The sequence below is a fragment of the Yoonia ponticola genome (genome assembly GCF_014199395.1).
GTDB lineage: Bacteria > Pseudomonadota > Alphaproteobacteria > Rhodobacterales > Rhodobacteraceae > Yoonia > Yoonia ponticola.
This window is the reverse complement of sequence record NZ_JACIJM010000004.1, coordinates 1-57,204: the sequence shown is the minus strand read 5'-3', so window position 1 is coordinate 57,204 and position 57,204 is coordinate 1. Positions and strand designations below refer to the sequence as shown.

The 57,204-nt window shown below is 56.1% G+C and carries 57 protein-coding genes (1 of these 57 only partly in view); 35 read left to right on the top strand and 22 right to left on the bottom strand.

The genetic code is table 11. The features are described 5' to 3' along the window. From pyrH to lpxB, 13 genes are all read left to right on the top strand, one after another. Positions 1-488, top strand: partial view of a UMP kinase gene (gene pyrH, locus FHS72_RS07615; protein WP_183527739.1) — the 3' portion only. Its footprint begins 238 nt before the window's first position; only the last 488 of its 726 coding nucleotides appear in the window; its start codon lies off the left edge, out of view; it ends in the stop codon at positions 486-488. A 133-nt stretch (positions 489-621) separates the two neighbouring features. Next, the gene (frr, locus tag FHS72_RS07610) at positions 622-1,185 is read left to right on the top strand and encodes a ribosome recycling factor (protein WP_183527737.1); all 564 of its coding nucleotides are present in this window, start codon (positions 622-624) and stop codon (positions 1,183-1,185) included. A gap of 50 nt (positions 1,186-1,235) precedes the next feature. Then, positions 1,236-1,964 carry a polyprenyl diphosphate synthase gene (gene uppS, locus FHS72_RS07605; RefSeq protein WP_183527735.1) on the top strand — a complete coding sequence of 243 codons (729 nt, stop codon included), beginning with the start codon at positions 1,236-1,238 and terminating at the stop codon, positions 1,962-1,964. 1 nt (position 1,965) lies between these two features. Continuing rightward, positions 1,966-2,772: a phosphatidate cytidylyltransferase gene (locus FHS72_RS07600; protein ID WP_183527733.1), complete on the top strand. Its 807-nt coding sequence runs from the start codon at positions 1,966-1,968 to the stop codon at positions 2,770-2,772. Beyond that, entirely contained in the window at positions 2,769-3,938 is a 1,170-nt protein-coding gene (dxr, locus tag FHS72_RS07595; RefSeq protein WP_183527731.1) for a 1-deoxy-D-xylulose-5-phosphate reductoisomerase, read from the top strand. The genes FHS72_RS07600 and dxr overlap by 4 nt, the downstream gene beginning before the upstream one ends. A gap of 4 nt (positions 3,939-3,942) precedes the next feature. Beyond that, a complete protein-coding gene (gene rseP / locus FHS72_RS07590; RefSeq protein WP_183527729.1) occupies positions 3,943-5,277 on the top strand; it encodes an RIP metalloprotease RseP in 1,335 nt (444 codons plus the stop codon). A 72-nt stretch (positions 5,278-5,349) separates the two neighbouring features. Further along, entirely contained in the window at positions 5,350-5,475 is a 126-nt protein-coding gene (locus FHS72_RS18575; RefSeq protein ID WP_281378288.1) for a hypothetical protein, read from the top strand. Between the two features lie 126 nt (positions 5,476-5,601). After that, the gene (bamA, locus tag FHS72_RS07585; protein ID WP_183527727.1) at positions 5,602-7,914 is read left to right on the top strand and encodes an outer membrane protein assembly factor BamA; all 2,313 of its coding nucleotides are present in this window, start codon (positions 5,602-5,604) and stop codon (positions 7,912-7,914) included. Continuing rightward, positions 7,914-8,582, top strand: a complete 669-nt coding sequence (locus FHS72_RS07580; RefSeq protein ID WP_183527725.1) for an OmpH/Skp family outer membrane protein — start codon at positions 7,914-7,916, stop codon at positions 8,580-8,582. Before bamA ends, FHS72_RS07580 begins: the two co-directional genes overlap by 1 nt. Positions 8,583-8,665: 83 nt before the next feature. After that, a complete protein-coding gene (gene fabZ, locus FHS72_RS07575; RefSeq protein ID WP_183527723.1) occupies positions 8,666-9,127 on the top strand; it encodes a 3-hydroxyacyl-ACP dehydratase FabZ in 462 nt (153 codons plus the stop codon). Further along, on the top strand, positions 9,127-9,909 hold the full coding sequence (gene lpxA, locus FHS72_RS07570) for an acyl-ACP--UDP-N-acetylglucosamine O-acyltransferase (RefSeq protein WP_183527721.1): 783 nt from the start codon (positions 9,127-9,129) through the stop codon (positions 9,907-9,909). The genes fabZ and lpxA overlap by 1 nt, the downstream gene beginning before the upstream one ends. After that, positions 9,909-10,796 carry an LpxI family protein gene (locus FHS72_RS07565; protein ID WP_183527719.1) on the top strand — a complete coding sequence of 296 codons (888 nt, stop codon included), beginning with the start codon at positions 9,909-9,911 and terminating at the stop codon, positions 10,794-10,796. The genes lpxA and FHS72_RS07565 overlap by 1 nt, the downstream gene beginning before the upstream one ends. Then, a complete protein-coding gene (gene lpxB, locus FHS72_RS07560) occupies positions 10,793-11,935 on the top strand; it encodes a lipid-A-disaccharide synthase (RefSeq protein WP_183527717.1) in 1,143 nt (380 codons plus the stop codon). Before FHS72_RS07565 ends, lpxB begins: the two co-directional genes overlap by 4 nt. On the opposite strand, the gene FHS72_RS07555 is transcribed toward lpxB, so the two are convergent. The 3 genes from FHS72_RS07555 to FHS72_RS07545 all read right to left on the bottom strand — a co-directional run bounded on the left by FHS72_RS07555 (position 11,885) and on the right by FHS72_RS07545 (position 15,065). After that, positions 11,885-12,802, bottom strand: a complete 918-nt coding sequence (locus FHS72_RS07555; RefSeq protein WP_221235377.1) for a DMT family transporter — start codon at positions 12,800-12,802, stop codon at positions 11,885-11,887. The two genes, lpxB and FHS72_RS07555, sit on opposite strands and share 51 nt — an antisense overlap. Positions 12,803-12,916: 114 nt before the next feature. Further along, the gene (locus FHS72_RS07550; RefSeq protein ID WP_183527715.1) at positions 12,917-14,080 is read right to left on the bottom strand and encodes an OmpP1/FadL family transporter; all 1,164 of its coding nucleotides are present in this window, start codon (positions 14,078-14,080) and stop codon (positions 12,917-12,919) included. Positions 14,081-14,192: 112 nt separating this feature from the next. Continuing rightward, positions 14,193-15,065 (bottom strand): DMT family transporter, encoded by an 873-nt coding sequence (locus FHS72_RS07545; RefSeq protein ID WP_183527713.1) that lies wholly within the window; start codon positions 15,063-15,065, stop codon positions 14,193-14,195. On the opposite strand from FHS72_RS07545, the gene FHS72_RS07540 reads away from it, so the two are divergent. Beyond that, the gene (locus tag FHS72_RS07540; protein ID WP_183527711.1) at positions 15,064-15,207 is read left to right on the top strand and encodes a hypothetical protein; all 144 of its coding nucleotides are present in this window, start codon (positions 15,064-15,066) and stop codon (positions 15,205-15,207) included. The two genes, FHS72_RS07545 and FHS72_RS07540, sit on opposite strands and share 2 nt — an antisense overlap. Positions 15,208-15,232: 25 nt before the next feature. Here the strand turns inward: FHS72_RS07540 and guaA are convergent, their stop codons facing one another. Then, entirely contained in the window at positions 15,233-16,792 is a 1,560-nt protein-coding gene (gene guaA / locus FHS72_RS07535; RefSeq protein ID WP_183527709.1) for a glutamine-hydrolyzing GMP synthase, read from the bottom strand. A 110-nt stretch (positions 16,793-16,902) separates the two neighbouring features. Between guaA and FHS72_RS07530 the strand changes: the two genes are divergently transcribed. Both FHS72_RS07530 and FHS72_RS07525 read left to right on the top strand, forming a co-directional pair. Continuing rightward, positions 16,903-17,703, top strand: coding sequence for an exonuclease/endonuclease/phosphatase family protein (locus tag FHS72_RS07530; protein ID WP_183527707.1), 801 nt, complete (start codon positions 16,903-16,905; stop codon positions 17,701-17,703). A 101-nt stretch (positions 17,704-17,804) separates the two neighbouring features. Then, entirely contained in the window at positions 17,805-19,370 is a 1,566-nt protein-coding gene (locus tag FHS72_RS07525) for a trimethylamine methyltransferase family protein (RefSeq protein WP_183527705.1), read from the top strand. A 14-nt stretch (positions 19,371-19,384) separates the two neighbouring features. On the opposite strand, the gene FHS72_RS07520 is transcribed toward FHS72_RS07525, so the two are convergent. After that, the gene (locus FHS72_RS07520; RefSeq protein WP_183527702.1) at positions 19,385-19,699 is read right to left on the bottom strand and encodes a DUF6477 family protein; all 315 of its coding nucleotides are present in this window, start codon (positions 19,697-19,699) and stop codon (positions 19,385-19,387) included. Positions 19,700-19,941: 242 nt separating this feature from the next. On the opposite strand from FHS72_RS07520, the gene FHS72_RS07515 reads away from it, so the two are divergent. Further along, the gene (locus tag FHS72_RS07515; protein ID WP_246414570.1) at positions 19,942-21,045 is read left to right on the top strand and encodes a DUF6456 domain-containing protein; all 1,104 of its coding nucleotides are present in this window, start codon (positions 19,942-19,944) and stop codon (positions 21,043-21,045) included. Between the two features lie 92 nt (positions 21,046-21,137). Beyond that, a complete protein-coding gene (gene lipA, locus FHS72_RS07510) occupies positions 21,138-22,097 on the top strand; it encodes a lipoyl synthase (RefSeq protein ID WP_183527700.1) in 960 nt (319 codons plus the stop codon). Here the strand turns inward: lipA and FHS72_RS07505 are convergent. The 3 genes from FHS72_RS07505 to hpt all read right to left on the bottom strand — a co-directional run bounded on the left by FHS72_RS07505 (position 22,075) and on the right by hpt (position 24,119). Continuing rightward, the gene (locus tag FHS72_RS07505; protein ID WP_183527698.1) at positions 22,075-23,316 is read right to left on the bottom strand and encodes an EAL domain-containing protein; all 1,242 of its coding nucleotides are present in this window, start codon (positions 23,314-23,316) and stop codon (positions 22,075-22,077) included. The two genes, lipA and FHS72_RS07505, sit on opposite strands and share 23 nt — an antisense overlap. An 87-nt stretch (positions 23,317-23,403) precedes the next feature. Then, positions 23,404-23,571 (bottom strand): hypothetical protein, encoded by a 168-nt coding sequence (locus FHS72_RS07500; RefSeq protein ID WP_183527696.1) that lies wholly within the window; start codon positions 23,569-23,571, stop codon positions 23,404-23,406. After that, positions 23,568-24,119, bottom strand: a complete 552-nt coding sequence (gene hpt, locus FHS72_RS07495) for a hypoxanthine phosphoribosyltransferase (protein WP_183527694.1) — start codon at positions 24,117-24,119, stop codon at positions 23,568-23,570. The genes FHS72_RS07500 and hpt overlap by 4 nt, the downstream gene beginning before the upstream one ends. Positions 24,120-24,193: 74 nt before the next feature. Between hpt and FHS72_RS07490 the strand changes: the two genes are divergently transcribed. Further along, positions 24,194-24,640, top strand: a complete 447-nt coding sequence (locus tag FHS72_RS07490) for a type II toxin-antitoxin system RatA family toxin (protein WP_183527692.1) — start codon at positions 24,194-24,196, stop codon at positions 24,638-24,640. Here the strand turns inward: FHS72_RS07490 and FHS72_RS07485 are convergent. The 3 genes from FHS72_RS07485 to FHS72_RS07475 are packed head-to-tail and all read right to left on the bottom strand — an operon-like array spanning position 24,626 to position 26,717. Continuing rightward, the gene (locus tag FHS72_RS07485) at positions 24,626-25,099 is read right to left on the bottom strand and encodes a CinA family protein (protein WP_183527690.1); all 474 of its coding nucleotides are present in this window, start codon (positions 25,097-25,099) and stop codon (positions 24,626-24,628) included. The two genes, FHS72_RS07490 and FHS72_RS07485, sit on opposite strands and share 15 nt — an antisense overlap. After that, entirely contained in the window at positions 25,096-25,590 is a 495-nt protein-coding gene (locus FHS72_RS07480; protein ID WP_183527688.1) for a phosphatidylglycerophosphatase A family protein, read from the bottom strand. The genes FHS72_RS07485 and FHS72_RS07480 overlap by 4 nt, the downstream gene beginning before the upstream one ends. After that, entirely contained in the window at positions 25,587-26,717 is a 1,131-nt protein-coding gene (locus tag FHS72_RS07475; protein ID WP_183527686.1) for a bifunctional 2-C-methyl-D-erythritol 4-phosphate cytidylyltransferase/2-C-methyl-D-erythritol 2,4-cyclodiphosphate synthase, read from the bottom strand. Before FHS72_RS07475 ends, FHS72_RS07480 begins: the two co-directional genes overlap by 4 nt. Before the next feature lie 187 nt (positions 26,718-26,904). On the opposite strand from FHS72_RS07475, the gene dusB reads away from it, so the two are divergent. From dusB to hflX, 9 genes are all read left to right on the top strand, one after another. Then, a complete protein-coding gene (gene dusB, locus FHS72_RS07470; protein WP_183527684.1) occupies positions 26,905-27,900 on the top strand; it encodes a tRNA dihydrouridine synthase DusB in 996 nt (331 codons plus the stop codon). Then, positions 27,897-28,979 carry a two-component system sensor histidine kinase NtrB gene (locus FHS72_RS07465; protein WP_183527682.1) on the top strand — a complete coding sequence of 361 codons (1,083 nt, stop codon included), beginning with the start codon at positions 27,897-27,899 and terminating at the stop codon, positions 28,977-28,979. Before dusB ends, FHS72_RS07465 begins: the two co-directional genes overlap by 4 nt. Then, a complete protein-coding gene (locus tag FHS72_RS07460) occupies positions 28,979-30,346 on the top strand; it encodes a response regulator (RefSeq protein WP_183527680.1) in 1,368 nt (455 codons plus the stop codon). Before FHS72_RS07465 ends, FHS72_RS07460 begins: the two co-directional genes overlap by 1 nt. 103 nt (positions 30,347-30,449) lie before the next feature. Then, a complete protein-coding gene (locus FHS72_RS07455) occupies positions 30,450-32,699 on the top strand; it encodes a sensor histidine kinase NtrY-like (RefSeq protein WP_343042661.1) in 2,250 nt (749 codons plus the stop codon). 10 nt (positions 32,700-32,709) lie between these two features. After that, positions 32,710-34,113 (top strand): nitrogen assimilation response regulator NtrX, encoded by a 1,404-nt coding sequence (gene ntrX / locus FHS72_RS07450; RefSeq protein ID WP_183527677.1) that lies wholly within the window; start codon positions 32,710-32,712, stop codon positions 34,111-34,113. Continuing rightward, positions 34,110-35,486 carry a Trk system potassium transporter TrkA gene (trkA, locus tag FHS72_RS07445; protein ID WP_183527676.1) on the top strand — a complete coding sequence of 459 codons (1,377 nt, stop codon included), beginning with the start codon at positions 34,110-34,112 and terminating at the stop codon, positions 35,484-35,486. Before ntrX ends, trkA begins: the two co-directional genes overlap by 4 nt. Next, complete coding sequence (locus FHS72_RS07440; RefSeq protein WP_183527675.1) at positions 35,486-37,009, top strand: TrkH family potassium uptake protein; 1,524 nt, start codon at positions 35,486-35,488, stop codon at positions 37,007-37,009. Before trkA ends, FHS72_RS07440 begins: the two co-directional genes overlap by 1 nt. A gap of 111 nt (positions 37,010-37,120) precedes the next feature. Beyond that, on the top strand, positions 37,121-37,354 hold the full coding sequence (gene hfq, locus FHS72_RS07435) for an RNA chaperone Hfq (protein WP_183527674.1): 234 nt from the start codon (positions 37,121-37,123) through the stop codon (positions 37,352-37,354). Positions 37,355-37,356: 2 nt separating this feature from the next. Further along, a complete protein-coding gene (gene hflX, locus FHS72_RS07430) occupies positions 37,357-38,631 on the top strand; it encodes a GTPase HflX (RefSeq protein ID WP_221235376.1) in 1,275 nt (424 codons plus the stop codon). Here hflX and FHS72_RS07425 read toward each other — a convergent pair whose 3' ends face one another. The 9 genes from FHS72_RS07425 to FHS72_RS07385 form a co-directional block, all read right to left on the bottom strand. Beyond that, positions 38,632-39,414 (bottom strand): GGDEF domain-containing protein, encoded by a 783-nt coding sequence (locus tag FHS72_RS07425; protein ID WP_183527673.1) that lies wholly within the window; start codon positions 39,412-39,414, stop codon positions 38,632-38,634. A 40-nt stretch (positions 39,415-39,454) separates the two neighbouring features. Continuing rightward, complete coding sequence (locus tag FHS72_RS07420) at positions 39,455-41,920, bottom strand: penicillin acylase family protein (RefSeq protein ID WP_183527672.1); 2,466 nt, start codon at positions 41,918-41,920, stop codon at positions 39,455-39,457. Positions 41,921-41,977: 57 nt separating this feature from the next. Continuing rightward, positions 41,978-43,330, bottom strand: coding sequence for a branched-chain amino acid ABC transporter permease (locus FHS72_RS07415; RefSeq protein WP_183527671.1), 1,353 nt, complete (start codon positions 43,328-43,330; stop codon positions 41,978-41,980). Continuing rightward, positions 43,327-44,337: a branched-chain amino acid ABC transporter permease gene (locus tag FHS72_RS07410; RefSeq protein WP_183527670.1), complete on the bottom strand. Its 1,011-nt coding sequence runs from the start codon at positions 44,335-44,337 to the stop codon at positions 43,327-43,329. The genes FHS72_RS07415 and FHS72_RS07410 overlap by 4 nt, the downstream gene beginning before the upstream one ends. A 52-nt stretch (positions 44,338-44,389) precedes the next feature. Next, on the bottom strand, positions 44,390-45,103 hold the full coding sequence (locus FHS72_RS07405; protein ID WP_183527668.1) for an ABC transporter ATP-binding protein: 714 nt from the start codon (positions 45,101-45,103) through the stop codon (positions 44,390-44,392). A gap of 48 nt (positions 45,104-45,151) precedes the next feature. Then, positions 45,152-45,937, bottom strand: a complete 786-nt coding sequence (locus FHS72_RS07400; RefSeq protein WP_183527666.1) for an ABC transporter ATP-binding protein — start codon at positions 45,935-45,937, stop codon at positions 45,152-45,154. Positions 45,938-46,022: 85 nt separating this feature from the next. Then, positions 46,023-47,207 (bottom strand): ABC transporter substrate-binding protein, encoded by a 1,185-nt coding sequence (locus tag FHS72_RS07395; protein ID WP_183527665.1) that lies wholly within the window; start codon positions 47,205-47,207, stop codon positions 46,023-46,025. A 198-nt stretch (positions 47,208-47,405) separates the two neighbouring features. Continuing rightward, positions 47,406-48,329 carry a peptidoglycan-binding domain-containing protein gene (locus tag FHS72_RS07390; RefSeq protein ID WP_183527664.1) on the bottom strand — a complete coding sequence of 308 codons (924 nt, stop codon included), beginning with the start codon at positions 48,327-48,329 and terminating at the stop codon, positions 47,406-47,408. A gap of 97 nt (positions 48,330-48,426) precedes the next feature. After that, positions 48,427-49,428, bottom strand: coding sequence for a GlxA family transcriptional regulator (locus tag FHS72_RS07385; RefSeq protein WP_246414567.1), 1,002 nt, complete (start codon positions 49,426-49,428; stop codon positions 48,427-48,429). 196 nt (positions 49,429-49,624) lie between these two features. On the opposite strand from FHS72_RS07385, the gene FHS72_RS07380 reads away from it, so the two are divergent. Further along, positions 49,625-50,995, top strand: coding sequence for a class II 3-deoxy-7-phosphoheptulonate synthase (locus tag FHS72_RS07380; RefSeq protein ID WP_183527663.1), 1,371 nt, complete (start codon positions 49,625-49,627; stop codon positions 50,993-50,995). A 59-nt stretch (positions 50,996-51,054) separates the two neighbouring features. Here FHS72_RS07380 and FHS72_RS07375 read toward each other — a convergent pair whose 3' ends face one another. Then, complete coding sequence (locus tag FHS72_RS07375) at positions 51,055-51,696, bottom strand: PAS domain-containing protein (protein WP_183527662.1); 642 nt, start codon at positions 51,694-51,696, stop codon at positions 51,055-51,057. Between the two features lie 191 nt (positions 51,697-51,887). Here FHS72_RS07375 and FHS72_RS07370 point away from each other — a divergent pair, with 191 nt between their 5' ends. Genes FHS72_RS07370 through FHS72_RS07360 form a run of 3 tightly spaced genes read left to right on the top strand, consistent with a single transcriptional unit; the run spans position 51,888 to position 53,947 of the window. After that, a complete protein-coding gene (locus FHS72_RS07370) occupies positions 51,888-52,787 on the top strand; it encodes a YicC/YloC family endoribonuclease (RefSeq protein ID WP_183527661.1) in 900 nt (299 codons plus the stop codon). A gap of 3 nt (positions 52,788-52,790) precedes the next feature. Continuing rightward, positions 52,791-53,426, top strand: a complete 636-nt coding sequence (gmk, locus tag FHS72_RS07365) for a guanylate kinase (RefSeq protein WP_183527660.1) — start codon at positions 52,791-52,793, stop codon at positions 53,424-53,426. Then, complete coding sequence (locus FHS72_RS07360; protein ID WP_183527658.1) at positions 53,426-53,947, top strand: gamma carbonic anhydrase family protein; 522 nt, start codon at positions 53,426-53,428, stop codon at positions 53,945-53,947. The genes gmk and FHS72_RS07360 overlap by 1 nt, the downstream gene beginning before the upstream one ends. On the opposite strand, the gene FHS72_RS07355 is transcribed toward FHS72_RS07360, so the two are convergent. Continuing rightward, on the bottom strand, positions 53,944-54,357 hold the full coding sequence (locus FHS72_RS07355) for a hypothetical protein (protein WP_183527656.1): 414 nt from the start codon (positions 54,355-54,357) through the stop codon (positions 53,944-53,946). The two genes, FHS72_RS07360 and FHS72_RS07355, sit on opposite strands and share 4 nt — an antisense overlap. 137 nt (positions 54,358-54,494) lie before the next feature. Here FHS72_RS07355 and FHS72_RS07350 point away from each other — a divergent pair, with 137 nt between their 5' ends. The 3 genes from FHS72_RS07350 to phoB all read left to right on the top strand — a co-directional run bounded on the left by FHS72_RS07350 (position 54,495) and on the right by phoB (position 57,104). Next, on the top strand, positions 54,495-55,556 hold the full coding sequence (locus FHS72_RS07350) for a sensor histidine kinase (RefSeq protein WP_183527654.1): 1,062 nt from the start codon (positions 54,495-54,497) through the stop codon (positions 55,554-55,556). A 147-nt stretch (positions 55,557-55,703) separates the two neighbouring features. Further along, positions 55,704-56,411, top strand: a complete 708-nt coding sequence (phoU, locus tag FHS72_RS07345; RefSeq protein ID WP_183527652.1) for a phosphate signaling complex protein PhoU — start codon at positions 55,704-55,706, stop codon at positions 56,409-56,411. A gap of 6 nt (positions 56,412-56,417) precedes the next feature. Further along, a complete protein-coding gene (gene phoB, locus FHS72_RS07340) occupies positions 56,418-57,104 on the top strand; it encodes a phosphate regulon transcriptional regulator PhoB (RefSeq protein WP_183527650.1) in 687 nt (228 codons plus the stop codon). The last annotated feature ends 100 nt before the right edge of the window (positions 57,105-57,204 follow it).

The window sequence follows — 57,204 nt, the reverse complement described above, 5'->3', positions numbered from 1 at the left end:
GCATGCTCGCCACGGTGATGAACGCGCTCGCAATGCAATCCGCGCTTGAGGAACTGAACATCCACACCCGTGTGATTTCCGCGATCACCATGAACGAAGTGGCCGAACCGTACATCCGCCGCCGCGCCGTGCGCCACCTTGAAAAGAAACGGGTGTGCATCTTTGCCGCCGGAACTGGCAACCCGTATTTCACCACAGACACCGCCGCGACCCTGCGGGCCAACGAGATGAACTGCGAAGCGATTTTCAAGGGCACCAAAGTTGACGGCGTCTACGACAAAGATCCGGCGAAACACGCCGATGCAAAACGCTACGACCGTGTCAGCTATGACGAAGTGTTGCAAAAGCACTTGGGCGTGATGGATGCGTCCGCGATTGCGCTGGCGCGTGACAACCATTTGCCGATTGTTGTGTTCAGCTTGGACGAGCCGGGCGGCTTCCGCGGTATCCTTGCGGGGACCGGAACATCGACGGTTGTACACGACTAACGTGCAACTTTGAGCCAGAACTTGCGTATCTGTCATAGGGTGTACAAGGTTGCATCCTATACAGGTTCCGTTTTTTAACGTATGAGCAATAAAACCATGCGGGGCAAAAGCCCCAGAAGTAAGAGCAGAAAACATGTCAGACGATTTTGAACTCGATACCGATGATCTTGGCCGCCGTATGGACGGCGCGATTGCAAACCTGCGCGTGGAACTGTCTTCGCTGCGCACCGGCCGCGCGTCCGGCTCTATGCTGGAACCTGTGATGGTTGACGCCTACGGCTCTATGACACCGATTAACCAAGTGGGTACGGTGAACGTGCCAGAACCACGGATGGTCACGATCAACGTGTGGGACAAAGCCCTTGTTGGTAAAGTCGAAAAAGCGATCCGCGAAAGCGGCTTGGGCATCAACCCACAGCTGAACGGCACGATCATCATGCTGCCGATCCCTGAACTGAACGAAGAACGCCGCCGCGAGTTGGGCAAAGTTGCTGGCAACTACGCCGAAGGTGCGCGCGTGTCCGTGCGGAACCTGCGTCGCGACGGTATGGACCAGATCAAAAAAGCCAAGAACGACGGCATGTCCGAAGATGACCAGAAATTCTGGGAACAGACGGTGCAGGAATTGACTGACAAATACATTAAGTTGGTCGACGAAACCGTTGAAACTAAACAAGAAGAGATCATGCAGGTTTAAGATCGACCCGTCTGATCCCACCCGAGCATTCACTGGAAGGAGGCCACAAGATGGCCAAAGACCTCACCCCCGATCATGTTGGCCCTGGCCACGTTGCAATCATCATGGATGGCAACGGCCGTTGGGCGCAACAACGCAACCGCCCGCGGCTATTCGGCCACCATGCGGGTGCGAAACGGGTGCGTGAAATTGTGAATGCTTGTCCTGATATCGGCGTGAAATATCTGACGATTTTTGCGTTTTCGACCGAGAACTGGAAACGGACACAGACCGAAGTTTCCGGCCTGATGCGCCTTTTCCGGCGGTATATCGAACGTGAAGCACGCGATTTGCTGGCTGAAGGTGTGCGTGTGCGTTTCATCGGTGATCGCATGAAACTGGACGCGAAACTTGTCACGCTGATGGATAATCTCGAACTGCTGACGTCGCACAACGACCGTGTACATCTGACCATCGCGTTGAACTACGGTGGCCGCGACGAGGTCACACGTGCTGCGAAAAAGATGGCGTTTGAGATAGAGCAGGGCCGTTTGACCCATAAAGACGTCGATGCGGAAACGCTGGCTAAGTTCTTGGATACGCAATTCCTGCCGGACCCCGATTTGGTCATTCGCACCAGCGGTGAAGCGCGGATTTCAAACTTCCTTCTGTGGCAATCTGCCTACGCCGAATACGAATTTATCGATACGTTGTGGCCTGATTTCAGCGCCGAAGAATTTGGCAAAGTTGTCGGCAACTTTGGCAGCCGCGAACGTCGTTACGGCGCGGTTTCTGCGTAATATGTCCGAGAAACCATCCGTCCTACCCGCCAAATGGGATGATCTGACCGTTCGGATCACCTCTGCCGTTGCGATGACCGTCGTTGGCGCTATTGGCGTCATTTTGGGCGGTCATTGGTTCCAGATGATGGTGGTCTTTGTGACCGCCGTGATGGTCTGGGAATTGTGGATGATGATCCGCCCTGAATCGGCCACCTCTGGCATGTTGTTGGCCGCCTTGCTTGCGTCTGTGATGTCAGGGCAGTTGCACGACGAGACGTTGTTCGCGATTGTGCTATTCTTGGTGGTGCCGTCAATCGGCGCGTTTTATCTCAAGAAAGAACGCCTGACATTCTTTTGTTTTGCCTTGGGAATTCAGCTTGCGGGCTGGGGGCTAGTCCATTTTCGCGCAGACTACGGGTTCACGTGGATATTGTGGCTCATTCTCGTCGTGATCGCCACAGACGTGTGCGGCTACTTTGCAGGTAAGACATTCGGCGGTCCAAAATTCTGGCCGTCGATCAGCCCGAAAAAAACATGGAGCGGCACGTCAGCAGGTTGGCTCGGTGCGGGCGTCGTGGGCTTTGTCTTTATCATGTTCACCAACGCTGGCTGGTCCATCGTCTGGATTTCGATGGTCCTGAGTTTCGCGAGCCAAATGGGCGATATCGCCGAAAGCGCGCTGAAACGCCGGATGCGGGTCAAGGACAGTTCAACCTTAATCCCCGGACACGGCGGCTTGTTTGACCGCTTTGATGCGTTGCTCGGGGCGGCATTGTTCATGCTGCTGGTGGCCTATGTGTTCAACGTCCCCGGAGTAGCCTTTTGAAAACTGTCAGCGTTTTTGGGGCGACAGGATCAATCGGCCAAAATACCATCGATTTGATTAAGAACGACCTGCAATCCTTTGATGTTGTTGCATTAACGGGCGGTCGCAATGTGGCGCAACTGGCCAAAGACGCGATTGATTTGCGGGCTGATATCGCAGTGATCGACGATGTGTCGTGCTACGGCGACCTCAAAGATTTGCTCGCGGGATCAGGGGTTGAGGCCGCATGTGGATCGGATGCGATTGTCGAGGCCGCGAAACGGCCCTGCGATTGGGTCATGTCCGCGATTGTGGGTGCTGCTGGTCTTGCACCGGGGTGGGCGGCGCTAGAGCAGGGCAAAACGCTGGCGCTCGCGAACAAGGAATCTTTGGTCACAGCGGGCCCGATCTTGTTGGCGCAGGCCACGCAACACAACGCCACGATCCTACCTGTCGACAGCGAACATTCCGCTGTTTTTCAAGCACTTATCGGCGAAGACATCGCGACCGTCGAACGGATCATCATCACTGCATCGGGCGGCGCGTTCCGTGATTGGCCGCTGGCTGATCTACCCAAAGCATCGCTTGCGCAGGCGTCATCCCATCCGAATTGGGACATGGGCCAGCGCATCACCATCGACAGCGCATCTATGTTTAACAAAGCGATGGAGCTGATTGAAACCAAAGAGTTTTTCGGCGTTCGCCCCGACCAGATCGAGACGATTATCCACCCCGAAAGCTTGATCCACGCGTTGGTCGGATTTAACGACGGCGCATTGATGGCGCATGTCGGCCCGCATGATATGCGGCACGCGATTGGCTTTGCGCTGAATTGGCCAGAGCGTAAAAAACTGCCCGTTGAACGGCTCGACCTTGCGAAAATCGGATCGCTGACCTTCAAAGCCCCCGAATCCGCCCGCTATCCCGCCTTGAAAATCGCACGCGATGTGATGGACGAGGGCGGCTTGATGGGCGCGGCCTTTACTGCGGCGAAAGAACACGCGCTTGACGGCTTTATTGCGGGTGACATTGGGTTCATGGATATGGCACCTGTGGTCGCAGAAACGTTGAACACTATGACGTCTCGTGATGGGCTGAAAAATGTCAAAATGACATTGGATACCGTCAACGAGACAGACACGCTTGCCCGAATCCGCGCGGGTGAAGCCATCAAAACACTGAGGTAATCTTTTGGACCTGACGCAAATTTTGCCTGCCCTTGGCGGTACGGCTTGGACATTGATTTTCTTTGTGATTGCCCTGTCGGTGATTGTCGCGATCCATGAATATGGGCATTATATCGTGGGCCGCTGGTCTGGTATTCATGCCGAAGTGTTCAGCCTCGGCTTTGGTCCGGTGGTCTATGCGTGGACGGATAAACACGGCACGGTCTGGCAGATCGCGTCATTGCCGTTTGGCGGGTATGTTAAGTTTTTGGGTGATGCGAACGCGGCCAGTGTTGGTTCTGACGGCAGCGTTTCTGACGCCGACATGCGCCGCACCATGACAGGCGCGCCCTTGTGGGCAAGGGCCGCGACCGTTGCTGCGGGTCCGATTTTCAACTTCATTCTCGCGATTGCGATCTTTGCGGGCTACCTGATGTGGCAGGGCACAGACCGCACGCCGTTAACCTATGGATCAGCGCCAGATCTGCCGGCGATTTACCAATCAGAGTTGCAACGCGGCGATGAAATCATGGCCATCGGTGGCATTCCGATGAACGACGATGATGTGTCAACGGGCACAACCGACGACATTCCTGTGTCACCGACTGTCGATTATGACATCGTCCGCGATGGCGTTGCGATGACCGTCACTGGCCCGTTCCCGATTTTGCCGCTGGTCAGTGGTGTCGCCCCGCGTTCTGCCGCTGATGATGCTGGTATTCGCATCGGCGACTTTATCATGGCAGCGGACGGCGAGCCGATCGTCGCATTCCGCGATATTGTGGCGGCCAAAGATGCAGCAGGCGAAAATCCGCTGGAATTGACTGTTTTGCGCAATGGCGAAACCCTGACATTATCGATGGCGGCGCGGCGCGTTGACTTGCCTTTGCCCAGTGGTGGCTTTGAGCAGCGTTATTTGATTGGGATCAACGGCGGTTTGTTCTTCGAAGCAGAGCGCGATTCCGTTGGCCTGTGGACCGCACTTAAGGCTGGCACCCAGCAGTTGTGGAACCGGATCACCGTGTCATTGTCCGGTTTGTGGCAGCTTTTGATCGGCGGCATTTCCAGCTGTAACCTGTCTGGTCCCGTCGCTATTGCCCAAACATCAGGGTCATTGGCGCAGCAAGGGGCAGGGAGCTTTGTCCTGTTTATCGGCATCTTGTCTGCCGCTGTGGGCCTGTTGAACCTGATGCCAATTCCTGTTTTGGATGGTGGGCACCTTGTTTTTCACGCCTACGAGGCCGTGACACGTCGCAAACCATCCGAATTCGCATTGCGCGTTTTGATGTCGATGGGCGTGGCGATCATCGGGTCGTTGATGGTGTTCGCATTGCTGAACGATCTATTCCTTTGCCCCTGAGCGGTCACACGGCTGCCCAGATATCGCCTTAATTCAACGTTAGTCATTTGTCAGCTATTCAAGGAGTGACACATGCAAACGATTGCCCAAGGCTACAAAAGCGTCTCCCTACTGGTTGAACTCAACTGGGACCGGATTTTGACGACTGCGACTGTGATTGGATCACTTTACGCCGGCGCATACATCATGCTCGCCTAACCAAGACCGCAAAATGATGTGGTTTATTAATGAACGCGCCCCTAGGGGTGCGTTTTGTGGTTTTGACAACCATGCGCGAACAGGATACCCATCTGGACAATAAACATAGCCAGAGCGGACAGTCGAATGAACCTGAAAACGGGGTATGCCTTAGGGCGGAGCACTTCATTATTGCGCACAGTTGCAGTTGTGAGTTTTGTAGGGGCTGTCAGCGGTGTAGCTGGTCCTACTCAGGCGCAGAATTTTGCATTTAACGACGTAGCGATCAACGGGAACCAGCGGGTTGCCGATGGGACGATCCTGACCTTCGCAGGAATTGCACGCGGTGAACAAGTCACGGCAGGATCGGTGAACGACGCTAGCCAGCGGATTCGCGAATCTGGTTTGTTTTCCGAGGTGAATGTCCGCACGCAAGGCAACACGCTTGTCATTGATGTGGTCGAATTCCCAACCGTGAACCGCGTGAACATCGAAGGCAACTCGCAAGTCCGCGATGCGCAACTGTTGTCCGTCGTCCGTTCAGAGCCGCGCCGCGTTTACACGCCGACGCAGGCCGAAGCTGACACCGCCGCGATCACCGAAGTTTACGCGAGCCTTGGCCGCATTAACGCCGTTGTAACCCCGCGCATCATTCCGCTGTCAGACAACCGCGTCGATCTGGTGTTTGAAGTTGTCGAATCCGGTCTGACCGAAGTTGAACGTATTGCTTTTGTCGGCAACCGTAACTTCTCTGAATCGCGTCTGCGTCGTGTGCTGGAAACCAAGCAGGCAGGCATTCTGCGCCAAGTGATCACACGCGACACATTCGCCGCTGATCGTGTGGCCGTGGATCGCCGTGTTTTGACGGATTTCTACCAATCACGCGGCTATGCCGATTTTCAGGTGCAAAACGTCGATGTGGCCCTGACCCGTGAGCGCGATGCGTATCTGATGACCTTCAACGTGCAAGAAGGGCAGCAATTCAAATTTGGCAATATTTCTGTCAGCAGCGCCATTCCTGAAGCCGACGCCGAAGTCTTCCGCGCCGCGTTGAAAACACGTCCCGGTGCCGTTTATACGCCCGTATCCCTTGAAAGCGATATTTCGCGCTTGGAACTGCTGGCGACACGCATGGGCATCAACTTTCTGCAGGTTGAACCACGTATCACCCGCGATGACCGCAATTTGCAACTGAACGTCGAATTTGCACTGGTGCGCGGCGAGCGTATTTTTGTGGAACGCATCGACATCGAAGGTAACAGCACGACGCTTGACCGTGTGATCCGCAACCAATTCCGCGTGGTCGAAGGCGACCCGTTCAACCCACGTGAAGTCCGCGAATCTGCGGAACGTATCCGCGCGCTTGGCTTTTTCCAGAACGCGGCTGTGAATGCCCGCGAAGGGTCAGGTCCAAACCAAGTGATCGTTGACGTGGACGTCGAAGAAGGTCCAACCGGATCGCTGTCCTTTGGTGCGAACTATAACACTGACGTGGGGCTCGGACTGCTTGCCAGCTACGGCCAGGACAACTTCCTTGGACGCGGGCAAAGCTTGGACGTGCAGGTATCGACTGCCGAAACCAACCGCGTGTTGAGCCTTAGCTTCTCAGAGCCGAACTTTTTGGGCCGCGATCTGCGGGCCGGTTTTGCGATGAACTACGGCACAACCGACAACGAAAACGCGAACTTCGACACTGAATCCTTCACCTTGCGCCCGTCGCTGAACTTTCCTGTTAGCGACAATGGCCGCCTGTCGACTTACTATTCCTTCAACTACGAAGACCTGACTGACGTCTCCACAACCGTCAGTGAAATTATCCAAGAAGAAGCAGAGCGCGGCGCGGTTTCCACTAATTCCGTCGGCTACACCTACAGCTTTGACAGCCGCCGCGCTGGCATTGATCCGGTGACAAGCTACGTGTTCCGCTTTGGTCAGGAATTTGGCGTTGGCGACAGTAACTTTGTCAAAACCACAGCGCTCGCTGCGGTAGAAACCCAAGTGCTGAGCGAAGAAGTCACACTGCGCGCCACCATCGAAGGTGGTAGCCTTGATTATGCGGATAACGACAGCCGCGTCACTGACCGCTACTTCCTCGGCTCGCGTTTGATGCGCGGCTTTGATGCAGGTGGGATCGGTCCACGCGATGCCGACACTGGCGACGCATTGGGCGGTAACAAATACGCAGTTGCACGGCTTGAAGCCGAATTTCCGCTTGGTCTGCCAGAAGAATACGGCGTGTCCGGCGGCTTGTTCCTCGATCACGGCTCGGTCTGGGACGTGGGCAACACCTACAGCGCTGACGTTTTGTACAACGACTTTACGGCGCGGACTGTTGTGGGGGCTACGATCTTTTGGACCACACCCATCGGCCCGCTGCGCTTTAACTTCACCGAAGCGCTCGACGCCCAAGATGAGGACGAGACCAAATCGTTCGACGTGACGATCTCGACATCCTTCTGATGCGTGGTTTCATTGGCATGTGTGTGCTGGGGGCGTTTACCGCTTTGAGCACACCTGTCGCGGCGCAAGATCAGACCGTCGTTTTGCCGTCACCGATCATGGTCGTGGACTTCGAACGGGTGTTTGTTGAAACGCTTTACGGGCAGCGTATTGCAGAAACCGTGTCCCAAGAACGCGAGCGCGTGCAAGCCGACAACGACCGGATTGCGGCCGAATTGCTTGCCGAAGAAACAGCCCTGACCGAAGCCCGCGCCACGATGAATCCCGTCGCATTTCGCGCCGCTGCCGAGGCGTTTAACGAGCGTGCGCAATCGGTGCGGTCTGACCGCGAGATTGAACAAGACAAGCTGGTGCAGCTGCGCGATTCAGAGCGGTCCCAGTTTCTGGAACGGATCAGACCCATCGTGCTGGCCTTGATGCTGGAACGCGGGGCCGTCGTGGCGATGGACCGCCGTGCTGTGATTCAGGCAATCGGTAGCGCGAATGCCACCGAAGATGCGGTTGATTTGATTGATAAAACCCTCGGTGATGGTGCCATGCAACCCGACGAGCGGCCAACGCTGCGCCCGATGGAAGACACCAGCACCACGCCAGACGACGTGGAGGCGCCGATTGTGCCGCCCATTGTCGCGGATGACGTGTTACCCGACTTGCCGCAATCTGAGTGACTGGGTAAACAGGTGTTTAAGCCGAACGCGGTGCCACCCGATTGCACCCAAGAAAATACCAAGACCAACAAGGAATTTCCACGATGTCCGAGACCCCAACAAGCGCCGACATTCAGCTGATCCAAGCGATCCTGCCACACCGGTATCCGTTCTTGCTTGTGGACAAAGTGCGCGACATCGACGGGACGTCTTCGGCCGTTGGCATCAAAAACGTGACCATGAACGAGCCGCATTTTCAGGGCCATTTCCCGGGCATGCCAATCATGCCGGGTGTCACAATTGTCGAAGCCATGGCGCAAACGGCGGCCGTGATGGTCGGCACATCGCTTGGCCTGACCGAAGGCAACCTGCTGGTATATTTCATGGGCATCGACGGCTGCAAATTCCGCCGCAAGGTAATTCCGGGCGACGTTCTGGAAATGAAGATCGAAACCACACGCGGCAAAGCGGGCGGAAAAGTCTGGAAATTCAAAGGCGTGGCAACCGTTGACGGCGAAATGGCCGCAGAAGCCGAATTTACCGCAATGATGGACATGCAAGGTTAATGGCGGGCATTCACCCCAGTGCTGTGATCGCAGAAGGTGCTGTCATCGGGCCTGATTGCGAGATCGGGCCGTTCTGTGTTGTCGGTGCTGACGTTGTTTTGGGGCGTGCTGTCACGCTGAAAAGCCATGTTGTACTGGACGGTGACACGCATATCGGTGACGAAACGGTCGTGTTTTCCTTCGCCGTTCTTGGCGAAATCCCGCAGGATTTGAAATTCGACGGCGAGAACACCAAGCTGCGGATCGGGGCGCGTAACCGCATCCGCGAGCATGTGACGATGAACACAGGCACCACGGGTGGTGGCGGCGTGACGGTAATCGGCGACGACAATCTGTTCATGGCGGGCTGTCATATCGCGCACGACGCGCAGGTTGGTGATCGTGTGATTGTGGTGAATAACTCTGCAATCGCAGGGCATTGCGTGCTCGAAGACGACGTGATCGTTGGCGGGTTGTGCGGTGTGCATCAATTCGTGCGGATCGGCAAAGGCGCTATTATCGGCGCGTTGTCGATGGTCACATCTGACGTCATTCCGCATGGTTTGGTGATGGGACAACGCGGCGAATTGGACGGGCTTAATCTGGTCGGTCTGAAACGCAAAGGTGTGGCGCGTGGCGATATCACGGCGCTGCGTGCGGCGTTCCAGATGCTCAAAGACGGTGAAGGTACGTTCCACGACCGCGCCGAAAAACTACGTGACGAAAGCGACAGTGCGTATGTGCAGGATATGGTCCGCTTTATCCTTGGGCACAGCGACCGTGGCTTTCTGACGCCGAAATAATGCTGGCACTGATTGCAGGTACGGGCGATCTGCCAGCGGTGATTTTATCGCGCGTGGACGGGCCTGTTGTGACCTGTGCACTGCATGGATTTTCGCCATCTATTGATGTGGAAATTCCGTTTCGTATTGAACACTTAGGCAGCTTTCTTAATGTGCTGCGTGAACGTGGTGTGACCGACATTTGCATGGTCGGCGCTATCCGTCGTCCGCCGATTGATCCGTCTGAAATCGACGCCGCGACCCTACCGCTCGTGCCGCGTATCCAAGCCGCGATTGCCAAAGGTGACGACGGTGCGCTGCGCGAGGTCATCGCGATTTTCAACGACCACGGCTTCGCGATCAAAGCGGCGCATGACATCGCGCCAGACCTGCTACCAGCCCCCGGATTCCCGACCAAAGCACAGCCGTCCGACTGGCACTTGGCGGACGCGGCAGAAGGCGAACGCACCATCGCTGAAATGGGCGCGGGCGACATTGGCCAAGCCTGCATCGTGCGGATGGGCCAAGTCGCAGACCGCGAAGATGTGGACGGCACTGACGCGATGCTGGCCCGTTTCCACGAAGACTATATCAAACCTGAACCGGACACCGTTCTCGCCGCCCTCCACCAATCTATCGGAAGTATGTTGGAAAACATCACCGGCAGCGCGGCTGATCCGGTCACAGCCGACGACGGGATTTTGTTCAAAGCGCCGAAACCGACCCAAGATCGCCGCGCCGACCTGCCGACAATCGGATTCCAGACCGCGATGGGCGCCGCCGAAGCGGGGCTCGCGGGCATCGTGATCGAAGCCGACGGCGTATTGGTTCTGGATCTCGACAGCGTGGTCGAGACATTAGACGCGCAAGGCATGTTCCTGTGGGTGCGCCCGAAAGGTGCGCTATGAAAGTGTTCATTATCGCAGGCGAGGTCTCTGGCGACAAGCTGGGCGGTGCATTGATGGCTGGTCTGAACAGCCTGACGGACGTGCAATTCGACGGCGTCGGCGGTCCTTTGATGCAAGAACAAGGGCTGAATAGCCGTTTCCCGATGGATGAACTTAGCGTCATGGGGCTGGCCGAAATACTGCCTAAATACAAGGCCTTGAAGGCCCGCGTTCATCAAATGGCGCTAGCCGTGATCGACACGAAACCCGACGTTTTAATCACAATCGACAGCCCTGATTTCTGCCTGCGCGTCGCGAAACTGGTCAAGGCGCAATGTAACGTGCCGACGATCCACTACGTCGCCCCAACCGTCTGGGCGTGGCGCTCTGGACGTGCTGCGAAAATGGCAAAACACATCGATCACGTGCTGGCCCTGTTCCCGTTCGAGCCGCCATTGATGCAAGCCGCAGGCATGACCTGCGATTTCGTCGGACATCCGGTGGTCGCCGAACAGATCGCCACCGACGCCGAAGCGGCGGCATTTCGCGACCAACATGGCGTGACCGGACCGCTGATTTTGGCGCTGCCAGGGTCACGTAAAGGCGAGGTTACACGATTGGCCACACGTTTTGGCGACGCATTGGGGCAGGTGGCGCAGGCCCATCCGAATGCCACAGTCGTGGTACCATGCGCGGGGCCAGTCACCAGTTTGGTGCGTGAACTCACGCAAATCTGGCCTGTCACACCGCTGCTGATCCCCGCCCAAGCAACCGCCACCAAACGTGCCGTATTCCGTGCCGCAGACGTGGCCTTGGCGGCGTCGGGCACCGTGTCGCTTGAATTGGCCGCGAACCAGACGCCGATGGTGATCGGCTACGATATGGCGTGGCTGTCACGGATCATCATCAGCCGGATGTTGAAAGTCGATACCGTGACGCTGGTCAATCTCGTGTCGGAAACCCGCGTTGTCCCCGAATTTGTGGGCAAAAATTGCGACGCGGATGCGATGGCTAAGGCGATGATCGACGTGCTGGCGAACCCCGCCTCACAGCTTGATGCAATGCGGGTCACGATGGACAGATTGGGCCTTGGCGGCGAGGCACCGGGCCTACGTGCGGCCCGTTCCGTGCTGGCGACGCTTGAACAATCTCCCGTCTAGGATAATCAGCCCGCAAGCCAATATTCCAAAGCCAAAATAAGACCTTACAGGCAGTTCTTCACCTAAAACAACAGCACCCAGAATGATCGCAACTGGGGCGACCAGCAAGGTGCAGAGCATCAGGTTTCCGCTGCCTGCCATTGTCAAAACGCGGTAGTACAACAGATAGGCGACGGCGGTTGCAATCACCGCATAATAGGCAATCGCGGCCCATGTCGCGGGCTGTAGGTCCATACGGATCGGCCCTTCGATCAGGATCGCGGCGGGGATCGTGATGATGCTTGATCCGGTGAGCATGCCGGCGGCGGCGATCTGTGGCGACAAGCCCGACAACTGTTTCTTGGCCCAAACACCCGCCAGTGCGTAGCTGATGGTGCCGCCGATCACGGCTAATTGCCCGAGGGAACGTAGATCAAAGCTGCGAAATGCGTCCAACCCAATTGCAGTGGCGACCCCGACAAAGCCTATAATCACGCCAATTGCGCGGCGCGGTGTCAGCCTTTCGTCGGCAAAGAATACGGCAGCGGCAATCACCCCGAAAATCGCTGTGGATGCGTTCAGGATCGACGTGAGGCCGGTTTCAATATGCAGTTGGCCCCATGCCATTAAGGTAAACGGGATGACGTTGTTCAACATTCCCATGACCAAAAACGCGGCCCAAATGCGGATGCCGCGCGGGATCGACATGCGCCGGATTAAGGCGACCGCCCAGAGGATCAGCATCGCCCAACCGGTACGATGTGCCACGGACGTCAGCGGGCCGATTTCGTCCAATGCGACGCGCACTGACAAGAACGATGCGCCCCAGATCAAGGACAGCAACGACAGTTCGACCCAAGCACGTGCGGATAAGGTTTGTTGTTTCATAATATACACTTATGAGATGATGCTCACCGCCAAAGCAATCCGGAACATGCGGTTTTGAAACGAAAAAGCCCCGCCGCAGAACGGCAGGGCTTTGTTTTGTAAACTGTGGCCAGCTTAGAACTGGTAGCCAACTGTCAGGCCAAGCCCGATTGCATCGTTGTCAGCAAATTCGACGCCAGAATCGTCTGTCGCTTCGCCAAGTTTGATGTACTCAAGACCGCCAGTGAATTTGACGTTGTTGTAGGTGTAAGACCCGCCAATGCCGAATGCTGTGGACCCGTCAGTTGGGGACAGACGAGATGCAACGCTGCCGTTACCGTCCTCGTATGTGACCCGTGCAAAGACGGACAGGTCTTCGTTGATCTGGCGACCAACACCCAGACGGAATGTTGTCACGTCGTCGTCGATACCTGTGACGCGGTCGTTTGTCAGGGCTTCGTAGCCATTCGGGCGGACTTCCCAGACGGACCATTCTGCCCAGCGGATCGAACCGAAGACCAATGTGTCGGCTGCAACACCTGTTTGAAAGTCGAGTGTCACGGATTGTGGCATTTCGATCTCAAAATCAGATGTTCCGCTGACGGATGGCACGGCAAGCACGGATTCTGTCCCTGCGAACTTGTGCTTATATCCAGTTTCATAGGTCAAAGCGACGCGAAGGGCGATTTCCGGACGCTCGTAAGCGGCACCAAGAATATAGCTGGTTTCGCGGCTTGCATCGGTTTCGGCTGTGTAGCCAAGCGTTCCGGCTGGCGCGCCGCCAGCAAGTGCTGCTGCTGTTGCGTTACCTGCGGCACCAGCATCGCTTAGGCCCTTACGGATCAACGCGTCTGGAATGGCGATATCGGCTTCTGATTCGACGCTGCGAATCCCACCAAATACAGAGATATTCGGCGTTGCTTGGTATTTCAGAACCAGTGCGATTTGGCTGCTTTCCCAATCTGCGGACAGACCGGCGTAGACACCGTCTGGATAGTCAGCATTTGCGCCGTAAGGCTGGTTCAGGAATAAACCGACGTCGAATTGGTCATTCAGTTCGTATTTCAGTGCAACGCTGGCAGTGCTGTAGTCTTCTGACATGTTGCCAGTAGAACCGCCGCCCAAAGCCGCCGGGTAATCGCCGGATACGTCAGGCTTTACAGATGAGAAGGACAGCGCAACGTAAGTGCCTTCTTCAAACAGTACTGAATAGCCGTTGCCGCCGCGCTCGATTCCGCCAGCGGTTGCCGCTGTCGTTGTGAGCATCAAAGCCGCTGTCAATTTAAGTGTGTTCTTCATGTCTCCGTCCCTGTCATGAAAGTGTCTCCCTGCAACGAGCCTAGGGACGGATTGCCGCATGCGTCAATTAATGACGCGGCGTCAGACATTTATGACCCCTCTACCGATGCATTTAAGCACTACGTAGGGTTGCACGATTTTGCAGGGTTATGTTCATATAATTGGCCCCGAAAATGATGAACGCGCCGACGAAAACCCAGATATCCAGCGCCTCTTTGTACATCAGCATTCCGACGATCGCGATTGTCGGCAGACGGGCAAAATCGATCGGCATGACGACATTTGCGGGCGCAAGTGACAATGCCTTGGTCAGGCAGAAATGCGCCAAAAGCCCTACGCAGCCTATCAGAATGACCCAAAATACTGCCGCCCCAGTGGGCGCAGTCATCTGACCATCATAGCCCGCGCAGACCAAACCAAAGACCAGTTGCGTGGCCGTCAGGAACATCAAAATCGTGGTGATTGTCTCGGTCCGTGTCAGCTTGCGGGTGAGGATCGCGGTTAACGCGAACGCCACCGCACAGCTTGCCGCCGCGATGATGCCGGGGCTGATTGCTGCCGGATCGGGGCGGGCCACAATTAGCACGCCGACAAAGCCAAACAGGGCCGCGAGCACGCCAATGCACGTGATTCGTTCACCCAACAGCAGCGGCGCCAAGAGAATCACCCAGATTGGCGTTGTGAATTCGAACGCGAAAACCTGCGCCAGCGGCAGCACGGTGATCGCGTAAAACCACAGGTTCTGTCCGGTGAAATGAGCCAAGTTGCGCAGGCTGTGCAATTTCCAGCGCGTGAGCGTGATCTGCCCCCAAGCGCCTGTTGCCGTGACGAGCGTCACCATGATGACAATGCCCGTCAGGCTGCGAAAGAACATGATCTCGAATGTGTCCAACGTCGCACTGACTTCACGGCCAGCCACGGCCATCAGTGTGAAGGACACGATGGACCCGATCATCCAGAATGCAGCGCGCAGGGTATTCGACATGACTTGGTCCTTTGAGATGCTGCGTGGACCTCTGATTGGTGTCACGGCTCTGCGCACCGTAATTTCGCAGGTGCAGGGACGCAATATGTGGATGCCACAAACGCAAACAGCGCAAGGCGATTGCCCTGCGCTGATATTTTAGATGAAGAACGGGCTGTAAGTGCCTGTTATTCCCATTCAATCGTGCCCGGAGGCTTTGATGTGATGTCGTATGTCACGCGATTGATGCCTTGCACTTCGTTGATGATGCGCGTGGCCGTTTCGCCCAAGAAGTCGTGGGTGAACGGGTAATAATCCGCCGTCATACCATCCACAGACGTCACCGCGCGCAATGCACAGGCGAAATCATAGGTCCGGCCATCACCCATCACGCCAACCGTGCGCACTGGTAGGATCGCCACAAACGCTTGCCAGATATCATCGTACAACCCGTGTTTGCGGATCTGGTCGATGTAGACGGCGTCGGCTTTGCGCAAAATCTCAAGCTTTTCGCGGGTGATCTCACCGGGGCAACGGATCGCAAGACCCGGTCCAGGGAACGGGTGCCGACCGATAAACGACGGTGGCAAACCCAGTTCGCGACCAAGTGCGCGCACTTCGTCTTTGAACAATTCACGCAGGGGCTCGACCAGTTTCAAGCCCATCTTTTCGGGCAGGCCGCCGACGTTGTGGTGGCTTTTGATCGTCACAGACGGGCCGCCAGAGAACGACACAGATTCAATCACATCAGGATAAAGCGTGCCTTGGGCGAGGAATTCCGCGCCTTCGATGCCGTTTGCGTATTTCTGGAACACGTCGATGAACAGCTTGCCGATGATCTTGCGTTTGGTTTCCGGATCAGATTGTCCGTCCAATTCGCCCAAGAACAAATCCTGCTCGTCGGCGTGGATCAGCGGCATGTTGTAGTTGTCGCGGAACATGGTGACGACCTCTTCGGCCTCACCTTGGCGCAGCAAGCCGTGGTCAACAAACACGCAGGTCAGTTGGTCGCCGATAGCTTCGTGGATCAAAACGGCGGCCACGGACGAGTCGACACCGCCGGATAATCCGCAGATGACCTGTTTGTCGCCGACCTGTTCACGGATCGCAGCGATGGCTTGCTCGCGGTATGCACCCATTGTCCAATCGCCGGTGAAACCTGCAAGGCGGACAAAGTTTTCGTACAGTTTCGCGCCGTTTGGCGTGTGGTGTACTTCGGGGTGGAATTGCACCGCGTAAAAGTTGCGCGCCACATCAGCCGTCACCGCAAACGGCGCGTTGGGCGATGTGCCGTAAACTTCAAAACCGGGTGCGATTTCAGAGACATGGTCGCCGTGGCTCATCCAGACTTGTTCTTTTTCCGTCAAGAACCAGCCGTCCAACAACGTCAATTTGCCATGCGGTTTCACAAAGGCCCGCCCAAATTCGGACGTCCCGTGTCCGCTGACGACCTTACCACCCAATTGGGTCATCATCGTTTGCTGGCCGTAGCAAATGCCAAGCACCGGCACACCCAAGTCCCACAGGCTTTCTGGGGCGCGTGGCGACCCTTCGCGGGTCACTGAATCCGGCCCACCGGACAGGATCACGGCTTTTGGCGCAAATTCGGCCAGAACCGCATCCGTCACCTTTTGGTAGGGATGAATTTCACAGTAGACATTCAGCTCGCGCAGACGGCGGGCGATCAGCTGAGTGACTTGGCTACCAAAATCAATAATCAGCAGGCGTTCATGTTGCATATTTTCCATGTGGCTTCTCGTAAAACCAAGGGGGCGCGGGCGCAAGAGGCAGTGTGGATTCCCTGACTGACATAAATTGCCCAAATCGCTAGGCTGCTCGTATCTCATAGGAGGCACCGATGCAGACCTTTCAGCACGCATTGGCCCGTGTGGCCGTTTGGAATTTGGCTGGTTTCGGCGGGATCAAGCCGGACAGGATGAAGCAACAAGCCCTTGGGCTGGCGTTGCTCGATGCGGAACTGGTGACGCTGGTCGAGGTCAATCCGGTGGATCACATCTATGAACTCGCCGCCGAGATGGCCCAATACGGTGTGGAATATGACGCCACGATTATTGCGCAACCGGGCAACCTGCACACGGGTTTTCTGTTTAAAAAGGGCGTGGACGTCAGCAATCTACGGATGATCGACGGCTCGCAAGGCGCATATGTGCAGGGCAGGCGGGCTGTGGCGGTGGATGTGAAGATCGGCAAATTCGCGGCCACAATCATCGGTGTGCACCTGAAAGCAGGGCGCGGCAAGGCAGAGCAGTTGTTGCGCGACACCCAATGTCAGGTGATTGGCAAATGGATCAACACGCTGCGCAAAACCCCCGGTTATAAACGCGACACGATTTTGCTGATGGGTGATTTCAATATGATTCCCGGTCAGGACGTCAGCAATTTTCATCACCTTGGCGGTGACGATGTGATGGATTTTGTGTCGTGTTGGGATCTTCAGGATCGGTTTAGCCACATCTTGGACAAGGGGCGTGCGAACTTGTTGGATGGATTCGCAGTATCGCGGGCCTATTCAACCGACTACGTGCGCGGATCGCTGCGGCTGTTTCCGATGCATTGGACGATGGACATGGGCCGCGAACGTTTCAAAGACGAAGTGTCGGATCATCTGCCATTTGTCGCCAGCTTTAAAATCTTCTGACAAAATGTCGGTTTCGCCTTTGAAGGGACGTAAATTCATCAAGGTGCCGCACATCTAATCGGTATCACAAAGGTGTAATTTGATTTCGAAGGAATCCCGTCATGTCTGACGCTGCAGCACCTGTTTCCCCATCAGCCCCCGCACGTCGCACCAGAGGCGGCGGCGGTGCTGCCCGCCGTGCAGAACGGACCGCCGTCAGCGTCGAAACTGCGAAATACATCGAACGCAACGTGCCCAACTACGAGGTCCTGACCGAAGAGGCGTTGCAGGTGATCGAGGCGAACGCCGAAACTGTGCTGGCCGAGATCGGGATTAACTTTGTCGACAACCCCGAAGGGTTGGAACGCTGGAAGGCCGCAGGTGCCACGGTTGAAGGCGAACGTGTCCGTATTCCGCGCGGCCTTGCGCGTAAACTTTGCGCCACAGCCCCCAGCCAATTCACCCAATGCGCCCGTAATCCAGAGCGGAACGTCGAAATCGGCGGCAAGAACCTTGTGCTGGCCCCCGTCTACGGTCCGCCGTTTGTGCGCGATGCCGAAGGTGGGCGGCGTTATGCGACCATGGCCGATTTCGAGAAATTCGTGAAGCTTGGCTATATGTCGAAATGGCTGCATCATTCCGGCGGCACCGTCTGCGAACCTACTGATGTGGCGGTGAACAAACGCCACCTCGATATGCTGCTCGCGCACATGGTATATAGTGACAAACCGTTCATGGGCTCCGTGACCGAACCATCGCGTGCCCAAGACAGCGTGGATATGTGCAATATCCTGTTCGGCGAAGAGTTTGTGCAGAACAACACGGTGATGACATCGCTGATCAACATCAACTCGCCGCTGACATTCGACAGCATCATGATGGGCGCGTTAGAGGTCTTTGCGAAAAATAACCAAGCCAGCATCATCAGCCCGTTCATCGTGGGCGGCGCCATGGCGCCTGTGTCCATCGCGGGGACGCTGACACAAGTGCTGGCCGAAGTGCTTGCTGGTGTTGCCTATTCCCAAATCATCCGCCCCGGTGCGCCGGTGATCATGGGGACATTTGTGACCTCGATCGACATGAACTCTGGCGCGCCCACATTCGGCACACCCGAGGCCGCGCATATCACTTACGGGGCAGGGCAGTTGGCACGGCGTTTAGGCCTGCCATACCGGTCTGCGGGATCGTTCTGCGGATCAAAATTGCCCGACGCGCAGGCCGCTTACGAGACCGCGAACAGCCTGCAAATGGGGCTACTATCCGGTGTGAACTTTATGCTGCATGCCTGTGGCTGGCTTGAAGGCGGGTTGGTCGCATCATTCGAGAAATTCGTGATGGACGCGGACCAGCTAGGCACGTTGCACCACTTTGCCCGCGGTGTGGACATGTCCGACAACGGTCAAGCGATGGGCGCAATTGCCGAAGTCGGCCCCGGTGGCCATTATCTGGGCTGCGAACACACGCAGGCGAACTTTAAAACGGCGTTCTGGCGGTCTGATCTGTTCGACTACAAACCGTTCGAGACATGGGACGAAGAAGGGGCGCGTGACACGCAAACGCTCGCCACGGCGCGTGTCAAAAAGATGCTCGACACCTACCAGCAACCCGCATTGGACCCCGAAATCGAATCCAAGCTGCGGGCTTTTGTCGCCGAGAAAAAGGCGTCTATGCCCGATTCTTTCAGCTGAGCCATTTCGTTTCGCTAAATAGGGTCGCATTCGACCAATCGCAACTGGCTTGAGGCACGCATTAACTGTGCCTCAGCCATGATTGCGACCAAAATATCGATATGACGCGCCGCTAAATACAGCCCAGTCTTGGCACAGCGCGCATCATTCATCTCTTTTTCAAAATCGAACAATTGTATCAGTGCGGCCGCAGGGCTGGGAACTGGTTCAACCGACATGTAACGGGCCAAATGTGTCGTGCGATTGTAATCATCCAGGCCAAAACGTGCCGCGCGTACCAGTAAATTTGGACGGCGTAACGCGTTGATGCGGCTGTATATATCTTTCATGTCGATCATCGTGCCTAGCAGTTGAAAAACCTAATTCAACTGACTTCGCATAGCCCGAACGGGTGTTGCGCAAAGCCGCGTAGGGCAGAACGATAGCGTGACTAAATTTTACCATTTCGAAACAATGGTTGTCCCGTGAGTGAACAATTAACCATTAGGTAACAAATACACGCTTAGGTTGTTTGATCGCGGATTTTGTCATTTTTAAGGCAGTCCGACTGAAGTGTGGGAAGGGAAACAAAATGCGTAACATGACGAGTATTGCGCCCAGTCGAAACATGCCCAAATGGGTGCCCGTCGCGGCACGGCACTATTTGGCACATACCGAGGACGGGCAGTCCATTCGGGCGTTGGCGCGGGCGATTGATTGCCATCCGTCAACGATATTGCGGCAAGTACGGCGCTTTGAAGGGCGTCGTGATGATCCGTTGATTGATGCAGCGCTAAAATCGCTGGCAGACCAAACTCAAGTGAATATCGAGCCTCAAGAGACAAAACAGATGAAAATGACCCATAGATTTGACGAAGCGCTGACGCAGGAACGGATCGACTGCGAAGCGAAACGGATTTTGCGGCGGATGTGCGAACCACGCGCCGTGCTGGCTGTGGCCCGCGAGATGGAAACCGCCGTTGTCGTGCGCGAAAACGATGCGGGCGAATCGTTGCGCACCGCCATTGTGGATCGCGAAATCGCACAGGCCATGGCGCTGAAAGAATGGATTATCTGCCCTGACGACGGCAGCCGGATTCGGCGCTACTTTATCACAAACGCGGGGCGTGCGGCGTTGCGGCGACTGACGGCGGCAGATGAAAACAAGGCGCAAGGCTTTGCCGAACACCAAGGCACCCGCGATCCGGACCTTGAGGGCTGGTCGTTCCCCAAAGAAAGCGACGGCATGCGCAGCCGCTCGCGCTACTACGCGATCGAAAGCCCGCTTTTGGGTTTAGCACGCCGCAAAGACCGCGACGGCACACCGTTTTTATCCAACGATTTGGTCAAAGCTGGCGAGCGGTTGCGCGAAGACTTTGAACTTGCGCAAATCGGCGGCCCTGCGGTGCGGACCTACGATGCGTTCATGCAAACCATCGACACATCGGCGGGTAACATGACACCAGCGGGGGCCCTAAAAGCCCGCGCACGCGTCCAAGCGGCGATGCAAGATCTGGGGCTTGGCCTAGGCGATGTTGTGTTGCGTTGCTGTTGTTTACTCGAAGGATTGGAAGTCACGGAAAAGAACCTTGGCTGGTCTGCACGCTCTGGCAAAATCGTGCTGCGCATCGCATTGCAACGCCTGATTGTGCATTACGAGGCAACGCAGGGGAAATTTGCACCAATGATTGGTTAACGACTTTCACCAAATTGATCGACAAACTGGCCGCAGCGTTGGACATTGGGGGGGCAAGTCACTACATAACAAGTGACAATAAGGGATACCCAATGGCCACCCGTGATCTGAAAATACCAGCCCAACGCCATCCGGAAAAACAGCGCCGCGCCGATGCGCCGCAGCCGAAAAAACCGGATTGGATCAGAGTGAAAGCGCCGACCTCTGAAGGGTACAAGAAAACGCGCGATATCATGCGCGAAAACAAACTGGTGACAGTCTGCGAAGAAGCGGGCTGTCCGAATGTCGGCGAATGCTGGTCTCAGGGTCACGCGACCATGATGATTATGGGCGAAGTCTGTACGCGGGCCTGCACATTCTGCAACATTGCGACTGGTAAACCACCAGAAGCATTGGATGTTTTTGAACCGGGCCGTGTTGCGGATGCCGTGAAAAAGCTCGGCTTGAACCACGTTGTGATTACATCCGTGGACCGTGACGACGTGGAAGATGGCGGCGCAGAGCATTTTGCGCAAACGATCCGTGCCGTGCGCAGGCAGTCACCGGGCACCACGATTGAAATTCTGACGCCCGACTTTATTCGCTGTGAAGACAGCGTGTTAAAGATCGTTGTTGATGCAAAACCCGATGTGTTTAACCACAACCTCGAAACCGTGCCGGGCCTCTACCCCGAAGTCCGCCCCGGTGCGCGGTATTTCCATTCGCTGCGTCTGTTGCAGCGCGTGAAAGAGCTCGATCCGTCGATGTTCACCAAATCCGGCATCATGGTTGGCCTTGGTGAAGATCGTCAGTCGGTCATTCAGGTGATGGAAGACATGCGCGCGGCTGACATCGATTTCCTGACCATCGGTCAATATTTGCAGCCAACGCCGAAACACCATGCGGTTGACCGCTTTGTCACGCCGGAAGAATTTGCGGCTTATGAAAAGGCTGCATACGGCAAAGGCTTTTTGATGGTATCGGCTACGCCACTGACGCGGTCGAGCTATCACGCGGGCGACGATTTTGCGCAGCTTCGTACGGCGCGTCTCAAGAAACTGAGCGCAAAGTAGGCCGATCCGCATAGAAATCACGCATGGCCTTGGTGGCTTTTTCCGCCTCCGTGGGCCGTGCGTAATAGAACCCTTGACCGAGACGGACACCCATCCGCCTGAGCGCATCGTGTTCTTGGACGGTTTCCACACCTTCAGCGACCAGAAACGCATCCATTTCGGTGGCAAAGTGAACCATGGCTTTGGTCAGCGATTGTTTGACGGTGCAGCTTTGAATTTGCGACACCAGCGACCGGTCCAGCTTCAAGACATTCGGTTTCAAACTGACAATCGTACTTAGCCCCGCATAACCCGCACCCACATCATCAATCGCGATGCCGATCCGTTTTTCGCGTAACACCGCAAGGGCTTGCATCAAGGGCGTCGTTTCTAAAATGATCTCGCGTTCAGTCAATTCCACCAGCACACGATCGGTCGGCACCCCGCGCATTGCCTCCATGAACTGCGGGGACGAGACGGTTAGCGGCGACGCATTCACGCTGAGGTAAGTGCGTTCCGGCATCTGATTCAAGTGTCGCAACGCCTTTGACACAGCGGCCACTTCGAGTTCGATCTGCATGTCACTGCGCTGCGCCTGTTCAAACCACCATTGCGGTCCCAGACTAGGGTGCACCGAAAATCGCGACAACGCCTCGGCTGCCATGGGGCGTCTATCGCTTAACGACACAATCGGCTGCAAGTGGATCGACAAGGCGTCTTCTTTGATCACAGCCGCCAACTGGCTTCTGAGCATTTCGATCTCGGCCTGCGTGTCGAAATGTTGCTTTAAGGTCCGCACCGTCAGCTTGGCGAACATCAGCACCGTCGCCAGATCGCGCTGACTGATATCGGGGCGCGGTTCGTGTGAATAACAGCAAAACATTCCGAAATGCTCGCCGTTAAAATGACTGATCGGCACGGCCACAAAGGCACGCACCTTTGCATCGTGGATGAATGGCAGGTCTTTTATCGCTGGGTCAACGTGCGTGTCGGGGACGACAAACGGAATGTCCGTGTTGGCGATGCTGCCACAAAAGGTATGCGTATCGGGTAATGCACGCCCAACTTCGAGCAGCGGACAGCTATCGGTGCCAGCAATATGACGAAAGATAACAGAATCGCCGCTGACCTCTGAAATATAGGCAACGTCCATCCGCATATGCACACGAACCGCCTCTAGAGCGTCCTCAATGACATCTATTGGCGCTTCGCGGACCTTTTCGTCGTCGAAGAATAACATAATCTCACCAAACAACCTCTGATATGTGTAGTGGTGAGACCATTAAGATATGATGAATACTACTGTATTTCATCAAAACCACATCACCTAGCGCCGCATCCGCTCGACGGTAAGGGCCTCTGGCCAGCCCCAAATCACTTCGATTGCATAAAGCGCGCCGCAGACTGCGATCACCCCGAACACGAGCAAGATCCGCGACAAAGGCGGTGGATTTTGCGCCCAGCGTTTCGCGCGCATGAGCCACATCGGGTTCATGCCGGATCATCATCCGTAAACCGCACCTTACCAATATACGGCAGGTTGCGGTTGCGTTGCGCGAAATCAATGCCGTAGCCCACGACAAATTCGTCAGGGATTTCAAAACCGATATAATCCGGCTTGTAATCCACCTCGCGCCGCGCCGGTTTGTCCAGCAGGGCGATGGATTTCAGGCGGGCAGGGCCTTTGGCCTCAAGATACGCCATAACGTGGTGCAGCGTGTGGCCCGTGTCGATGATATCCTCAACCACCAGCACATCACGGCCTTCAATGCGTCCGCGTAAGTCTTTGAAAATGCGGACCTCTCGGCTGCTTTCCATGGCGTCGCCGTAGGACGATGCTTCGATGAAATCCACTTCGACAGGCAGGTCCAATTCGCGCACCAGATCGGCGATAAACACAAACGACCCGCGTAGCAGGCCCACAACAACCAGTTTATCGGTGTCGCGAAAGTCTTTTTCGATTTCGGTAGAGAGTTCTTCAATCCGGGCGGCGATGGATTTTGCGCTGATCATCTGATCAATCACGTAAGGGCGGTGTGACATGAGGTCCCCAAGGCTTGCAATTTGATCTGAAGTCTACGACATCCTAATGCGAATTACACGACCGAAAGCGCCCAATGCCCGCCCATTCTGAAACTAAGGTGCTGCCTTACACCGCCGACCAAATGTATGATCTTGTCGCTGATGTTGCGAATTATCCAAAGTTTTTGCCGTGGACGGCAGCGGCACGGATCAGGTCCACAACAGACGAGGGCGATCATCAGGTGATGCTGGCGGATCTGGTTATCTCGTTCAAAGTCTTCCGCGAGAAATTCGGCAGCCGCGTGACGCTCTGGCCTGCGAAACGCCAGATCGACACGGCTTATATCGACGGCCCGTTCAAACATCTGGAAAGCACGTGGCTGTTCAATGACGTAGAACAGGGCTGCGAAGTATCATTCGAGGTCGATTTCGAATTCCGCAACCGCTTGCTGCAAGGGGCGGCGGGGATGTTCTTTAACGAGGCGATGAGCATGGTTGTGCGGTCATTCGAGAGACGCGCGGCGGAGTTATATGGCAGTTAAAGCTGCCGCAATCATCCCCAGCGCGTGTTCCACCGTTTTCGCCCGCACGTTCGCACGACCAATCGCGCCAAACTGTACCGTCTCTACCTGCACGCCTTGCGCTGTTGCCACACCAAAGCAGACCATGCCTTCGGGTTTGGCGTCCGACCCACCTGGTCCTGCGACGCCTGTGACCGATACGGCGATTTGTGCGGCAGAGCGTGCAAGTGCGCCTTGGGCCATGGCTGCGGCCACGTCCTCAGACACCGCGCCGTGCGCTGCGATCATCGCGGCTGGCACGCCGAGCAGGTCGGTTTTGGCTGCGTTACTGTAGGTCACAAACCCTCGATCAAACATCGCAGAGCTGCCTGCGATGTCCGTCAGTGCACCGCTGATTAAGCCGCCTGTGCAGCTTTCCGCGGTGGCGATCATCACGCCTTTGGCGGTGGCGAGAGCGAGGATGTCAGCCGCCGTCGTCATACCAGCACGATATGATATAGTGCCGCCAGCAACCCCACACCAATCGCCGCAAATACACCCGCGATCACGTCGTCGAGCATCACGCCCGTTGCGTTATCCTTGCGGTCGGCCCAGCCCACGGGGCCGAGTTTGGTGATGTCAAAGAACCGGAACAACACAAAGGCCGCGATCCAACCGGGCCAGAGCGCCAGCACCGCCACGTCGTTATTTGCCGCACCAAACAACACCGGCAGCAGGGCGATCCATTGGCCGCAAACTTCGTCGATCACAATCTCGGACGGGTCGTGGTTCGCTTTGCCGCGTGTTTCCTGCACCGTGGCCCAATGGCCCAGCGCGTAAGAGGCCGCGACGCCGATCACGACCAGCCAAGGGCCGCCGAGCATATAGAGCAACCAAGCAGCGGGCAGGGCGGCGAGCGATCCCCATGTCCCGGGTGCGGGCCGCATGTGGCCGACGTAAAAGAACGTCGCGATGATTTTGCTCAGGCTCATGGCTTCACCAACGCGGCGGTGACGATGCTTGCGATGCCCTCGGATCGGCCTGTAAAGCCCAAGCGTTCCGATGTGGTTGCTTTGACGCTGATGCGCGATGGGTCAAGACCCATGATATCTGCCATTTTTGCTTTCATTTCAGTCTGGTGCGGGCCGATCTTGGGGTATTCGCAGACCAGCGTGCAATCGACGTTGGAAATCTGAAAACCCTGTTCGTGGGCCAACGCCACGGCATGTTCCAAGAATATCCGGCTCGCAGCACCTTTCCATTGCGGATCAGAGGGCGGGAAATGCTGACCGATGTCGCCTTGCCCCAACGCGCCGTAGATCGCGTCTGTGACCGCATGCATGCCGACATCCGCGTCGGAGTGGCCCTGCAAACATCTGTCGTGCGGGACCTTTACACCGCAGAGCCACACATGATCGCCCTCACCAAAGCGGTGCACATCATAGCCGTTGCCTAACCTTACATCCATCTGCGTCCCCAATATCCGCGCGGCACGGGCGTGGTCGTCCGGTCCAGTGATTTTCATGTTGTCTTCATCGCCCGTAACAATCGCGACGTCCAGCCCAGCAAGGCGGGCGATGGTCACATCGTCGGTAGCTTCGGGGTGGTCGGCATAAGCGCTGAGCAATGCGTCCAGATGAAACCCTTGCGGCGTTTGCGCACGATACAGCCCTGCGCGGTCCTGCGTGCCATGCACCTTGTCGTCAATCCCGTGCCATAGCGTATCTGTCACCGCAATCGCGGGGGCCGCTGCCGGATGCGTTTCAAGTGCCACCAAAACGCGGTCAATCATTGCCACACTCACATGCGGCCGCGCTGCGTCATGAATCAGCACATGTTTTGTGCTGTCGGGTACGGCCTGCAATCCGCGCAAAACCGACTGACTTCGGGTCGCACCACCAATCGCCACGGTCACATCTGCCTGCGCGGACCAGTAACCGCCTGCAATATCATCAGCATGTAAAACCAACACTACATGATCGACGCGGGCGTGATCCATGAACCGTGCAATCGCATGGGCAGCAACGCTTTGCCCGCCAAGCTGTTGCCATTGCTTAGGAATATCGCCGCCAGCGCGGGTGCCGCGACCCGCCGCGACAAGAATGGCCGTTGTTGTCATGTCGTTTCCTTCATCATGCGACAGGTGTACGACCTGCACGTCGAAGGCGCAATTCCGTCAATCGCCCCTTACTTACGCTTAAATATTGTGCGATTTGTGTTTCGCGCACCTTTTTTGGGCGCACATCATTGTGGCAGTACGCAACTGCGGCTAATTTTTGATCAAGACTAAAACGAAGGCATTATCTGTGAGCACCGATTTTCTAAATATCCTGAATGGTCAGGCCGCGACAACACCTGTTGTGCTTGCGCCACTTGCGGGGATCACCGACTTGCCGTTTCGTCAACTTGTGGGGACGTTTGGTGCGTCGTGGGTCGTCAGCGAAATGGTCGCATCCCAAGAAATGGTACAAGCCAAGCCCGGCACCCGCGAAAAGGCCGAATTGGGCTTTGATCAGGCAGGCACAGCGGTACAGCTTGCGGGCCGCGAGGCGAAATGGATGTCAGAGGCCGCGAAACTGGTCGCGGATAGCGGTGCGGCGATCATCGACATTAACATGGGTTGCCCTGCGAAAAAGGTCACGCAGGGCTATTCGGGGTCCGCTTTGCTGCGCAATCCCGATCACGCGCTGTCCTTGATCGAGGCGGTTGTGAATGCGGTTGATGTGCCTGTGACGCTGAAAACGCGCCTTGGCTGGGACCACGACTGCCTAAATGCAGCTTATGTCGCCAAACGGGCCGAGGACGCAGGGATCAAACTGGTCACGATCCACGGTCGCACCCGCTGCCAGTTCTACAAAGGCTCCGCAGATTGGGCCGCGATCAAAGACATCAAAGATGCGGTGAACATTCCAGTGATTGCCAACGGCGATATCGTGGACACGGACACGGGCCGCATGGCCTTGGCACAATCAACGGCTGACGGAATTATGATCGGGCGTGGCGCACAGGGTCGTCCTTGGAAATTGGCCCAAGTCGCGGCGGAATTGGCAGGCGACACACCTTTAACGCCGCCTAAGGGTCACGCACTTATCGACCTGATATCAGGACATTACGAGGCGATGCTCACCTTCTACGGCGCGCTGATGGGCCCGCGCGTGTCGCGCAAACATCTGGGCTGGTACATGGACGATGCAGGGACGCCGATCCCGCTCCGCAAAGCAATACTCACTGAAAAGGATCCGGCAAAAGTGCTGCACCTCATAAGAGACGCAATAGATACAGACGGGCAGGCGGCGGCATGAGCTTTGACGCAGCCCTTTGGGCATCGCTACCCGTTCCGGCGTTATTGCTGGACGGCAACGACTTGATCACGGCTAGCAATAGCGCCGCCGAGACGTTCCTGAACCTGTCCACCAAGGCGCTGGATGGCGCGAACCTGTGGGACAAGGTGATGATTAACGCGCCGCTAGAACAGGCCTTCGCCCGTGCGCGGCGCAATCGGTCATCGCTGTTTGTGAACGACGTGGATGTGGGGTCCGGTATGCGGGCGCCGATGCATTGTAACGTGCAAATCGCGCCCTTGCTGGGGACCGACGACGCGATGATTATGATGATCAGTCCGCGCGAAATCGCAAGCCGCCTTGTGCAGAACGAAAACTCGTCCAAGGCCGCGAAATCCGCGATTGGCATGGCTGAAATGCTCGCCCATGAAATCAAGAACCCGCTGGCAGGGATCACAGGGGCCGCACAACTGCTGTCGATGGGGCTGACGCCCGAGGATCAGGAATTGACCGACCTGATCGTCGAGGAAAGCCGCCGCATCGTGAAGCTGCTGGAACAGGTCGAGCAATTCGGCAACCTGCGTCCGCCAAAACTGGCGGATGTGAATATCCACGACATTCTGGACCGCGCGCGGCAATCGGCATCTGTGGGTGTGGGGGCGCATATGATGTTCGTCGAAGACTACGACCCGTCACTGCCGCCAACCCATGTGGACGGGGACCAACTGCTGCAAGTTCTGCTGAACCTGATCAAAAACGCCGCAGAAGCAGGTGGCCCGGGTGGCAAAATCACCCTGCACACCTTCTACGATCCGTCGCTGCGTGTTTCGCGGCTGGACGGCACCAGTGCGCGGCTGCCGCTGCAAATCGAAATCATCGACGATGGCCCCGGTTTGCCGCCGGAAATTGCCAACGACATCTTTGAACCCTTTGTGTCAGGCCGTGAAAACGGCACCGGACTAGGCCTTGCGCTGGTCTCGAAACTGATCGGGGAAAATGGCGGCTGGATTTCAGTCGATAGCGTTCCGGGACGCACTTTGTTCCGTGTATCTTTACCACTCGCAGACGCTGCGACTAACAAAACTGAGGAAGAAGCCTAATGGACGGAACTGTACTTGTCGCTGATGATGACCGCACTATTCGGACGGTCTTGACGCAAGCACTGACCCGCGCGGGCTGCAAAGTTCACGCCACATCCTCGCTTGTCACGCTGATGCGTTGGGTGGACGAGGGCAAAGGTGATCTGGTGATTTCCGATGTCGTGATGCCTGACGGGAATGGATTGGAACAACTGCCACTGATCGCCGCAGCCCGTCCCGGTCTGCCTGTGATCGTGATCTCAGCGCAGAACACGATCATGACCGCGATCCAAGCCGCCGAGGCGGATGCCTACGATTACCTGCCAAAGCCGTTTGATCTGCCGGACCTGATGAAACGGGCCGCGCGTGCATTGGAAATCAAACGCCGTTTACCGCAGCAAAAGACAGAGGCGCCAACTGACGAGACCGCTGATCTGCCGCTCGTGGGGCGGACCCCTGCGATGCAAGGGCTGTACCGGCTTGTGGCACGGGTGATGAACACGGCGATGCCTGTTCTGATTACGGGCGAAAGTGGCACAGGTAAGTCTTTGATTGCCAAAGCGATCCACGATTTTTCAGACCGTCGCAATCTGCCGTTTGTCACCGTATCTGCCGAAGATCTCGCGGGGATGGATGGTCCAAGTGCCGTGCTTTCACGTGCGCGTGGCGGGTCGATCTTGTTTGATGAAGTCAGCGATCTCGACACCATCGCCCAAGCAAAAATCGTGCGGATGCTCGACAGTCTGGGCGATTCCGCGCCGCGTATCATGGCCACCTCACGCTCTGATCTGTCTGGCTTGATGGAAAGCGGGTCGTTCCGCGAAGACTTGTTTTACCGTCTTGGTGGCGTGACAATCGCCGTGCCGCCGATGCGCGAACGTGTGGACGATATTCCGCTGCTGGCCGACCATTTCCTCAACCGTGCCGAACGCGAAGGCGGGCCGCTGCGCCGCCTGAGCGATGGGGCTGCAACCTTGATCCGCGCCTATAGCTGGCCGGGCAATGTGCGTCAGCTTGAGAACGCAATCAAACGCTTGGTGTTCACCGCCAGCGAGGATGAAATCTCGCGGTCCGAAGTCGAGATGGTGCTGGGCAATCAACCCGCGATGGAGCCGCACATCACCTCGAACAGCACCGACAAGCTGTCCGGTTCGGTCGCAAAACACCTGCGTCGCTACTTTGATTTGCACGGCGGAGAGCTGCCAGCGCCGGGCCTCTACAACCGAATCTTACGCGAAGTCGAAGGTCCACTGATCGAAATAGCACTTGACGCCACGGCAGGTAACCAAGCGAAATGTGCTGATTTACTTGGAATTAACCGAAATACCTTGCGCAAGAAGATAACTGACCTCGATATTCGCGTGACACGCCGTCGGAAATTGATGTAAAACCGCAACATAACCGTGGCCCCAAAGGCGCAGTGCTTTTGGAAAGGACCACATAATTGGCGGTATTGCGGGGGAAACCCCGTAGGAAGACAGGGCAATGCGCGTGCAGCGTACCCTTTTGGGCATTGATTTTACGCGACTCAGTCGCTTGACCCGTCGTCGGTGGGTTCAAAACGTGTTGACGCTGGGGCTGGTGACGCTGGGCCCGGTTTTGGCTGCGTTAACCTATTACGTGTTGGGACCTCTTAATCAGGGTGGCGCATCGCCAACCCTGCGTTTGGTGCTGCTCGGCGACCTTGTTTATATCCTCGTGGTGGCGGTGCTGGTGCTGCGGCGCGTGGCGCAGATGATCGCGGCGCGGCGGGCGAAATCAGCGGGCTCGCGGCTGCATTTGCGCCTGACAGGTGTATTCGGGCTGCTAGCGCTGATCCCCACTGTTCTGGTTGCGATTTTTGCGATGCTGTCGATTAACCTCGGGCTAGAAAGCTGGTTCTCGGACCGTGTGCGCAACGTGGTCAGCACGTCGCTGTCCACCGCCCAAGCCTATGAAGACGAACATAAAAACGAATTGTCACGTGATGGTATCGGCCTTGCGCAATACCTGAACCGCGAACGGGCCGGTGCGTTTTTTATGAACCAAGCGGAAACCATTCAGGCGCTACGGGCGGTGCAGGTGCAGATCGACCGCAGCCTGACCGAAGCTTTCGTGATCGACAGCGCGGGCGAAATCATCGCGCGGGACGAAAACTCATACGCCTTCGATTTTGAGAAACCGACGCCCGCGCAATTCGCAGAAGCGTTGGAAACCGGCATTATCCTGATCGAAGACCCCGCAAACAACGAATTTCGCGCACTTATTCCGCTTGTGTCCTTCGTTGACGCCTTTCTCTACATCACACGCGAAGTTGACGGGTCGGTGCTGGCACTGCTTGACGAGACCAAAGAAACCTACGCGCTCTATGACCAACTTGAGAACGAGCGCGGGCGCTGGCTGTTCCAGTTCGGACTGTTGTACCTCGGCTTTGCGATGATCCTGATTTTGGCCGCGATCTGGTTTGGCCTGTGGTTCGCGGAACGCCTTGCGCGGCCTGTCGGGCGGCTGGTTACCGCGTCGCAGCGTGTGGGTGCGGGGGATCTGGACGTGCGCGTGATTGAAGAAGACGGCGACGACGAGATCGCGCAATTGGGTCACTATTTTAACCAAATGACGACGCAACTGAAGGGCCAGCGCGACGAATTGCTCGAAACCAATGACGCGATTGAACGGCGGCGGCGGTTGTTCGATTCCGTGTTGAGTTCGGTCACTTCCGGCGTTGTGGGGCTTAGCCCTGACGGCGAGGTGACGTTTGTGAACAAATCTGCCGAACGCTTGCTCGCGGTCGATCACAACAAACCGCACGGCGCGTTGGCGGTGACGATGCCGGAATTTGACCCGCTGTTCACGCAGCTTGTGTCGGGCGAACGGGCCGTCGTGCAAGAACAAGTCAACCTGATCCGCGACGGCAAACAAGAAAGCCTGCTGGTCCGCATGGCCCCGCGTCGCAACGAGGCGGGCGATCTGGAAGGCTATGTTGTGGCATTCGACGACGTGACCGATCTGGTCAGCGCACAACGCATGGCCGCGTGGGGTGATGTGGCGCGGCGCATCGCACACGAGATCAAAAACCCGCTGACACCGATCCAACTGTCTGCCGAACGCATCAAACGCAAATTCCGTAGCCAAGTCGGTGATGATGCCGAAAAGCTGGACCAGATGACCGACGTAATTGTACGTCAAACCAATGACTTGCGGCGCATTGTTGATGAGTTTTCTAAATTCGCACGGATGCCGGAACCGGAACTACGCGAAAATGATTTGGTCTCATTGGTGCGCGACGCCGTGACTTTGCAAGAGGCAGGTCAGCCTGACGTCAAAATCGTAGCGGACCTGCCGGACGAAATCGTCAAAGCGGACATCGACAGCACGATGATTTCGCAGGCCTTAACAAACTTGATTAAGAACGCAGGCGAAGCCATTGAAAGTGCAAACGAAAATGGCGAATTTACCATCCTGCACCCGGAAATTCGGGTGATGATGATGGTCGCCGAAGACGTCTGCCAGATCACGATCCAAGACAACGGTATCGGGCTGCCAGAAGACCGCGCACGCCTGTTCGAACCTTACGTGACGACACGGTCCAAAGGCACCGGATTGGGTCTTCCGATCGTTAAGAAAATTATCGAAGAACACGGCGGCACGCTTTCGTTAACGGACGCCACAATATTTGATGGGCACACCCACGCGGGTGCATGCGCAATCATTACACTGCCGGTTGCACCGATTGGTGCGCTGGCCAATAAAATACCGGCATGAGGGACTAAAAATGGGCGATATTCTGATCACTGACGATGAACGCGATATTCGGGAACTGATCTCGGAAATCCTTATTGATGAAGGCTTTACGACGCGTCTTGCAGGCACGTCCGACGAATGTATGGCGCAGATCGAGGCGGAAACGCCCGCGCTGATGATCCTCGATATCTGGCTCAAAGACAGCAACATGGACGGGATTGATATTCTCAAAACCGTGAAGCGCGACCATCCGGGCGTGCCTGTTGTGATCATTTCCGGCCACGGGAATATCGAAATTGCGGTCGCTGCGATCAAGCAAGGTGCCTACGATTTTATCGAAAAGCCGTTCAACATCGACCAACTGCTTGTTGTGATCCGCCGCGCAATGGAAACATCGCGTCTGCGCCGTGAAAACGTCGCGCTGAAACGCGGTGACAGTGCCAATATGGATATGTTGGGCGATAGCGCCGCGTTCCGCACGCTCAAAACGAACCTCGACAAGGTCACGAAATCCAACGGGCGGGTTATGCTGACGGGTCCAGCAGGTGCCGGCAAAGAAATCGCCGCACGCTATATCCACACTAATTCGAACCGCGCCGACGCGCCGTTTGTGACCGTCAGTTCTGCCTCGGTTGAACCCGAGCGGATGGAAGAAGTGCTGTTTGGCCGCGAAAGCCCAGCCAAAGGCATCGAAAAGGGTCTGCTGGAACAGGCCAATGGCGGCGTGATCTATTTTGACGAAATCGCAGATATGCCGCTGGGAACGCAGTCGAAAATCTTGCGCGTCTTGGTCGATCAGACATTCCAACGTGTTGGCGGCACTGAATCGATCCAAGTCGACTTGCGGGTTATTTCCAGCACAAACAAAGACTTGCCGACCGAAATTGATGCAGGAGTGTTCCGCGAAGAGCTGTACCACCGGCTGAACGTTGTGCCTATCGCAGTGCCGAGCCTTGAAGAACGTCGCGAAGACATTCCGCTGTTGGCCGAATACTTTATCGAGATGCTGAACAAGGCGCAGGGTCTGCCGCTACGCGCCTTGGCTGACGATGCTCGCGCTTTGCTGCAGACGATGCAATGGCCCGGCAACGTGCGTCAGTTGAAAAACGTGGTCGAACGTGTGCTGATCTTGGGCGAAAGCAGCAGCGACATCAGCGCCAAAGAACTGCCATCCTCCGACGAGGGTCCAGCCGACGAAGGCCGGATCGTGCTGTCAGGCGGGCTGGCTACATTGCCACTGCGCGAGGCGCGTGAATTGTTCGAACGCGAATATCTGCTGACGCAAATTAACCGCTTTGGCGGCAATATCAGCCGCACCGCGTCCTTTGTGGGCATGGAACGTTCCGCCTTGCACCGCAAACTGAAATCGCTCGGCGTGGCGACCACGTCGAAGGCGGGCGCACGTGTGGCTTATGTGGAAGGCGAAACACAGTGAAAGTCATAATCTGCGGCGCGGGACAGGTCGGCTGGCAAATTGCGCGCCACCTGTCGGGGGAAAACAACGACGTCACCGTCGTCGATAACAACCCCGAACTCGTGCGCCGCGCGACCGATACGCTCGACGTTCAAGGCGTCGCAGGCTTTGCCAGCTACCCTGATGTGTTGGATCGGGCAGGGGCGCGGGACGCGGATATGATCATCGCCGCGACCCATTCTGACGAGGTGAACATGATCACCTGTCAGGTCGCGCACTCGGTGTTTTCGGTGCAGCGCAAGATCGCGCGTCTGCGGGCGCAGAACTACCTTGAGTCGATTTATTCCGACCTTTACCGCCGCGATCACTTGCCCATCGACGTGGTGATTTCGCCTGAAAAAGAAGTCGCCGAAGCCGCGTTGCAACGGCTCGCCGCACCAGCGGCGTTCGACACCGAAAGCTTCCTTGAGGGCAAAGCGCAACTGATCGGCATCACCATCGACGCCCATTGTCCGGTTGTGAACACGCCGCTGCGCCAGTTGACTGACCTGTTTTCGACCTTGCGGGCGATTGTTGTTGGCATCCGCCGCGACGGCGTTTTGTTTGTGCCATCACCGGGCGACCAGATTTTTGTTAACGACGATTGCTACCTGTTTACCGACACCAAAGACCTGACGCGCGCGTTGGAAATCTTTGGGAAAACCCATGCAAAACAAGAACGTATCGTGATTGTTGGCGGGGGTAATGTGGGCCTTGCGGTGGCAAGAGAACTGGAACAACGCACTGATCGTGTTCGTGTGAAAGTCATCGAAAAAGACCGCAAAATCGCCGAACGCGCAGCCGACGCGCTGGACCGGACGATTGTTTTGAACGGCGACGGGCTGGATTCCAGCTTGTTGGAAGAAGCGAACATCACCAGCGCAGACGCGATCTTGGCTGTGACCGACGACGATAAGACCAACTTGCTGACCTCGGTACGGGCCAAGGAAATGGGCTGTAAAATGGCCATTTGCCTGATCAACGACCCGACGCTGATCCCGTTGATGGGACCGCTCGATGTGGACGCATATATCAACCCGCGTGCGACGACCGTGTCCTCCATTTTGCGCCACGTGCGCCACGGACGGGTGCGCGGCGTCTATTCCATCGGCGACGCCGAAGCCGAAGTCATCGAAGCCCAAGTTCTCAGCACGTCGTCAATCGCGGGCAAAAAGATCAAGGACATCGATTTCCCCGAAGGCGTGTTGGTCGGTGCCGTGTTGAAAGGCGACAAAACCGTCAAGCCAACCGGCGAGACACGGATCGAAGAGGCGGACGTGATCACAATTTTCGCGATGTCAGCTGACGTGCCCGAAGTGGAACGGCTGCTGCAAGTGACGATCGACTTTTTCTGATGTTCGAACGAATCTCCCGCGTACCATTTTTCGTGATTCTGATGGGAATCGGATCGATTGCGATGATCGTTCCTGCGGGCTTTGGCCTGTCGCTGGGCGATTTCACAACGATGCGGGTATTTTTCTACGGGTTCATCCTGTTCGGGACGTTAACCTTTGTGATGGGGCTGGCGACGTCCGGTTATGCGCCGAAAAACGTCGCGCGCAGTCAACTTTTGTCGCTGCTTGGCGCGTTCACGGTGCTGCCCTTCATGCTCGCTATTCCGTTCTACGAGGCGGTCGGCAACACGACTTTGCTGAACGCATGGTTCGAAATGGTATCCAGCCTGACGACCACAGGCGCGACATTATACGACAACGCGGGACGGCTTTCGCCAGCATTACACCTGTGGCGCTCACTGGTCGGTTGGCTGGGCGGATTGCTGGTTTGGATCGCAGCGATCTCGATTTTCGCACCGATGAACCTTGGCGGTTTCGAGGTGCGGGCAACCTCGATCACAGGCAACGGCGGCGCATATGGCGCGGCCCAAGAAGCGCGCGGCGTTGACGCTGGCGAACGCCTGACACGCTACGCGGTAAAGTTAACGCCGATCTATGTCGCACTGACGCTCGTGCTTTGGGGCGGGCTGACGTTGCTCGGCGAATATTCCTACGTCGCACTGTGTCACGCGATGGCGGTGCTTTCGACGTCAGGCATCACACCCATTGGCGGCTTCTATTATGCGGCCTCCGGGTTCTGGGGCGAAGTCCTCGTGTTCTTCTTTTTTGTGTTTGCAATCAGCCGCTTGGTCTTTAGTCGCGGCCTTGCGGGTGAAAACGCGGACGGCTGGCACCACGACCCAGAGTTCCGCATCGGCATCGCGTTGATCGTGCTGGCCTCTGGGTTCTTATTCGCTCGCCACTTTGTCGCGTCGATCGACACCACGACGCAGACCCAATTAAGCGACAGTTTCCAGGCGATCTGGGGTGCGGTGTTTACCGTGGCATCGTTCATGACCACCACAGGATTTGAATCCGCGGACTGGATCGAGACGACAAACTGGACAGGATTGCCGACGCCGGGCTTGTTGCTCGCGGGGCTTGCGCTGATCGGCGGCGGCGTGGCGACCACGGCGGGTGGCATCAAATTACTGCGGGTTTACGCGCTTTATCGGCATTCCGAGCGTGAACTCGAACGGCTTGTGCATCCATCATCGGTCGGCGGCGGCGGACGCGAAGCCCGCAGAATCAGACGCAAAGGTGCCTATATCTCGTGGATCTTCTTCATGTTGTTCTGCCTCAGCATCGCGGGCGTCATGGTTTTGCTGTCGTTGACGGGCGTACAATTTGAAACCGCTATGGTATTGGCGGTGTCCGCATTGTCCACAACGGGCCCTTTGGCGATTGTGGCCGCAGAGACACCAATTGCGTATTCTGGCATACCGGACCTCGCCAAAGTTGTTCTTGCCATGGCAATGGTGTTGGGACGGTTGGAAACGCTGGCGATTATCGCATTATTTAATCCCGAAATCTGGCGTAACTGACATAACACGACCCCAAAACAGGGGTTTAATATCTCGGAAACGCAGGACATACTGTGTTTACTACGATGAGGACGGCCGTTCGCGGCCATAAAAACAAAAAAGGGTTCACCTATGGCCTCAGATAAAGCCAACCTGCAAGACGCCTTCTTGAACAACGTTCGTAAGGCGAAAGTGCCTGTCACGATTTTCTTGGTGAACGGTGTGAAATTGCAAGGCGTCATCACATGGTTTGACAGCTTCTGCGTGCTTTTGCGTCGCGATGGTCAATCACAACTTGTGTACAAAAGCGCGATCTCAACGATCATGCCTGCACAACCTATCTCGCTATATGAAGGTGAAGAGTAACTTTGCAAGAACACGACCAGCCCATTACACGGGCTTGGGTGCTACACCCGGATGTAAAGTCCAACAATAACAGACGCTTGGCGGAACCCGCTTTGGAAGAAGCTGTGGCGCTTGCTGCGGCTTTGCCCGACCTTGATGTGGTCGGGGCCGAAGTTGTGCGCCTACCGAAAATGCATGCTGGCATGTTGTTCGGTAAAGGTAAAATCGAAGAAATCAAACAACGGATTCAGGCCGAAGAGGTCGAATTGGTGTTGGTTGATGGACACGTCAGCCCCGTGCAGCAGCGAAACCTGGAAAAAGCGTGGGACGTTAAACTGCTGGACCGGACGGGTCTGATCCTCGAAATTTTCAGTGACCGTGCGCGGACCGCCGAAGGTGTTTTGCAGGTCGAAATGGCCGCATTGTCCTATCAACGGACGCGGCTTGTGCGGGCTTGGACCCACCTTGAACGGCAACGTGGTGGGCTTGGTTTTGTCGGCGGTCCCGGTGAAACGCAAGTCGAGGCTGACCGTCGTGCCATTGATATGCAGCTCAAGTCTTTGCGCCAAAACCTTGAAAAGGTTGTGAAAACACGGACTTTGCACCGCGCGGCTCGTGCCAAAGTTCCCTATCCGATCGTCGCATTGGTCGGTTACACCAACGCTGGTAAATCTACGCTGTTTAACCGTTTGACCGGCGCGGATGTCTTTGCAAAAGACATGCTGTTCGCGACGCTTGATCCGACTATGCGCAAGATCACTTTGCCGTCTGGCGATGATGTGATCATGTCCGATACTGTGGGCTTTATCAGTGATTTGCCGACCGAACTTGTTGCGGCTTTCCGTGCGACATTGGAAGAAGTGTTGGACGCTGACTTAATTGTACATGTCCGCGACATCAGTCACGCGCAGTCCGAAGAGCAATCCAAAGACGTGATGCAAATCCTCGAATCGCTTGGCGTGGCCGAAGAATCGCCGCTGATTGAAGTGTGGAACAAGATTGACCGTGTCGATGATGAAACCCGCGATGCGCTGATCACCAAAGCGGACCGTACCGACGATCTTTATGCGGTGTCTGCGATCACTGGCGCAGGAATGGACCAGCTGCTGGATGATCTGGCAGGTAAACTCAAAGATCCACGCACCGAAGCCACGCTCAACCTGACGTTTGCCCAAGGCCGCGAACGTGCATGGTTGTTCGAGCAAGGTATCGTCACCGACGATATCCAAACCGAAACTGGCTACGATATGGTTGTGTTCTGGACATCGCTGCAAAAAGAACGGTTCAAGCGCCTGTAATTACGACGCCTGCCGCATGTTCGATGGCATATCTTCCCATTCGATCATGCGCGCACGGCCATCGTTTTTAGAACAATACAGCGCGTCATCAGCGCGGCTGAGCAGCAGATCAATCGCATGATGCGGCCCTGCTTTGACGGTGCCGATTGACATGGTCAGCGAAATCTCTCGGCCAGCGGTCGCAAACCGTTGATCTAGTTTTGTCGTGATCTTTTGCGTCATTGCGGTGCAGAACGTCGCCACGTCGGTCCCAGACGTCGCGGGAATAAACACTGCAAATTCTTCGCCACCCATGCGCCCGACAACATCGTCTGGACCAGCATGTTTCAGCAATGTCGCAGCAACATTTGCCAGACAGGCATCACCTGCGAAATGCCCATAAGCGTCGTTAATCCGCCGGAAATTATCCGCATCAATCAATAAAACAACGCCTTCAGGGCTGGTCACACGCCGCGTATTTGTCTGCACGATAAACGCGCGTCTGGTGGGCAGACCTGTCAGCGTATCGGTCGCATCTGCCTTTGCCAGCCGTTTTTGTAACCGATCAAGGTAAGTCATAATCCCGAATTGCAGCCCCAATATGGGTGTTGCCACAGCGATCACTGACCAGAAATTACCGGCCCATTCGGGGGTGACACGGGGATAAATCCCTGTGAAATCCAGCACAAAACCAACAAAATTCACCAATAAAAAGAACGCGATAAGCTTGAGAACAAGATCACGCCACGACCTAATCGCCAGTGCCGCGACGACGCGCGGTATAAGTGTGTCTACCCATATCATCAGGTCAAACTAGCGTAGGTGTCTTAACAACCAGCTAAGATTACTCGGCGATGGGCGTCAAAACCGTCACGCCAACAGCCGCCGCCCGCGCGAGCGCCGTATCCAGCGACATTGGCACATATTCACCGCGCCGCCACAACTCGCCCATGTTGTCATAATAGCGCGACAACGGGTGGCCGGATTGCCCCGTCGCACTGATGAACACCGAACTGTCGGGGTCAGCGAAATCGTAGACGCCGCGATAGCCCGCCGCGTGGACATTCTGGAACGGGTTGGGACCGACGCCAGAGGTCTTGCCACGTTGCAATGTATTGTCGCCGCCAGAGGTCGATTGCCGGATGTTCACGAACCAGCTGAGCAACGGCACATCGCCCAGAACCGGATGGTCATGCGTGGCCTGATGCGCGTCGCCCCAGCGCAGGGCGGCCACGGTTGTGCCTTGATGCTCGTCGATCCAGATCAGCGCGTCGTCCAAGGCTTGCCGCGAGATGTCCGTGCAAGTCTCGACAGGCGCTGATTGCACCACGTCGCACCACACAGAGGCCCCGTCGATATTGCGGAAGACTCGCTCGATAAACACCGGGTCTGCATGGGTAAATTCCGAAGAGAGCGGGCCCAATTCATCGCGCGTAAGCCGCTTGTGCAACTCGCGCAGCCACGCCGCGTAAATCAGCGGTTCTGGCATATGTTCGTTCATCTCGCCGTTCCATGCCGCGAGCAGTTCTAACGCTTGCTGGCGGCGGCGTTCCGGTGTGCCTTCGGGGGCGGCTTCGCCAGTGAACCACAGATCAGCGCCCATCATCGGCAAAAGCGTCCGTGCGGTGTAGCTGACGGTATCCAACTGCGCCTCGATAAAGCTTTCGCGGGTGTGTACTTCACGTGCTTGCATCAGGCGCGCCCAACGTTTGATCCGCTGCGTGTCGCCCCAAACATAAGACACATGATCGGGGAATGGTGCGTCGCTGGTTTTGTTGTTGGTATTGCCCAGAATATCGCCCATCGGATCGGCAAATTCGGGGTTATCCGCATAGGGTTGCCGCCCGAACCAGCGGTTGCCTTCGATATAGCCAAAGCTGGGCAAGCGCCCTTGGCTTTGGTGATCTGGCGTGCGGGCAGGGATTGCGCCGATGGTCTTTAGCCCGACCCGTGTGCGGTCCGCGACAGTCAGGTTTTGCGAGGGCGCAATATAGCCTTCGGTTGCATCAAAAGCGTCGTCTACCGTCCTGGCCTGCATCAATTTTATCGCAGCGGACATAGTGGTGTCATCGCGCGAAAGTGCGGTCCAGCCCAGCGATACAACATGGCCGCGCGGCGTGATCGTGCTGAGGTCAAATTGATCCGCAGGCAGCACCGGACCATTCACGGTTTCACGGACACGCACGGTCACGGCGGACTGGTCACGCACATTGATAATACTGTCGCGGCTTTTGAAGTTTTCCCAGCCGTCCAGCCCGCGATATTGGGTGCTGTTGTCGGGGTTCACTTCTTCGATAAACAGATCCTGATCGTCCAGATAGCTTGACGTGATGCCCCAGCCTAGGCTGTCGCTACGGCCTGTCATTACAACAGGCACACCGGGGATTGTGCCGCCGATGACACCACCCGTCGAAAGTTCCAACCGCGCCAGATACCAGATCGTCGGCGCGGTCAGGCCAAGATGCGGATCATTGGCAAGCAACGTCCCACCGGTGGCAGAGCGCGTCGGACCAGCCGCCCACGCATTCGATGCACCGGCCAATTGCGCAGGTTTCACAGGCGACAATGGATCGTAAGGGGCGCGGGAATTCGCAGCATAGCGCGGCAGGTCAGGCACCAACGTCGCATATTCCGGCAGCATCGCTATGCCGCTACCTGGATCGTCAGGCAAAATGTCACGCACAAGGTTCGGGTCCAGCAAAAGCGAGGTGCGGGCGCGTAAGACTTCGTTTTCCAGTTGGGATGACAGTTGCAACGCCATCAGCTTGATAATCGCAATACTATCAGCAGGTTGCCACGGTGAAATCGCGTGATTGAACATCCACATTTCAGGGGCGCCACGACCACGCGCACCTTCATTTACCTTGCCCAGCCAAGCGTTCACGCCAGCGGAATAGGCTTTCAGGGCGGCGGTGGTTTGTGCGTCTTGATCGTCAACGGACTCTGTCGCTGTGCGGTACAAATCCAGATGCCGCAGCAGCTTATCAATCGGCAACGTGCGCTCGCCGAACAGTTCCGACAACCGCCCTTGGGCCGTGCGGCGCAACATCGTCATCTGCCACATCCGGTCTTGGGCATGGGCATAGCCAAGCGCGAAATACACGTCAGGGTCCGTCGCCCCAAAGATATGCGGCACGTTGGCGTTATCACGCACAATCTCGACGGGTGACGCGATGCCCTGAACAGCCTCATCCGCCGTGTAGTTAGGCAAAGACCGCGAAGCGAAATAATAGGTCAGCGCAAAGATGGCGACACACAAGACAATCAGCCCTGTGATTATTCGCATTAACCAGCGGAAAAGAAGCGCCATGTTTCACCCCAAAGCATTACCTATGGGCCTTCTAGCGCGTCACCGCCACAAGAACCACTACTTCTCAGGCATCAATCCGCGCGGGCTAAACCGCAGGACCAACAACATCACAATACCCATGGTCAGCAATCGCATATGGGCGCCGAATTCGGACATGCGAATGGCAAACCAGTTTGTCGGATCAAGTCCCGCTGTGGTCACATCAGCGATCCACAGGCCCAATGGTTCAACCATCACCCACAGCCACCAGACAAGGAAACCACCCAGCACAGCGCCAAAGTTATTGCCTGATCCGCCCACAATCACCATCACCCAGATCAGGAAGGTAAAGCGCAGCGGCTGATAGGTCGTCGGCGTCAACTGACCGTCAATCGTGACCATCATCGCACCGGCAATCCCGCAGATCGCAGAGCCAAGGATAAAGATCTGCAAATGGCGGGCGGTGACGTCTTTGCCCATCGCTTCGGCGGCTGTTTCATTGTCGCGGATCGCACGCATCATCCGACCCCAAGGCGAGCTTAGCGCGCGTTGCGCAAGCCACAGCAAGGCGATCAGGAACACGGTAAACAGCAGCGAATAGCCGATTTTGACGTATAATGTCGACGCGGTCATCGGGTCCAAGCCCCAGCTGGCAGCCTTTTCAGTAAAGCCCGGATCGTTTTGCAGGTCGATTTCATAGGGCACAGGACGGGGCAGGCCGGTTACGTTTTTCACGCCGCGCGACAACCAGTCTTCGTTCTTGATCACCGCAAGGATGATTTCGGCAATCCCCAGCGTCGCAATCGCCAGATAATCAGACCGCAAGCCAAGCGCGGTTTTCCCGATCACCCAAGCTGCAGCAGCCGCGAACAAGCCGCCCACAGGCCAAGCCACGATCGCCATCCAGCCGTAATCTTTGTAGTTTTCACCGCCAAAGTTCAGACCGCCGATGTTGCCAAACAGGGCAGGGTTGATCGCCTCGATGCCTTCAACACCGCCATCAAACACCCAACGGAACAGGAAAAACCCGCCAACCAGCAATATAATCGTGGCCAGCACACGGGCCGTGCCAGCAGGCATCTTGGCGCGGACCAACACGGTTAACACAATCGTTGCAGCGCCCATGACCAAGCCCAGCAAAACGCGCCACCCGCCTGCGGCCATAGCGCCTTCGGTCGGGGGCATCGAAATCAGCACGGCAGCCAAACCACCCAAGGCGACAAAGCCCATGATACCCACGTTAAACAGGCCCGCAAAACCCCATTGCAGGTTTACGCCCAAGGCCATGATCGCGCTGATCAAAGCAAAGTTCAGCATCTTCAAAGCAGAGTCCGGTGACCCGCTGAAAATCCAGAAATCTGTTGTTCCTTCAAGGACATACAGACCCGCGACAAACAGAACGAGAAACGTATTACGCAGTGAAAAGCTCATATCGATTGCCCCTTGAACAGGCCGGTCGGTTTGAACAGCAGCACGATAATCAGGATCGCAAAGCTGACGGCAAATTTATAATCGGTGGACAACAACTGGACGAGGCCGTCGGGCTCTAAGCTCTCTGGCATCACATATGTCAGCACCTTTTTCCACGCATAGGTGATCGTGACTTCGGCAAATGCGATGGTAAATCCGCCTGCAATAGCGCCCACCGGATTACCGATGCCGCCGACGATTGCAGAGGCAAAGATCGGCAGTAGCAATTGGAAATATGTGAAGGCTTTGAACGACTTATCCAACCCGTACAACACGCCCGCCGTCGTCGCCAATGCGGCCACGATGAGCCATGTCACCAATACAACGCGCTCAGGGTTAATGCCGGACAATAACGCCAAATCTTCGTTGTCGGAAAAGGCGCGCATGGATTTACCAGTGCGGGTTTTATTCAGAAAATAGAACAACAACGCCATGACGATAATCGCGACAACAACAGTAATCATCTGGGTCGTCTTGATCGCCAACCCTTCGTCTAGTCCGGTCATCTCTTTGAAATCACGCGCAGAAATGATGAACCGTTCGCCGTCGGCAAAGTTGATATCCCGCACGCCAATCACAAAGCGCACGATCCCATTCATCACAAACATCACGCCAAGCGACACGATCACAAGGATCACTGGCTTGGCCTTTTGGGCGCGGTAGAATTTGTAAACGACGCGGTCGGTACCCAGCACCAGAAGCGCACAACCCGCAATCCCGAACGGCAAGGCGAGCAGGGCAGTCGGTAACGGTCCCAGCGAAATGCCCCAAGACTGAAACAGCCATGTAAACAGGATCGTAATCGCTGTGCCAAAGGCCATCGTATCGCCGTGCGCGAAGTTCGAAAACCGCAACACGCCGTAGATCATCGTGACCCCAAGGGCCCCAATCGCAAGCTGGGCGCCGTAGGCCAGCCCCGGCACGATTACAAAGTTCGCCAATGCGACCAGCGCATTTAAATAGTCCATTAAATCAGACCCTTCGTCGTCATTCTTAATCCTTTAACAAAAGGATAAAATATCATCCGCCCAAGAAACTCGCGCGTACTTCTGGGTTCGCAAGCAGTTCTTTACCAGTGCCAGTGTGGGCATTTGTACCCTGCACCAAAACATAGGCTTTATCAGCAATTTCAAGCGCTTGTCTGGCGTTCTGTTCCACCATCAGGATCGGAATACCCGTGCGGGCGACCTCGATGATCCGGTCGAACAATTCGTCCATCACAATCGGCGACACACCCGCCGTTGGCTCGTCCAGCATCAGCACCTTCGGCTGCGTCATCAAGGCGCGACCTACGGCGACCTGTTGCCGTTGCCCACCCGACAGTTCACCCGCCGCTTGGTTGCGTTTATCGCGCAAGATCGGGAACAATTCATAGACCTGTTCCATCGTCTGTTTGATGTCATCGTTGCGAATAAAGGCACCCATTTCGAGGTTTTCTTCAACCGTCATCGAGCCAAAGATATTGCGGACCTGCGGCACAAATCCCATGCCCTTGATCACGCGGTCTTGTGGCGACAGCGCGGTGATGTCCTCGCCGTCCAGCCGCACAGACCCCGAATGCACGTTCAGCATCCCGAACACCGCTTTCATCGCAGTGGATTTACCCGCGCCATTTGGCCCGACAATCACAGCAATCTCGCCTTTTTCCACGGCTATCGTGCAGCCGTGCAGAATATCGGGGCCTTTGCCGTAGCCGCCCGTCATCGTATCGCCAATCAAAAACGGTTCAGACATGCGCGGCCCTCAACTTCATTTCGCCAAAACAACTCACTGCGCACCCCATCACGTTTTCGCCAACTTGTCTTTGTTCTTCAATCCGGTCCCCAAATAGGCCTCGATGACCTGCTCGTTGGCCTTGATTTCAGCCAGCGTACCTTCGGCCAAAACCTTGCCTTCCGCCATACAGATCACTGGATCACAAAGCCGTTCGATGAAATCCATGTCGTGCTCGATGACGACAAATGTATAGCCGCGCTCTTTGTTCAGCCGGATGATCGCGTCGCCAATGGTGTTCAGAAGCGTGCGGTTCACGCCTGCGCCGACCTCATCCAGAAACACGATTTTCGCGTCGACCATCATCGTGCGGCCCAGTTCCAGCAGCTTTTTCTGGCCGCCGGACAAGTTGCCTGCTTTTTCATAGGTCAGGTGGTCGATGGTCAGGAATGCCAGCACTTCATCGGCTTTCGCGCCCAGCGCCCGTTCTTCTTCCGCGATGCCTTTGCGGCCAAACCATGCGTTCCATAGCGTTTCACCTGATTGCGCGCCCGGCACCATCATTAGGTTCTCGCGGACCGTCATGCTTGAGAATTCATGCGCGATTTGAAAGGTCCGCAGCAGCCCTTTGTGGAATAATTGATGTGGGGGCAGACCTGTGATGTCTTCGCCGCCCATGGTGACACGTCCCGCAGTTGGTTGATGAACGCCTGCGATCACATTGAAAAGAGTGGTTTTTCCGGCCCCGTTCGGTCCGATTAATCCGGTGATTGTACCTGCGCCAATTTCAAGCGACGCACCATCTACCGCACGAAAACCACCAAAGGTTTTCACTAAATTCTCTACGACGATCATTCTTTACCTGCCACGTGAAGTACGTGCCTTATCATATTGAAACGGCACGGGAAAATCCCGTGCCGTTTCAAAGTTTCAGTCCCGATTAACGGAAGTTAACGGTGGAATAGACACCATCGGCAAATTCGATCTCTTGGAAGTTCCCAGCGGATTCGCCAGCACCAATCAATTCAATCGCAGTCGCACCAACGTAGTTGATCTCTTCGCCAGCGGCGAGCAGCTCAAGTCCTTTGGCCAATTCGCCCGGGAAAATTTCGGTGCCCGGTGCGTTTGCGACGTCCATCACGTGATCTTTCAGATCAGCAGATGCGCTGGACCCAGCCGCTTGCATCGCCAACATCAGCAGGGCAGCCGCGTCATATGATTCCGCAGAATAAGACCCCGTGCCGTCAAAACCGGCAGCCGTTGCCAAGCCAAAGAACATAGACGCGCCTTCGCTATCTGTGCCTGGGTAAGATCCGATAGATCCGTTCAGTTCTGAACCAAAGTTCTCGTTCAGCTTTGTGCCGACCATACCGTCTGGGAAATAGAACGTGTCGAACGCGCCTGCGTCGATTGCGCTGCGCACAATGCCGGAACCGCCTTGGTCAACGTAGCCTGCAACAACCAGAACGTCGCCGCCGCCGGATGCCAATGCGCCAACTTCAGCAGAGTAATCCGCTTTGCCGTCTTCGTGTGCCGCAGAGATTGTGACTGTGCCGCCAGCTGCCTCGAAAGAGCCCGCGAATGCATCGGCCAAACCTTTGCCGTAGTCGTTGTTTGTGTAGGTCACAGCAACGTCAGTGATACCGCGATCGTTCAGGATCGCTGTCATGATTTCGCCTTGGCGCGCATCGGATGGGGATGTGCGGAAGAACAAGCCGTTGTCTTCAACTTCGGACAGGCCCGGGGATGTGGCCGATGGTGAAATCATCACTGTGCCGTTTGGCAATGCAACGTTGGACAGGATCGCGCCAGTGACGCCGGAACAATCGGCACCCATGATTGCGCTGACGCCTTCAGATGTGATCAGACGTTCGGCAGCTGTTGTTGCTGCACCCGCGTCGATACATGTGCTGTCTGCGCGCACGGCGGTCACAGTCGAGCCATCAAGCAACGCGCCGGATTCGCTGACTTCGGCCATAGCCAATTCAGCACCAGCCGCCATCGCAGGTGTGATGGATTCAAGCGGACCTGTGAATCCAAGGATCACGCCAATTTTTACGTCTTCAGCAAATGCGGAACCAGCCGTCAGCGCAAGTGCTGTGGTCGCCATCAAAATATTTTTCATTTTAGTCTCCCTAGTGGATGTTTTCGTCATCCTGACCGAAAGTCTACGCACCGTATTTTCAAAAGAAAAGGGGGCGGGTTTCCGATACGCTACGGAAAGTGAAATAAACCTTTAACAAGAGCAGGGTAGGTCGGCACCAGTACACGCTCTGATTGCAAAATGGGCGCGCTGACACCGAAACAGGCATATCGTGGCGCACTAAGGCATCAGAGGCATCACATAGATCGCGTTCAACGTCTTCTTAAAGGTGCCATCGGCGGGCCCCGGACTAGGCTCGCCCCTTGTGGCGTAGCCCAGCGCGTCGTTCATAATCCGTGTTCCGTCAAAAAAGTCGATGTGATTGCCAAGCCGCGAAGAATCTCTGTTTCCCGCCAGCCGTTCAAAAAAGATAATCGCGGCGGGGCCTTGGACTTGGGTGTAGATATCCGCGCCCGAGCGGCCTTGTGTGATGTTATATGTCGTAAACGGCCAAAACGTCCGAAGATACGAGAACACGCGGCCCGCGCTGTTGTCATGCGCCGTATCGACCCCGCCACACCTGCGCGAAAACGCGCGATGCACATATAGGCGTCGCGGACTTGGCCCGTTCAGGTGGAACCCGATATCGCTGCGCCCCAGCGCAACCGTCATTCGCACAGCACATTGGTTTTGGCCTGTGCAGGCGCAGGGTTTGCCACGGACCTCGACAAACTTGTTATATTCGCGTTGCAAACGACTGGCCGTCGGGCGTTTCGGGATCAAATTCTGGCTCAGTGGTGTGCGGCTTCCGGTTGGTCGCGCGGCAAGCGTGTCTCGGGTTGGATTGCCGCGCTGGATCAACTGGGCGTCCATCACCTCTAGCGTGTCGCTGTTTGCAATCCCGTCGAAGGTGTTGTTCGCACCGCCTAGGGAATTTTCGCGTTGGAATGATTGTACGGCGCGGAATGTCTCACCGCCATAATCGCCATCCAGCGTCCCGTCGGCGGCTGTGGACATGCGCATCGTTGCGACCTGCAAAAACCTGAGCGCGAGTTGCAAAAGGCGCACCGCCTCTTGGTCCGGATCGCCACGGCGCATTGCGGGGTTATTTATTGCGGCAGCGATCAATCTTGGGTTGTTGGAAAACAGATGACTATTCAGCATTGTCGTATCCAATCAGTGATGAGGGTATGCCACGACCATTTACCGCGCCAAAGCACGAGTAAAGTCAGGAAAAACAGACCTATCGTTGCTGATTGGATTAGCGTGCGGTGGGGTTCGCCTGTGTGCCGCGCTCGCGGTAGGGGGTTGTATTATAATGCGACCGGTAGCATTTCGAGAAATGCGACGGCGACGCAAACCCGCAGGCCAGTGCGACGTTAATCACCGTCATATCCGTTTGCATCAACAGGTTACGCGCCCGCCCAAGCCGCAGTTCCATGTAATAGCGTTTCGGCGACCGCGACAGATAACGCCGGAACAGGCGTTCGAGTTGGCGGGTCGACATGCCCACATCGCTTGCCAAGATCGCAGGGCTGATCGGCTCTTCGATGTTCTTTTCCATCATCTGAATAACGCGGCTTAGCTTTGGATGACGCACACCAATGCGGGTCGGTACGGATAGACGTTGTGTATCTTGGTCAGTGCGGATCGATGAATAGATCAACTGATCGGCCACAGCGTTCGCTAAATCCTCACCATGGTCTTGCGCGATAATCTTGAGCATCAGATCAATCGAGGCAGTGCCGCCAGCAGTGGTAATCCGGTTGCCGTCGATCACAAACACCGATCGGGTCAGCTCGATATCTTCGAATTCCTCGATAAAGCTGTCCTGATTTTCCCAGTGGATCGTCGCTTTTTTACCGTCGAGCAATCCGGCTTTTGCCAGCGTATAACCCGCCGTACACAGCCCCGCGATAGTCACACCGCGACGGGCCTCGCGCCTGATCCAGTTCAGCACTTTTTTGGTGGTGGCGGCTTGAATGTCGACGCCACCGCAGACCATGACAATATCGTCGCGGTTCAGCTCGTCCAATTCGGCGTCCAGTTGAAACACACAGCCGTTTGAACAGGTCGTCGACACACCGTCCTCGCCAATGAACCTCCATTCATACAAGGTTTCACCCGCCGTGCGGTTTGCAATCCGCAGACTTTCCACCGCGCTCGCAAAGCAAAGCATGGTGAATTGATCCAGCAACACAAACACAAAGCGCTTTGGCTTTTGTGTTTCGCTGAACATGATGGGGGTCTCAGATACGCTCATATCTACGCCTGTATCGTCGCTGGTTGGGCATCATTCGCGCCAAAATCGCGTGCTGACAAGTCATTTCAACCAAAACCGACGCATTGGCCGTCGCAAATAGAAGGTTTAGGCATTGGAAGCCCCGTTCTTACGCAGTATAAGGACGGACCGATCACTCTGATCGTGAGATATATTTTCTAGATTTTGGAGCAAGACAATGACGACATGGCAAAAAACGGACTGGCGCAGCAAGCCCCGGATCCAAATGCCAACTTATACCGACGCGGCCGCGCTTAAGGCTGTGGAAGGTCGTCTGTCTTCATATCCACCCTTAGTTTTTGCGGGTGAGGCCCGGCGGCTACGCCAACACCTCGCGGCTTGTGGCCGTGGCGAAGCGTTTTTGCTGCAAGGCGGCGATTGCGCCGAAAGCTTTGCAGAGTTTTCCGCAGACGGCATTCGCGACACGTTCAAAGTGATGCTGCAAATGGCGATGGTCCTGACATACGGCGCGAAAGTGCCTGTTGTGAAGGTAGGCCGCATGGCTGGTCAAATGGCCAAGCCACGCTCTGCTGATACCGAAACTGTGGATGGCGTCGAATTGCCAAGCTACCGCGGCGATATCATTAACGGTTTCGACTTCACCGAAGAGGCCCGCATTCCTGATCCGGAACGCATGAGCCAAGCCTACATGCAGGCGGCGGCGACATTGAACCTGTTGCGCGCTTTCTCGACGGGCGGCTACGCAGACGTGCATCAAGTCCACCAGTGGACACTCGGCTTTGCCGAAGGGTCCGGCGCGCAGAAATACCGCGATATGGCGGGTCGGATTTCAGACACGCTAGATTTCATGCAAGCCGCTGGCCTGTCCACCGACACCAACCACGAATTGCGCACCGTCGAATTCTACACGTCCCACGAGGCCTTGCTGCTGGAATACGAAGAAGCCCTGACACGGGTCGATTCCACATCCGGCAAGATGCTGGCGGGTTCTGGTCACATGATCTGGATTGGCGACCGGACACGGCAGCCGGACGGCGCACATGTGGAATATTGCTCTGGCGTGCAAAACCCGATCGGGTTGAAATGCGGTCCGACAATGACTTCCGGTCACCTCAAGGCGCTGATGGCCAAACTGAACCCGCAAAACGAAGAAGGTCGCTTGACCCTCATCGCACGTTTCGGGGCTGGCTCTGTTGGCGAACACCTGCCGCGCTTGATCAAAGCGGTGCAGGAAGAAGGCGCAAACGTCACGTGGACTTGCGACGCGATGCACGGCAACACGATCAAATCGTCCACGGGCTACAAAACCCGTCCGTTCGATTCCGTGTTGCGCGAAGTCAAAGAATTCTTTGCAGTGCATAACGCCGAAGGCACAATTCCAGGCGGCGTACATTTCGAGATGACAGGCGCTGACGTGACCGAATGTACTGGCGGTGTACGGGCTGTGACGGATGAAAATCTGGCAGACCGTTACCACACAGCGTGTGATCCACGTTTGAACGCGTCCCAGTCGCTGGAACTGGCGTTCTTGGTCGCAGAAGAGCTGTCCACGCGCCGCAATCAGTTGAAAGCGGCTGCTACAGGCTAAGCCGTCACGCATCGTGAAATTATTTCGGGCGGGTCCAATCGGATCCGCCCGTTTTCGTTTCAGGTGTTATCAACAATCAGTCGCAGCGCAGGCCGTGGGGCAGGGTGCGCCACAGTCGGTTCCGACAGGATTTCATGCACCGTGCGAATGATCGGTTGCACCGCCTGCTGGCGCAGACTTTGGTCACGATCAAAGTCAAAGCGCATCGGCCGCCGCCCGGTCTTGCCATCCACAACCACAGCACCAAACAGACGGTTCACCTCTTGGCCTGCATGTTTGAGCGGCATCAGCAGCAACCGACCGCGCAACGGGCTACGGCCCAAACTACGGGCGGCGATGACGGGAACTTCTACGATATCAGGGCCTTCGCAGACGTCAAAGATCAGCGGGGCCAGCATGTCGCGACCTGCGGGCGTGAATAACGCGCTCAGCGGCATGCCGCGCGGCTCCATATTCAGCACCTCATGCACGGCACGGCCCGCAACCCGAAAACGGGCAATCGTCGGCGCGACACGTTCCAACGTAAAGCAATGCGCAAGACTATCTGACAAATGATCCGGCGACAGATCAACACGCTGGGGTAGGTCGTCACCGTTGCGCATCGACCGCCAGTGGCGCTCGACCTGTTTCAGCACCGCTTCGCCATTCGGATCGTGAAACGGAGTGCGGTAAATAGAGGCATAGTCGCGGTCATGTGCCATCGGATCGTCCTTCGTCGGTATTTCGCATTTGCCGACAAGTTAACAGAAAGTTACCGGAAATCACTTAACAAAGGATTAATGGGTTAACGCTATACGGAGCGGGGCAAGGTCGGCACAGCGACGCAAGCGGGGTTTACCTGTGCTAGAGTTTGCCAGTAGTGAAGACGCAACAGCACCCAAAAGAGGCACCCATGATCCAATCAATGACAGCATTCGCCAGTCGCACAGGCAGCTTGGAGGGGACCACATGGAGCTGGGAAGTCCGCAGCGTAAACGCACGCGGCTTGGACCTGCGCTTGCGCCTGCCAGACGGTATCGACGGGCTAGAAGCCGACATTCGGGCAGCCTTTGGCAAAGCAATCAAGCGCGGCAATGTCAGCCTGACCTTGCGGATTGCGCAAAACGACACAGCGCAGCAGCTCTCATTGGACGAAGCGCAACTGGACCGCGTTTTGGGGGCACTTGATAGCATCCAGGAACGGGCCTTCACGATGGGCGTGACATTGGGCCAGCCGACCACAGCCGACGTTTTGAACCAACGCGGCGTGGTTTTGCACGGCTCAAACGACGGGATCAGCGCAGAACTTGCGGCAGCGATCAAAGCGGACGTCGCCCCGTTGCTGCGTGATCTGGTCAAAATGCGCGAACGCGAGGGGCAATGCCTGAACGAAATCATCGCCACGCAACTGTCTGATATTGCGGGCAACATCGCCAACGCCGAAGCCGTGATCGTGGAACGTCGCCCCGACATGGAACAGGCGTTGAAAACGGCGATGGAACGGGTGTTGGGCGATACCGACCTTGATCCGGACCGTTTGGCGCAAGAGATGGCCGCACTCGCCGTGAAAACAGACGTCACCGAAGAAATCGACCGTCTCAAAGCGCATGTGACCGCCGCCACCGAACTGCTGGACGTCGCACAAAAAGAACATCACCCCGTTGGCCGAAAACTAGATTTTCTGTCACAGGAATTTAACCGCGAGGCGAATACACTGTGTTCCAAGGCGCAGCATGTGAAACTCACGGGGATTGGGCTTGAACTCAAGACGCTGATTGATCAGATGCGTGAACAAATTCAAAACGTGGAGTAACGCATGGCGCGTCGTGGACTACTGATTATCCTGTCTTCCCCCTCTGGTGCGGGCAAATCGACCTTGGCTAAAGCATTGCGCAAATGGGACGACACGCTGCGGTTTTCTGTTTCTGCGACGACACGCGCCCCGCGCGCCGGCGAAGTCGACGGTCAAGATTACTATTTTGTGACCGAAGATGCCTTTAAACGGCAGGTGTCCGACAAAGACATGCTGGAACATGCGCGGGTGTTCGGGAACTACTACGGATCACCAAAGGGACCAGTGGCCGACGCGATTGAGGACGGTCGCGATGTGCTATTCGACATCGACTGGCAAGGCGCACAGCAGATTTCAACCTCGTCGTTGAAGGACCACGTGCTGTCGATTTTCATCCTACCGCCATCAATCACCGAACTGCACCGCCGCCTTGTGTCACGCGGGCAAGACGATTCAGAGACCATCGAAAAGCGGATGCAAAAAAGCTGGGACGAGATCAGTCATTGGGACGGCTACGACTATGTGCTGGTGAACGATGATCTGGCCACCACCGAAGAGCGGCTGAAAACCATCATTTCCGCAGAGCGGCTACGCGCCAGCCAGCAGCCCGACCTGATGGACCACGTCCGCACCTTGCAAGACGAATTCGAGGATCGCTAATGTTATATAAAATCAATGACGTAGAACCCAAAGTTGATGCAACGGCATGGGTCGCACCGGGCTGTCATGTGATCGGGAACACCACGCTTTTGGCGAAATCTTCGGTGTGGTTCGGCACAACGATCCGCGGCGACAATGAGCCGATCATCATAGGCGAAGGCAGCAATGTGCAGGAAAACTGCGTGCTACACACTGACCCCGGTTGCCCGCTGACCATCGGCACCAACTGCACAATCGGTCACAAAGCGATGCTGCACGGCTGCACCATCGGCGATAATAGTTTGATTGGCATGGGGGCGACCGTGCTGAACGGCGCTGTGATCGGCAAAAACTGTCTGATCGGGGCAGGGGCGTTAATCACCGAAGGCAAAGTCATTCCCGACGGATCGCTGGTGATGGGATCACCGGGCAAGGTCGTCAGAGAGTTGGACGAGACAGCGATTGCCGGCCTGAAACGCTCTGCCAAGCATTACCAAGCCAACGCGGCGCGGTTCCGCGACGGATTGGTCGCGCTGGATTAACTGACCAACCGCAGCGGTGTCGGTATCATAACGATTTCAAAGTCGATATTTGGGGCCGCTTTGCGGATTTCGCTGCGAATCATCGCCATGTCTGGCAAATATTGCGCCAAAGCGCGGTATCTGCCGACGTAACCGAACGAGGCCAGAAACCGAACGATCTGAAAGGCGTCAAACGCATCGCTTAGCAGCGGGGATAAAACAACGTCGGGACGGACCTTTGCAATCGTCGTCTGATTTAAGTGTTCAAAATCAACGAATGTCAGGTCATCGACATAGGGAATGTCACGACCTTCGGATGCCCAACGGCGCACTTCACCCACAACCAAAGTGACCACGCGGTCCTCTTGATGGACGTGCCCACGCAGGTTTTCTAGGAACTTCTTCCGTGGTAGTTGATGGACTGACGACATGATCGCGTTCCGATCCTCCTTTTTTCTAAGTGTATGCTGTTACAAGGATGAAACGAAACTGTGCAAACATTTCTTACATTCAAGTGTGGGTTGATCCACACAAAACCTAAACGCGACTAAAAAGTGACACTTATCACATGCCAAAGTTTCCGCTCGATGTGCTTCTCAAATCAGTCAAATCACCCATACTTTTGATCGGCGAGGACCAACGTATCAGCCTGCAAAATCCTGCAGCTACGGCGTTGTTAAAGATGGATTTTACCGGTCGAAATTATATTAATGCATTGCGTCAACCTGCCTTGTTAGATGCCGTCGATCAGGCCCAACTTGATGGCACCCAAAAGACCGCGCGTTTTCTCGTGCAAACCGGAAACACCGACCAAACCTTCGAGGCGTTGGTGGTGCCAGATAACAAGCAAACCCTTGTTATCCTTGAAGATCAATCCGCCGAGCACGACATAAATTCAGTGCGCCGCGACTTTGTCGCGAACGTCAGTCACGAATTGCGGACGCCGTTGACCGCCTTGCTCGGATTTATCGAAACCCTGCAAGGGCCGGCCCGCAACGATCCCAAAGCCCAAGAGCGGTTTTTGGGAATCATGGCCGTCGAGGCGGATCGTCTGCGCAGGCTCGTTGATGACCTCTTGTCGCTCAGCCGCGTTGAAGAAACCGAACGTAGTCGCCCCACCAATCCCGTCGATCTGGAAGAGGTGATCCGGCAGTCGACAGAGCTGCTTGAACCACTGGCCAAGACCGCAAAAACGCACCTTCAGGTTGTAGCGCCAGAGCAGCCAATGGTGGTGCCAGGTGACGCCGCGCAATTACAGCAAGTCCTTCATAACCTTATCGAAAACGCGATCAAATACGGTGCCACCGAGGCCGGAATCACTGTCGCAATCCATCCGCCAGCCTACGAGCGGTCCCTACAACAAGAGTGCATTCGCCTGACCGTAGAAGATCAGGGCAGCGGCATACCAGAGCGCCATTTGGTGCGGTTGACCGAACGTTTTTACCGCGTCGACGACCATCGGGATCGTGAAATGGGCGGCACAGGTCTGGGCCTTGCGATTGTGAAACACATCATGAACCGCCATCGCGGACGATTGCTGTTCGACAGCACCGAAGGGCAGGGCACCACCGTATCGATCCTGCTGCCAACCGTCATCGAAAACCTGATACGTCAAAGTTCTATCCCATAATTATTTGTTACATTCAGAATCTACGACATAATTTCTTAAGATTGTGTAAACGACGCTGGTAGGACCATCACGACACCGCAAAACCAGACTTTCACCACCCAAACGACCCTGCAACGGCAAGGTCGGATCGGCAAAGGAACAGGCAACATGAGCGAACATATTTCATCCGCATACGACCGCGATCTTGAGGAAATTCAAGCACTTGTGATGCGTATGGGCGGCCTTGTTGAGCAATCGATCCTGTCCGCCGCCGACGCGCTGGCCGCACGCGATCTGGAACTGGCCGAACAGGTGCGGGCAGCGGACAAGGCCATCGACACCCTAGAGTTGCAGATTAACGACGAGGCGGCGCGCACCATTGCCTTGCGTGCGCCGGTTTCCAAGGATTTGCGCAGCATTTTGACCGTGTTGCGGATCGCCGCGTCGTTGGAACGGATCGGTGATTACGCGAAAAACATGGCCAAACGGACCGGCACTTTGGTTGATATGCCGCCGATCAACGGCTCTGACAAAGCGTTGCGCAGAATGGCCCGCGAGGTCCAATTGATGCTCAAAGACGTGCTGGATGCCTACGTGCGTGGCGACGCCGAATTGGCCGAAGAAGTCCGGCAGCGCGACCACGAAGTGGACCAGATGTACAACGCCTTGTTCCGCGAATTTCTGACCTTCATGATGGAAGACCCGCGCAACATTACGGCCTGTATGCACTTGCATTTTATGGCAAAAAACGTGGAACGCATGGGCGATCTAACAACAAATATGGCCGAACAAGTGATCTATCAGGTCACAGGATCAATGCCCGAAGAAGCCCGACCAAAGGGCGATAAAACCTCATTTGTGCGCACACCGGAGTAGTCGAAAATGGCCCAAATCCCACATGTTCTAGTGGTGGACGACGAAGCGTCGCAGCGCGAAATGTTGATCTACAACATCGAAGCCGAAGGCTACCGGACGACCAAAGCCAGCAATGGTGAAGATGCGTTGCTGTCGGTCGCCGAAGACCCGCCAGATGTAATTATTCTAGACTGGATGATGCCCAAACTGTCCGGCATCGAGGTCTGCCGTCAATTGAAAATCAAACCCGAGACGCGCGCCATTCCGGTGATTATGCTGTCCGCACGCACCGAGGAAATCGACAAAGTGCGCGGGCTTGAGACTGGCGCGGATGATTACGTCGAGAAGCCGTATTCTGTGACCGAACTGATGGCGCGTGTACGTGCGCAGCTGCGGCGCGTGCGACCGACGACCGTGGGGCAAACGCTGACATACGACGACATCTCGTTGGATTCTGAAACGCACCGTGTGATGCGCGGCGACGTGTTACTGAAACTTGGACCGACGGAATTCCGGCTTCTCAGCACGTTCATGGAAAAACCGGGACGTGTCTGGTCACGCGATCAACTGCTGGATCGTGTCTGGGGGCGCGACGTTTACGTGGACACACGGACGGTCGATGTGCACGTCGGACGGTTGCGTAAATCGCTGACAAGCACAGGATGCGAAGATCCGGTGCGGACAGTACGCGGAGCGGGCTATGCGCTGGGATAATACGATGTTGCAACCAAGTTGAAATGTCCGTGGTTGCGCAAAGTAGAAATGTCTCACTTGGCGTGACGTGAGCATGGCTGGGCAGGGCGTAGACGTCATA

Bases quoted from the DNA above. Each gene is read 5' to 3' on its own strand.
- frr (WP_183527737.1), top strand. From the start codon at position 622: ATGTCAGACGATTTTGAACTCGATACCGATGATCTTGGCCGCCGTATG.
- FHS72_RS07475 (WP_183527686.1), bottom strand. From the start codon at position 26,717: ATGACAACAACGGCCATTCTTGTCGCGGCGGGTCGCGGCACCCGCGCT.
- lpxB (WP_183527717.1), top strand. From the start codon at position 10,793: ATGAAAGTGTTCATTATCGCAGGCGAGGTCTCTGGCGACAAGCTGGGC.
- FHS72_RS07400 (WP_183527666.1), bottom strand. From the start codon at position 45,937: ATGATCGTCGTAGAGAATTTAGTGAAAACCTTTGGTGGTTTTCGTGCG.
- FHS72_RS07420 (WP_183527672.1), bottom strand. From the start codon at position 41,920: ATGGCGCTTCTTTTCCGCTGGTTAATGCGAATAATCACAGGGCTGATT.
- FHS72_RS07370 (WP_183527661.1), top strand. From the start codon at position 51,888: ATGATCCAATCAATGACAGCATTCGCCAGTCGCACAGGCAGCTTGGAG.
- ntrX (WP_183527677.1), top strand. From the start codon at position 32,710: ATGGGCGATATTCTGATCACTGACGATGAACGCGATATTCGGGAACTG.
- FHS72_RS07390 (WP_183527664.1), bottom strand. From the start codon at position 48,329: ATGCTGAATAGTCATCTGTTTTCCAACAACCCAAGATTGATCGCTGCC.
- fabZ (WP_183527723.1), top strand. From the start codon at position 8,666: ATGTCCGAGACCCCAACAAGCGCCGACATTCAGCTGATCCAAGCGATC.
- FHS72_RS07380 (WP_183527663.1), top strand. From the start codon at position 49,625: ATGACGACATGGCAAAAAACGGACTGGCGCAGCAAGCCCCGGATCCAA.
- hfq (WP_183527674.1), top strand. From the start codon at position 37,121: ATGGCCTCAGATAAAGCCAACCTGCAAGACGCCTTCTTGAACAACGTT.
- FHS72_RS07580 (WP_183527725.1), top strand. From the start codon at position 7,914: ATGCGTGGTTTCATTGGCATGTGTGTGCTGGGGGCGTTTACCGCTTTG.
- bamA (WP_183527727.1), top strand. From the start codon at position 5,602: ATGAACCTGAAAACGGGGTATGCCTTAGGGCGGAGCACTTCATTATTG.
- gmk (WP_183527660.1), top strand. From the start codon at position 52,791: ATGGCGCGTCGTGGACTACTGATTATCCTGTCTTCCCCCTCTGGTGCG.
- FHS72_RS07480 (WP_183527688.1), bottom strand. From the start codon at position 25,590: ATGAGCCTGAGCAAAATCATCGCGACGTTCTTTTACGTCGGCCACATG.
- FHS72_RS07500 (WP_183527696.1), bottom strand. From the start codon at position 23,571: ATGAACCCGATGTGGCTCATGCGCGCGAAACGCTGGGCGCAAAATCCA.
- FHS72_RS07385 (WP_246414567.1), bottom strand. From the start codon at position 49,428: ATGAGCGTATCTGAGACCCCCATCATGTTCAGCGAAACACAAAAGCCA.
- FHS72_RS07375 (WP_183527662.1), bottom strand. From the start codon at position 51,696: ATGGCACATGACCGCGACTATGCCTCTATTTACCGCACTCCGTTTCAC.
- FHS72_RS07360 (WP_183527658.1), top strand. From the start codon at position 53,426: ATGTTATATAAAATCAATGACGTAGAACCCAAAGTTGATGCAACGGCA.
- phoU (WP_183527652.1), top strand. From the start codon at position 55,704: ATGAGCGAACATATTTCATCCGCATACGACCGCGATCTTGAGGAAATT.
- guaA (WP_183527709.1), bottom strand. From the start codon at position 16,792: ATGGAAAATATGCAACATGAACGCCTGCTGATTATTGATTTTGGTAGC.
- FHS72_RS07540 (WP_183527711.1), top strand. From the start codon at position 15,064: ATGACTTGGTCCTTTGAGATGCTGCGTGGACCTCTGATTGGTGTCACG.
- FHS72_RS07440 (WP_183527675.1), top strand. From the start codon at position 35,486: ATGTTCGAACGAATCTCCCGCGTACCATTTTTCGTGATTCTGATGGGA.
- FHS72_RS07515 (WP_246414570.1), top strand. From the start codon at position 19,942: ATGCGTAACATGACGAGTATTGCGCCCAGTCGAAACATGCCCAAATGG.
- phoB (WP_183527650.1), top strand. From the start codon at position 56,418: ATGGCCCAAATCCCACATGTTCTAGTGGTGGACGACGAAGCGTCGCAG.
- hpt (WP_183527694.1), bottom strand. From the start codon at position 24,119: ATGTCACACCGCCCTTACGTGATTGATCAGATGATCAGCGCAAAATCC.
- lpxA (WP_183527721.1), top strand. From the start codon at position 9,127: ATGGCGGGCATTCACCCCAGTGCTGTGATCGCAGAAGGTGCTGTCATC.
- FHS72_RS07395 (WP_183527665.1), bottom strand. From the start codon at position 47,207: ATGAAAAATATTTTGATGGCGACCACAGCACTTGCGCTGACGGCTGGT.
- lipA (WP_183527700.1), top strand. From the start codon at position 21,138: ATGGCCACCCGTGATCTGAAAATACCAGCCCAACGCCATCCGGAAAAA.
- FHS72_RS18575 (WP_281378288.1), top strand. From the start codon at position 5,350: ATGCAAACGATTGCCCAAGGCTACAAAAGCGTCTCCCTACTGGTTGAA.
- FHS72_RS07600 (WP_183527733.1), top strand. From the start codon at position 1,966: ATGTCCGAGAAACCATCCGTCCTACCCGCCAAATGGGATGATCTGACC.
- FHS72_RS07565 (WP_183527719.1), top strand. From the start codon at position 9,909: ATGCTGGCACTGATTGCAGGTACGGGCGATCTGCCAGCGGTGATTTTA.
- FHS72_RS07460 (WP_183527680.1), top strand. From the start codon at position 28,979: ATGGACGGAACTGTACTTGTCGCTGATGATGACCGCACTATTCGGACG.
- FHS72_RS07465 (WP_183527682.1), top strand. From the start codon at position 27,897: ATGAGCTTTGACGCAGCCCTTTGGGCATCGCTACCCGTTCCGGCGTTA.
- FHS72_RS07520 (WP_183527702.1), bottom strand. From the start codon at position 19,699: ATGAAAGATATATACAGCCGCATCAACGCGTTACGCCGTCCAAATTTA.
- FHS72_RS07425 (WP_183527673.1), bottom strand. From the start codon at position 39,414: ATGATATGGGTAGACACACTTATACCGCGCGTCGTCGCGGCACTGGCG.
- FHS72_RS07545 (WP_183527713.1), bottom strand. From the start codon at position 15,065: ATGTCGAATACCCTGCGCGCTGCATTCTGGATGATCGGGTCCATCGTG.
- FHS72_RS07530 (WP_183527707.1), top strand. From the start codon at position 16,903: ATGCAGACCTTTCAGCACGCATTGGCCCGTGTGGCCGTTTGGAATTTG.
- FHS72_RS07410 (WP_183527670.1), bottom strand. From the start codon at position 44,337: ATGGACTATTTAAATGCGCTGGTCGCATTGGCGAACTTTGTAATCGTG.
- FHS72_RS07405 (WP_183527668.1), bottom strand. From the start codon at position 45,103: ATGTCTGAACCGTTTTTGATTGGCGATACGATGACGGGCGGCTACGGC.
- FHS72_RS07505 (WP_183527698.1), bottom strand. From the start codon at position 23,316: ATGTTATTCTTCGACGACGAAAAGGTCCGCGAAGCGCCAATAGATGTC.
- FHS72_RS07490 (WP_183527692.1), top strand. From the start codon at position 24,194: ATGCCCGCCCATTCTGAAACTAAGGTGCTGCCTTACACCGCCGACCAA.
- FHS72_RS07550 (WP_183527715.1), bottom strand. From the start codon at position 14,080: ATGAAGAACACACTTAAATTGACAGCGGCTTTGATGCTCACAACGACA.
- FHS72_RS07355 (WP_183527656.1), bottom strand. From the start codon at position 54,357: ATGTCGTCAGTCCATCAACTACCACGGAAGAAGTTCCTAGAAAACCTG.
- FHS72_RS07350 (WP_183527654.1), top strand. From the start codon at position 54,495: ATGCCAAAGTTTCCGCTCGATGTGCTTCTCAAATCAGTCAAATCACCC.
- FHS72_RS07555 (WP_221235377.1), bottom strand. From the start codon at position 12,802: ATGAAACAACAAACCTTATCCGCACGTGCTTGGGTCGAACTGTCGTTG.
- FHS72_RS07415 (WP_183527671.1), bottom strand. From the start codon at position 43,330: ATGAGCTTTTCACTGCGTAATACGTTTCTCGTTCTGTTTGTCGCGGGT.
- FHS72_RS07485 (WP_183527690.1), bottom strand. From the start codon at position 25,099: ATGACGACGGCGGCTGACATCCTCGCTCTCGCCACCGCCAAAGGCGTG.
- uppS (WP_183527735.1), top strand. From the start codon at position 1,236: ATGGCCAAAGACCTCACCCCCGATCATGTTGGCCCTGGCCACGTTGCA.
- FHS72_RS07525 (WP_183527705.1), top strand. From the start codon at position 17,805: ATGTCTGACGCTGCAGCACCTGTTTCCCCATCAGCCCCCGCACGTCGC.